Genomic DNA, 57,671 nt, shown 5'->3' with positions numbered 1-57,671 from the left:
TCAAATGTTCATCGACAATGGTGTAGACGCAAAGAAATTTGATTCTGCATACAAGGGGTTTGCCATTGATTCCATGCAGAAACGTTTTGATAAACAATTTAAAGCCGTTAAGTTAAGCGGCGTTCCAGGGGTTGTTGTCAACAACCGTTATGTTGTTAAAACAGATGGGATTAAAAATTACGACGAGTATTTTGACTTGGTTAATTATCTACTCGCGCTATAGGCATCAAATTAAAAACGGAGCTTAAATGCTCCGTTTACACCCTATATTCATAAACGTAATAGCTATTCTTACCATATCCTAGATCACCTGAGCGTTTAATAATTTCAATAACCTATCCATAGAACGGTACCCCAACGCTTCAGCTAAGTGTGCTCGACAAATTAGTTCATTCGATTCCAAATCAGCGATAGTACGAGCAACCTTTATTATTCGATGATATGCACGTATTGATAACCCTAACCTATGTAGCGCATCTTCTAAAAACTCGGCGTCTTGTTTGTTCAAAATACAAAATTTTTCTATTTCTCTACTTGTTAAAAGTGCATTTATTTTTCCTGATCTTTTTAACATATACGCTCGGGCTTCTTCTACCCTACTCTTTATAATATGGGTAGTTTCTCCTCTATCTCCACCTTCCGCTAGCATTCCTTTTGGCAATAAGGGGATCTCTAATGACATATCAAATCTATCCAATAGGGGCCCCGATAGCCGACTCAGATAACGAAGTACTACCTGAGGGTTTATCCGAGCCTTATCGCCATCATAATAACCTGTAGGACTTGGATTCAGTGCTCCAACGAGCTGGAATCGAGCGGGAAACCGGGTCTTTCCCGCTGCTCTAGAGATAACAATCTCTCCAGACTCTAATGGCTCCCTCATTGAGTCCAACACCTTTCTTTCAAATTCAGGCATTTCGTCAAGAAACAATAATCCATTATGTGCCAAGGAAATCTCACCCGGACGAGGAATCGAACCACCACCGACTAAGGCCGCCATAGAAGATGAATGATGAGGAGAACGAAAAGGTCTTTTCTTCCAATTAAACTTATTTATATCTTGCTCCGTTAAAGAAGCCACAGACGCAGTTTCGAGCGCTTCGTCATCACTCATTTCAGGTAGCAAGTCACAAAGTCGAGAAGCTAGCATGGTTTTGCCTGTACCTGGTGGGCCGAGAAAAAGAAGATTATGTCCACCTGCCGCAGCTATTTCCAATGCTCTCTTTCCCTGTTGCTGGCCAATAACATCTTGTAAATCTCGGTTATGTACCAATAATTCTTCAGATCTTTCTACTTGAAACAAAGACAAATTATCTTGTCCGCATAACGCTGAACACACTTCCAATAGACTTGCAGCCGATTTATGTCTCTCCTTGCCAACCAATGCCGCTTGGTCTCCATTTTCTTCAGGTACAACTAAGCATCGTTGAACTTTATTGGCCGCCAACGCCGCTGGTAGTACGCCTTTAACCGGCCGTAACGCCCCAGAAAGCGCTAACTCACCAATAAACTCATAGTCACCAAGTTTATCAACGGCTATCTGTTCAGCAGCCGCGAGGATCCCTAGCGCAATAGGTAAATCAAATCGTCCCCCCTCTTTAGGCAAATCAGCAGGGGCAAGGTTTACTGTGATCTTTTTGCTCGGATACTCAAAATTAGAATTAATAATTGCGCTTCGAACTCTGTCTCGAGACTCTTTTACTGTAGTTTCAGGCAAACCAACAAGTGTAAAACCTGGCATACCATTGCTTATGTGCACTTCGACAGTGACAGGGGGAGCGTCCACCCCAACACTTGCTCGGCTGTGAATAACCGCCAATACCATATCTACCCTTATAATTATTTAAAATCAAAAAATTACTTATAACTCACACTATATAGTGTGCATTTAGGCTAAATAAATATGGAAAAAGACTGAATTTTTCCTTGTCAGATAACAACAAATTATGTTACCACTAGAGATGCAAACACATTCGCTAGAAAAATAGACAACTAATGAAATTATCCGCTCACATAAATGTGCTCATTATCCTGATTATCGTGGTCATTATTGACACCGCGCGGGGGCGTATAAGCGGAAAAAAATAACAAGAGTTAAAAAAAACCCCCGCACTGAAAAGTCCGGGGGTTTTTTACTATTTAATACAACAAACTTCTGCTTACATGTAAGCAGAACCGGAAGTATAGGAGCACTGTATGTGCAGAAATAAATTAGCGTTGAGAACAACGCAGACAAGCTGGGGGCTCTAATGAACGGATCCGACTTGGTAGTAGCAGCCCTTAAACAACAGGGTATAACCACAGTATTTGGATACCCAGGTGGCGCCATCATGCCAATTTATGATGCCCTTTATGATGGTGGTGTTGAGCACGTACTTTGCAGACATGAGCAAGGTGCTGCAATGGCAGCCATTGGTATGGCACGAGCAACACAGGATGTAGCTGTCTGCCTAGCCACTTCTGGCCCCGGCGCGACAAACCTTGTAACAGGCTTAGCTGATGCACTTTTAGATTCAGTGCCACTCGTTGCCATTACTGGTCAAGTTGCAAGCCCACTCATTGGTACAGATGCATTCCAAGAAATAGACGTTATCGGCATATCTTTAGCTTGTTCCAAACACAGTTACTTAGTTACTGACATTGATGACCTAGCGCCAACGTTAGCTGAGGCCTTTGAGGTAGCAAAGTCGGGCAGGCCTGGACCAGTTGTGGTCGATATTGCTAAAGATGTCCAGTTAGCTGAGGCTCCGACTCATCTCCTTCCATTTATTGAACCACCCGCGATTCCAGTGGCCGATCCCAAAGCATTAGAAAAAGCTCAAAGCCTGCTCAATAAAGCGGATAAACCCGTTCTTTACATTGGTGGGGGCGTTCAAATAGCCAAAGCGACGGATACGGTGCGACAATTTCTTACTAACAATCCAATCCCGACAGTGAGTACCTTAAAAGGCTTGGGTAGCGTCGAACGTCACGATCCTAATTATCTAGGTATGGTTGGAATGCACGGAACGAAAGCAGCCAATCTAATCGTTCAAGAGTCCGATCTGTTAATCGTGGTTGGTGCTCGTTTCGACGATAGAGTGACTGGCCGATTAGATTCGTTTGCCCCAGATGCGAGAGTCATCCATATCGATATTGATGCTGCAGAATTTAACAAACTGCGCCGCTCAAATGCATCACTGCAAGGTGATATCAACGTTATTCTTCCACAACTTACGCTTGAACAAGATATCTCTCCATGGCTTGAACAGACATCTACTCTAAGAAAAGAGTTCAAATGGCGCTATGATCACCCTGGAGAGCTTATCTACGCGCCTTTACTATTAAAGCAACTTTCAGACTCAATGCCTGACAGCTCTATAGTATCTACCGATGTTGGCCAACATCAGATGTGGGCGGCGCAACATATGCAACCACGTAAACCAGAAAACTATATAACCTCTGCTGGTCTTGGCACTATGGGCTTTGGCCTTCCCGCCGCCATTGGAGCAAAGATTGCTCGACCTGACGATCAATCTATATTGATCACTGGTGATGGCTCTTTTATGATGAATATTCAAGAGCTAGGCACGATAAAAAGAAAGCAAGTAGCCGTCAAAATGGTTCTACTTAACAATCATCGATTGGGTATGGTTCGTCAATGGCAATCACTCTTTTTTGATGGTCGTCACAGTGAAACTATTCTGGATGATAATCCAGACTTCCAAGCACTCGCGGCTGCATTTGGTATCCCAGGTAAAACCATTACAACGAAAGCAGAAGTAGAGCCAGCTCTAAAAGAAATGCTAGAAAGTGAAACCGCTTATCTACTTCATGTTCTTATCGATGAAGATGAAAACGTATGGCCGCTTGTTCCACCGGGCGCGGCAAATCAAGATATGCTGGAGAATACCTAATGGACAGATACCTATTAAAAATAGAAGCCAACGATAAACCTGTTTTAGTGGAACGCATACTTAGAGTGGTAAGACACCGAGGTTTTACCATTAAGCAAATACTTGCGACACAAAATCATGAGAGTAAGGTTGCTCAAATAGAACTTGTCGTTGACAGTGACCGTCCTATTACCTTGATTACAAATCAAGTCGAAAAACTATGGGATGTCACTAACGTACATACCTCTAGACTGAAAAAAGACGAAATGCTCAGTGCTTATAAAATTTAAGGAAGGATTTTAAGATGGCAACAAACACTGCTGATTATATTTGGTTTAATGGTGAAATGGTTCCTTGGGGCGAAGCTAAAGTCCATGTTCTTACGCATGCTATGCACTATGGCACCTCAGTATTTGAAGGTATTCGTTGTTATAACACGCCTGATGGACCGATTGTTTTTCGCCACAAAGAGCACATGCAGCGCCTAAAAGATTCTGCAAAAATCTACCGATTTCCTATTAAATACTCTGTTGATGAGTTAATGGAAGCATGTCGCGAGACATTAAGAGACAACAAGCTAGACTCTGCTTACATTCGTCCACTAGGTTTTATTGGCAACGTTGGTCTAGGTGTTTGTCCACCCACTGATACGGAAATGGACCTTATTATTGCCGCTTTCCCATGGGGTTCCTATTTAGGAGAAGAAGCATTGGCCAACGGTGTCGACGCAATGATTTCAAGCTGGAATCGTGCAGCACCCAATACTATTCCAACGGCAGCTAAAGCAGGCGGTAACTACCTCTCTTCTTTGCTTGTTGGAGGAGAAGCTCGCCGTCATGGTTATGCTGAAGGTATTGCCTTAAGTGTTGATGGATACCTTTCTGAAGGTGCAGGAGAAAACATTTTCATTATTAAAAATGGTGTTTTACATACTCCTCCAGCCACCAGCGCTATCCTGCCCGGAATTACTCGCGACTCGATCATGATTTTAGCAAAAGAACTTGGCTATGAAGTCAGAGAAGAGAATATTGCTCGAGAAGCATTATACCTTGCAGACGAAATATTTATGACCGGTACCGCCGCGGAGATAGTACCAGTGAGAAGCGTTGACCAGATCACCGTCGGTGAAGGCAAACGCGGCCCTATTACAGAAAAAATTCAATCCACATTTTTTGGATTATTCAACGGTACAACAGAAGACAAATGGGGCTGGTTAGATTTTGTCTATCCCGAAAACTCTGTTAGTTCAGACAAGTAAAAGAAGGAATTTAAGTAAAATGTCTACTCCTAATAAATATCGCAGCGCCACGACAACACATGGACGCAACATGGCTGGCGCTCGCGCTTTATGGCGTGCTACAGGCGTAAAAGATGAAGATTTCGGTAAGCCAATTATCGCAGTCGTAAACTCATTCACACAGTTTGTACCGGGCCATGTTCACTTAAAGGACATGGGGCAACTTGTCGCAAGAGAAATTGAATCGGCGGGTGGCATTGCAAAAGAATTCAATACCATTGCCGTTGATGATGGTATTGCCATGGGTCACGGCGGAATGCTTTACTCTCTGCCCTCTCGCGAGCTTATTGCAGATTCGGTTGAATACATGGTCAATGCTCACTGTGCTGATGCGATGGTTTGTATTTCTAACTGTGACAAAATTACTCCGGGAATGATGATGGCGGCATTGCGCCTAAACATCCCTGTTATTTTTGTATCAGGCGGTCCAATGGAAGCGGGAAAAACCAAGCTTTCGGATCAAATAATCAAACTTGATCTTGTTGATGCCATGATTCAAGGTGCGGATCCGTCCGTATCCGATGAACAAAGTGAGCAAATTGAGCGTAGTGCCTGTCCCACTTGTGGTTCATGCTCTGGTATGTTCACCGCAAACTCCATGAACTGTTTAACTGAAGCTCTTGGCTTGAGCCAACCAGGCAATGGCTCTTTACTCGCGACTCATGCTGATCGTAAAGAGTTATTCCTAAGCGCAGGACGCCGAGTAGTCGAGTTGACTAAGCGTTACTATGAGCAAGGTGATGACTCTGCATTGCCTCGTAATATTGCCTCCAAAGAAGCATTTGAAAATGCAATGGCGCTTGATATCGCGATGGGTGGTTCAACAAACACAGTTTTACACTTGTTAGCCTCTGCGCAAGAAGGTGAAATAGCCTTTGATATGGATGACATTGATCGTATGTCACTTCGAGTTCCACATATTTGTAAGGTTGCGCCTTCTACTCCAAAATATCATATGGAGGATGTGCACCGTGCTGGTGGTGTTATGGCCATACTTGGTGAGCTTGATCGTGCAGGGCTAATCAACAATCAAACCAATACTGTTCTTGGTCTGACAATGAAAGAACAATTGGCGCAATACGACATCATGCAAACTGAATCAGAAGAGGTGAAGGAATTCTTCCGTGCTGGTCCAGCTGGTATTCGTACAACCGAGGCATTTTCACAAAATTGTCGTTGGGACACGTTAGATAACGACCGTGAAGACGGTTGTATCCGTACGAAAGAAAACGCCTTTAGCCAAGAAGGAGGTTTGGCTGTACTTAGAGGTAATATCGCTATCGATGGCTGTATCGTCAAAACGGCTGGCGTCGATGAGGAAAATCACAAATTCCAAGGTCCAGCGGTAGTATTTGAAAGCCAAGAAGATGCCGTAGAAGGTATCCTCGGTGGAAAAGTGAAAGCGGGCGATGTGGTTGTCATTCGTTACGAAGGTCCTAAAGGTGGTCCGGGTATGCAAGAGATGCTTTATCCAACGACTTACCTCAAATCAATGGGCTTAGGCAAAGAGTGCGCCCTTCTCACTGATGGTCGCTTCTCTGGTGGTACATCAGGACTATCTATTGGTCATGCTTCTCCAGAAGCCGCTCAAGGCGGAATTATCGGTCTTGTGAATCAAGGCGATATCATCACAATAGATATACCTGCTCGTTCTATCACCTTAGACGTCGCTAAAGATGAACTCGAAATTCGTCGAGCGGAGCAAGAAAAGTTAGGGTGGAAACCTGCAAATCGTCAACGTAAAGTTTCTTTGGCACTTAAAGCCTATGCCATGCTAGCGACCAGTGCGGATAAAGGCGCTGTGCGTGACAAATCCATATTGGAAGGTTAATTTCAATGGCAGAAAATCCGTTAGGGACACTGCCTAAGAGTGGCGCAGAATATTTGCGCCATATCCTTAGAGCCCCCGTTTATGACGTCGCAACCGTCACTCTATTGCAAGATATGCCTAGAATTTCTGAGCGTATTGGAAACCAAGTGCAAATAAAGCGAGAAGATAGACAACCCGTACACTCGTTTAAATTACGCGGTGCGTACAATATGGTTTCAAGCCTATCCGCCGCACAGAAACAAGCAGGCGTCATCGCGGCTTCAGCAGGTAACCACGCTCAAGGTATTGCACTCTCTGGCAAAAAATTAGACGTTAAAGCCGTCATTGTAATGCCAATTACAACCCCAGATATCAAAGTTGAAGCGGTTAAAAGCTTTGGTGGTGAAGTCGTACTTCATGGCAGTAATTTTGATGAAGCAAAAGCAGAAGCCGAAAGATTGGCGAAGCTTAATAACTATACTTTTGTTCCTCCTTTTGATCACCCATTGGTAATTGCAGGCCAAGGAACCATCGGCATGGAAATGCTACAACAAAATGGTCATTTAGATTATATATTTGTTCCTGTTGGCGGTGGCGGTCTCGCTGCCGGTGTCGCCGTACTCGTTAAACAGCTAATGCCAGAAATTAAGGTTATTGCCGTTGAACCAGAAGAGTCATCTTGCCTAAAAGCAGCATTAGATGCTGGTGAGCCTGTTGTTCTCGACCAAATAAATATGTTTGCCGATGGCGTTGCCGTTAAACGTATTGGTGATGAAACTTTTCGACTCTGTAATAAATATCTTGATGGGCATATTGCAGTATCTAGCGATGAAATCTGTGCTGCTGTAAAAGATATCTTTGAAGATACTCGTGCGATTGCTGAACCTTCCGGTGCTCTTGCTTTAGCCGGATTGAAAAAATTTGTAGAACAACAGGGCCTTAAAGATAAAAAACTGGCTACTGTTCTATCTGGAGCAAATACCAACTTCCACGGTTTACGCTATGTGTCAGAAAGATGCGAGCTTGGTGAAAAACGTGAAGGCCTATTAGCCGTGACAATTCCAGAAGTACCAGGATCATTCTTTAAGTTCTGTCAGATTATCGGAGGGAGAGCCGTCACCGAGTTTAACTATCGGTACAACGATGCCAGCTTAGCCAATATATTCGTAGGTGTACGCTTACAAAATGGTCAGGAAGAGCTTGAAAGTATTATTCATGATCTAAAAGAAGGTGGGTATCCTGTTATTGATCTCTCTGATAATGAAATGGCGAAGCTACATATTCGATATATGATTGGTGGTAAACCGTCAAAGGCACTTACAGAGAAACTGTTCAGTTTTGAGTTTCCTGAATATCCAGGTGCATTATTGAAATTCTTGAGTACGCTTGGTACTCATTGGAATATCAGTGTGTTCAACTACCGAAATCAAGGTGCTGATTATGGTCGTGTTCTCTGCGGGTTCGAGCTAGAAGAATCAGACTTGCCACGTTTTGCAGCACATCTTCATGAACTGGATTATCCCTATAAGGATGAATCGAATAACGCGGCGTATAAGTTCTTTTTGTCTTAGTTAGCGAATACTAGGGAGAGGGTTTATTGTGAGAAGTATGCTAAATACCTTTTTGTAAGCTTTAGTCGCAGCATCCGTGCTGCGACCTACTCTAAATAGAGACATTTTCTATCATTATTCCACTAAGAAAATTGTCTCATTCTTTATCACTGATATCTTTTATTTTTTCTTAACAGGACGCTGCCAACCTTCGACTCTTCGTTCTATCGCACGAGTGATCACTAGCTCGCCTTCAGATATATCCCTTGTGACGGTTGTACCGGCACCAATAGTCGCCCCATTTCCAACCGTTATAGGCGCAATTAACTGTGTGTCAGAGCCGACAAAAACATCATCACCGATAATTGTCTTAAACTTATTCACACCATCATAATTACAAGTAATCGTTCCAGCACCAATATTTGAACGCTGACCAATGACAGTATCGCCAATATAAGTAAGGTGATTTGCTTTGGAACCCTCACCTATCACGCCGTTTTTAACCTCGACAAAGTTTCCTACGTGAGCATTGTTTTTAAGCTCTGTTCCTGGGCGAAGACGGGTAAATGGACCGACAGTACAGCCTTCTCCTACTATCGCATCATCTATTACGCTATAAGGGCGTATAAGGGTGTTATCATCGATTTCACAATCCTTTAGGACACAACCAGCACCAATGATGACATTATCGCCTAAGCTTACGCTGCCTTCAATAATGACATTAACATCAATCTGAACATCGACACCACATTGAAGCTTACCACGCAGATCAAAGCGGGACGGGTCAAGAAGCATAACGCCCTGTTCGAGTAATTTTTCAGCTTGCATTAGTTGGTAAGCACGCTCAATACGAGCAAGTTGAACACGATTATTTACCCCTTCAACTTCAACTGCACATGAAGGATGAACGGCTTCTATTGATCGGCCCTCTTCGTGAGCGGCGGCAATAATATCCGTAAGGTAATACTCACCCTGAGCATTTTGGTTATTGAGTCCTGACAACCATCGTTTCAAATCACCACCAGTGGCGACCATTACTCCAGTATTTATTTCCTTGATCCGTTTTTGCTCTTTCGTCGCGTCTTTTTGCTCAACAATAGCAATAACGACATCATTTTTACGTTCAATGCGTCCATATCCATCTGGGTCATCTAAAACAACGGTCAATAAAGCAACGCCACCAGCAGGCTGAGCATCTAACAGACTTTCAATAGTTTCAGGTGAGATAAGAGGAACATCCCCATATAACACTAATACTTTTTCATTATCATCAAATTTATCTGATGCTTGATCAACCGCGTGTCCAGTTCCTAGTTGTTCAGCTTGGAGCACCCAATTCACCGACTCCGCAGATAAAGCTTGTCGCATAAGATCACCACCGTGACCATAAACAAGATGGATATTTTGCGCACCCAAATCATTGCAGGTATCGATAACATGCTTGACCATCGGCTTTCCGGCTAAGGTATGTAACACCTTAGGTATATTGGAATACATGCGAGTACCTTTACCCGCCGCTAGAATCACCGCGCTGAAGCTCATAGGATTAACCTTATTTATTTTTTGAAGTTTTAATTCTAACCGCTTAGCTGAAAAGAGTTAAATAAATTTGACGTAATAAAAACAAAAAGGCGACCAATAGGCCGCCTTTTTAACAATACACTAAGTAACTTATATTAGAGACAAGTAGATTAGCGTCTATTTTTTGTCAGCTCGATAACTCTAAGCTGAGCAATAGCTTTAGCCAGTTCACTAGCCGCTTGAGCGAAGTTCATGTCACCATGCTGATTTTGGATTTTCTCCTCAGCTTGGCGTTTAGCTTCTTCAGCCTTCGCTGCATCTAGTTCATCACCACGAATTGCCGTATCAGCCAATACAGTCGCTGTACCAGGCTGAACTTCAACTATACCACCAGAAACATAAATAATTTCTTCGTGGCCGTGTTGCTTAACTATACGCACCATACCAGGCTTAATAGCGGTCAGCAGCGGAGTGTGCCCATGGAAAATACCAAGTTCACCTTCGCTCCCGGTTACCTGAAACGTTTCAACTAGTCCTGAAAAAATTTCTTTCTCAGCACTAACTACGTCTAGGTGCAAGGTCATTGCTGCCATATAGCCTCCTATTTAGCCTTATAGCTTCTTAGCATTCTCAATAGCATCGTCTATTACACCGCAGTACATAAACGCTTGCTCAGGAATGTCATCGTATTCACCACCAAGAAGACCTTTGAATCCACGTAAAGTCTCTTTAAGAGATACATAGACGCCAGGGTCACCTGTAAATACTTCCGCTACGTGGTAAGGCTGAGTTAGGAAACGCTCTATCTTACGTGCACGTGATACCACAAGTTTATCTTCTTCAGATAACTCATCCATACCCAAAATAGCAATGATATCTTTCAGTTCTTTATAGCGCTGAAGAGTAGACTGAACGCCACGAGCTACGTCGTAATGTTCTTGGCCTACGACCAATGGATCAAGCTGTCTAGAAGATGAATCCAATGGATCGATTGCTGGGTATAGACCCATAGCTGCGATATTACGGTTAAGTACTACCGTTGCATCTAAGTGAGCAAACGTGGTGGCTGGAGATGGGTCAGTCAAGTCATCCGCTGGTACATATACCGCCTGTACAGACGTGATAGAACCGGCTTTAGTTGATGTGATACGTTCTTGTAAAACACCCATTTCTTCAGCTAGTGTTGGCTGATAACCTACCGCAGATGGCATACGACCTAATAGAGCCGAAACCTCTGTACCCGCAAGGGTATAGCGATAAATGTTATCGATGAACAATAGAACGTCACGACCTTCGTCACGAAAACGCTCTGCCATCGTTAGACCAGTCAGCGCTACGCGTAGACGGTTTCCTGGTGGCTCGTTCATCTGCCCGTAAACCATTGCTACTTTAGATTCTTCAGGATTTTCAACGTTAACAACGCCTGCTTCCTGCATCTCAAAATAGAAATCGTTACCTTCACGAGTACGTTCACCGACACCCGCAAATACTGAAAGACCAGAGTGCTGCAGTGCGATGTTATTGATAAGTTCCATCATATTAACGGTCTTACCAACACCTGCACCACCAAATAGACCTATTTTACCACCCTTAGCGAATGGGCAAATCAAGTCGATAACTTTCACGCCAGTCTCTAGAAGTTCAGACACATTGGACTGTTCTTCGTAACTTGGTGCTTCACGGTGAATAGCATAGTGTTCTTCCGCACCAATATCACCACACTCATCAATCGCATCACCTAAAACGTTCATGATACGGCCAAGAGTTTTCGTACCTACTGGTACGGTGATTGGAGCGCCAGTGTTCTCTACTACTAATCCACGACGTAAACCATCAGAGCTGCCCATCACGATTGCGCGAATAACGCCACCGCCAAGCTGTTGTTGAACTTCAAGAACAAGACGTTCTTTCGCTTCAATAACATTCAGAGCGTCATATACACGAGGTACTTCACCCTGTGGGAACTCTACGTCGACTACCGCACCGATGATCTGTACGATCTTACCTGTAGCCATCGTTAATCCTCTAACTAATTAGTTTTACCTATGCTTAAACCGCTGCTGCGCCTGATACGATTTCAGATAGTTCTTGTGTAATAGCCGATTGACGGGCTTTATTATACACAAGTTCTAGATCATCTATTAGATCGCTTGCATTGTCTGTAGCTGCTTTCATCGCAATCATTCGAGCCGCTTGCTCACAAGCAAGGTTCTCAACCACACCTTGATATACTTGAGATTCGACATAACGAATCAATAGTGCATCGAGTAATGGTTTAGGCTCTGGCTCATAGATATAATCCCATGAGTGAGTGCGTTTCATACTTTCGCTATCCGATTTAGGTAAAGGTAATAATTGATCGATCGTTGGTTCCTGAACCATAGTATTAACAAACTTGTTAAATACTACGTATAAGCGATCCAACTCGCCTTCATCATACTTCTTCAACATAACACCAACAGAACCGATCAATTCTTCTAGGCTTGGATCATCTCCAAGACCAGAAACTTGAGCAGCTACTTTAGCGCCACTGTTGTTAAAAAATGCCGTTGCTTTTGAACCGATAATGGCTAAGTCAATATCAGCATTTTTCTCTTTCCACTCTTGCATGTCTAACATGGCTTTTTTGAACAAGTTAATGTTCAAGCCACCACACAAACCGCGGTCAGTTGAAATAATGATGTAACCAACACGTTTGGCTTCACGTTCTTCTAGATATGGATGTTTATACTCTAGATTACCGTTCGCCAAATGACCGATCACTTTACGCATTGTTTCAGCATATGGACGGGAAGCTCCCATTGCGTCTTGAGAACGACGCATTTTTGAAGCTGCTACCATTTCCATCGCTTTCGTGATCTTTTGAGTGCTTTTAACACTCCCGATCTTAGTACGAATTTCTTTTGCGCCGGCCATCGTATTACTCTCTCTTTAGATAAAAAATATTGGTGACCCTAGAGCCACCTACTCATTATCAATTACCAGGTCTGGGTTGCTATGAAATCGTCCACAACCTTTTTAAGCTGTGTTTCGATCTCATCGTTGTATGCACCCGTTGTATCGATCTCTTTCACAAAATCGGTAAACTGGCTACGAGCAAACGAAAGTAGCGCATCTTCGAAATCAGCAAGTTTGTTCAACTCAATGTCTTCTAGGTATCCACGTTCTGCAGCGAAGATAACAATAGCCTGATCAAATACAGACATAGGAGCATATTGTTTCTGCTTCATAAGTTCTGTTACTTTTTGACCATGGTCTAGTTGTCGTTTCGTTGCATCATCAAGGTCAGACGAGAACTGAGCAAACGCTGCAAGTTCACGATATTGCGCTAGTGCGGTACGGATACCACCAGATAGCTTCTTGATAATTTTCGTTTGAGCAGCACCACCTACACGAGACACTGAGATACCTGGATCAACAGCAGGACGAACACCTGCACTGAACAGCTCAGTTTGTAAGAAGATCTGACCATCTGTAATCGAGATTACGTTAGTTGGTACGAATGCTGATACGTCACCTGCTTGAGTTTCAATGATAGGAAGAGCAGTTAAAGAACCTGTCTTACCTTTCACTTCACCCTTAGTGAAACGTTCTACATACACTGCGCTTACTCGAGCAGCACGCTCTAATAGACGGGAGTGGAGATAGAATACATCACCTGGGAAAGCCTCACGGCCTGGTGGACGCTTAAGTAGTAGAGAGATCTGACGATAAGCTACTGCTTGCTTAGATAAATCATCATAAACAATCAGAGCATCTTCACCGCGATCACGGAAGTACTCACCCATAGCACAACCTGCATAAGGCGCTAAATATTGAAGCGCTGCAGACTCAGAAGCAGATGCAACAACAACAATGGTGTTAGCCAATGCGCCGTGCTCTTCCAATTTGCGTACTACGTTGGCAATAGTCGATGCTTTCTGACCAATCGCTACATAGATAGAGTAAATACCTGAATCTCTTTGGTTAATGATCGCATCAATAGCCATCGCTGTTTTACCAGTCTGACGGTCACCGATGATAAGCTCACGCTGACCACGCCCGATAGGGATCATGGCATCAACGGACTTATAACCAGTTTGTACAGGTTGATCAACCGATTTACGGTCGATTACGCCCGGCGCAATTATCTCTACAGGAGAAGATAATTTTGCATCAATTGGACCTTTACCATCAATAGGCTCACCTAGCGTGTTTACCACACGACCAAGCATTTCAGGGCCAACAGGTACTTCAAGAATACGACCAGTACCAGTAACTTTCATGCCTTCTTGTAAGTCAGCATATGGCCCCATGACAACCGCACCAACCGAGTCACGCTCAAGGTTAAGTGCTAATGCATAACGACCAGTCGGTAGTTCAATCATTTCACCTTGCATCACGTCTGCTAGACCGTGAATGCGAATAATACCATCGCTTACCGATACGATAGTACCTTCATTACGAGCTTCACTTACAACTTCGAAAGATTCGATACGTTGTTTGATTAGGTCGCTTATTTCTGTGGAATTAAGTTGCATGCTCCAATCCCCATCAAGACTGCAATGCATCGCTCAAACGGCCTAACTGACCGCGCGTTGAGTTATCGATGACTAAGTCTCCGGCTCGAATTACAACCCCACCAAGTAGGGTCTCATCTACACTACAATTCAGGTTAACTTTGCGTTCAAAACGCAGTTCAAGTTTGTTGCTGATGTCTGTAAGTTGTTTATCAGAAAGTTCTGTCGCTGATATTAAATCAACATCCATTTCTTTCTCATACTCTTGTTTAAGAGCTAAAAACGCATCACATACTTCAGGAAGGGCCTTAAGTCGACCATTCGCAGCCATTACCTTTATAAGGTTTTGGCCAAACTCATCAAACTGTTCGCCACAAACAACAATAAATATTTCTGTGAGTTTATCCGCAGAAACAGAACCACTAAGTAGCTCCACTATATCTTTGTTCTTTGTAACTTCGGCTGCAAAAGTAAGCATTTGACCCCACTGGTCAAGTGCTTCTTTTTCTACCGCAAAGTCAAACGCTGCTTTAGCGTAAGGGCGTGCTATTGTTGTCAGTTGAGACATGTGCACCCCTCGCTTTAAAGTTTCGCAGTAATGTTATCAAGAATATCTTTGTGCGCATCTTTATCAATAGAGCGCTCTAGGATCTTCTCTGCACCAGCTAAAGCCAGAGTAGCAACTTGTTTGCGCAGATCATCTTTCGCACGATTACGTTCTGCTTCAATTTCTGCTTCCGCTTGCGTTAGGATTTTCTGGCGTTCTGCCTGAGCTTCCTCGCGTGCTTCATCAATAATTTGAGCTTTACGTTTATTCGCTGAATCAATGACCTCAGTTGCTGTGCGCTTCGCTTCTTTAAGTTGCTCAGAAGCGTTGGCTTGAGCTAGATTCAAATCTTTTGCTGCTCTTTCCGCAGCAGATAGACCATCAGCAATTTTATTCTGACGTTCTTCAATAGCTTCTATAATTGGTGGCCATACATATTTCATGCAGAAAACCACGAATAAAAAGAATGCTATTGCTTGACCTAGCAGAGTTGCGTTCATATTCACAACAGCTACCCCTCTATTTTGTTCACCAACGAAAAAATGCTAATCAACGACAAAGTATTTACTTTGATCTGTTAATTAACCTAGTTGACTAACAAATGGGTTAGCGAATGTGAATAGTAGTGCTATTACGATACCAATCATTGGAACCGCATCAAGTAGACCCGCGATGATAAACATCTTAACTTGTAGCATAGGAGCCATCTCTGGTTGGCGCGCAGCACCTTCTAGGAATTTACCACCTAGAATTGCGAAACCAATCGCTGTACCAAGAGAAGCAAGACCGACGATCAGACCTACGGCGATTGCTGAAAAGCTCAGTAAAGTTTCCATTACTATCTCCAATTTATAGTTGTTGGCTTATATGTGCCTAAAAAAGCTTTGTAAAATTAAATTAGTGATCCGGGTCTTCATGTGCCATCGATAAATAAACGATAGTTAACATCATGAATACAAACGCTTGAATCAAAATAATCAAAATATGGAAAATTGCCCATGGGAGAGCACCTAACCATTGTAACCACCACGGAAGCATAGCCGCGATAAGAATGAATACAACCTCACCAGCAAACATGTTACCGAATAAACGCATACCAAGAGAAAGAGGTTTAGCGAGTAGCGAAACAACTTCTAATAGTAAGTTAAACGGTATCATCACTGGATGATTAAATGGATGTAATGCTAATTCTTTCGCAAAACCACCTAGACCTTTCACCTTGATGCTGTAATAAATCATCAAAAAGAAAACGCCTAGAGCCATAGCCATCGTGATATTAACATCAGCAGAAGGAACCACTTTTAAATAAGGGATACCTAACCAATGTTGAGCTGGATACGGTAAGAAATCAATTGGAATTAAATCCATGATATTCATTAGTAATATCCAACAAAAGATAGTCAGTGCTAACGGAGCTATCAATGGGTTGCGTCCATGGAATGTTTCTTTGACGTTATCTGCGACAAATTCCATTACCATTTCGACCGCACATTGCAGCTTACCCGGTACACCTACTGTTGCTTTCTTTGCTACCGAACGAAATATCCCTAGGAATATCAAGCCCGTGAGCACAGAAAAGAACAGGCTATCGATATTAACGTTCCAGAAACTGGTCTCCGTTATTCCCCAACCTAAATCAAAATGCTCAGAAATCTTAGCAAGTGACAGGTTAGTCAAATGGTGATCAATATATCCAGACGTTGTTAGCGCTTCACCTGGCGCAGCCATAACTCATCCTATTTTTTTTTGTTAATGAATAGCGCTGGCAAAAAGATATTAATACCTAATGCCAACAAATAGGTTAGCTTCAGGGGAACAAGTTCCACCTGCATATACATGTAAGCTGCAGAGAAGAGAACAACCGTAACGAGGATTTTCAGTACTTCACCGGTATAAAAAGACGCCGTGACTGCTTTTGCAGCACGAGCCCCACTATACATAAAAGCAAAAAATGCGAACACAGCATTAGCAAGCACAAAAATGCCGCCACCTATAAACGCAGAAACTCCCCAATCAACATTTACGGCCAAAGCCATCCCTGCTGCCACAAATGTAACCACGCTAGATTGAATCAATAACAGACGCTTTGCAAGCATCCGTCCTGGTTGAACTAGCCTAGCTACCATGTATTCATACCTTCATACCAATCCCACATAAACTCTTATCAATGAGCTTGGAAAAATCGCCAAAATTATACGTTCGATACATATTTTTGCAATAAAAACGCTGCATTAAATAACAAATCTGTTTACAAACCTACAACTTTAGCAATAAAAATTGTAACAAATAACAAAATTAGCCGAAGACTATTGATTGTCTTCGAGTAATTTAATCAATTGATCTAATTTGTGAGGTTCATCAAATGTAATCGTCATCTTAGATTTTCCATTTGAACCACGAGTTAAAGATACCGTTGAGCCAATACACTGACTAAGTCGCTCTGAAATATCAGCAGCTTCCGTATCTTTTTTCGTTTCACCTTCAACTTTTGGAGCTAATAACTTCTTAACAAACTGCTCAGCTTGACGAACGGTCATTTTTTTATCGGCAATCACTTTAGCCGTTTCACCTTGGCTTTCTATATCTAAAACCAATAACGCTCTAGCATGGCCCATATCAAGCTGTTTTTTCTCAACCAAATTCTTGACCGATTCATCGAGTTGATTCAGCCTAAGTAGGTTCGTCACGGTTGTCCGTGATTTACCTATTACATCAGCTACCTGCTGGTGTGTTAACTCAAATTCGTCCTGTAACCGCTCTAAAGCTTGTGCTTCCTCTATAGCGTTGAGATCTTCTCGCTGAATATTTTCAATGAGTGACATCGCGATTGCGGCACTATCAGGTACATTTTTTACGATGCACGGTACCTGTTTAAGGCCGACACGCTTAGCAGCCCGCCAACGTCTTTCACCAGCAATTATTTCATAGGAATGTCCTGCAACATGCCTAACCACAATAGGTTGAATAATCCCTTGAGATTCAATAGATGCAGATAAATCTTCCAACGCCTCTAAAGACATATCTTTACGAGGCTGGTAAATACCAGGCTTGAGGTTAGTAATTGAAATATCAGCCAACTCACCATCAACTGAAATAGATTGACTACTGGATGCTGTTTTCTCTTTTTCTCTAGCAAGAGAACTGGTAGCTAATAAGGCATCTAAGCCCATCCCTAAACCACGTTTAGACATTTACGTTATTCCCTTCTCTTGTCTATTATGCTGGTACTTCTTCGCGACGAAGTATTTCACCAGCTAATGCTAAATAGGCCTTTGCGCCAGCAGAATGTTTGTCATAATACATCGCAGGACGACCATGACTTGGAGCTTCTGCTAAACGTACATTTCGAGGAATAACGGTTCTATATACCTTATCGCCAAAGTGCTTCTTAAGCTGATCCGATACTTCATTCGATAAGCGGTTACGCGGATCAAACATGGTTCGGAGCAGACCTTCAATTTTCAAATTATCATTTACTACGGCAGCTAATTTACTAATGGTATCCATTAGTGCTGTTAAACCTTCAAGTGCAAAATACTCACATTGCATAGGAACTAACACAGAATCTGCAGCTGCCATCGCGTTGATTGTAAGTAGATTTAAGGCTGGGGGACAATCTATAAAGATGAAATCATAGTTATCACGAACCGAAGCTAATGCATTTTTAAGCCTAACTTCACGCGCAAATACTTCCATCAATTTAATTTCGGCAGCCGTTACATCTCCATTAGCGGCAATAAGGTGATAGCCTCCGCTGGTGTTTTTACATACCACTTCCTCAAATGGTACATCCTCAACAAGAAGATCGTAAGCAGTAGAATCTACTTGGTACTTATCAACACCACTGGACATAGTTGCATTGCCCTGTGGGTCTAAATCAACGACTAAAACTTTTCTTTTTGTTGCCGCCATTGAAGCGGCCAAATTAATACAAGTCGTCGTTTTACCGACACCACCTTTCTGGTTGGCTATTGCGATAATTCTTCCCACTGTAACCTCTCTACTCTTTCATCTTGGCTAAGGTTACAAGATGTCTCTCACCTTCTAGCTCAGGAATATTTAAAGCTTTGACTTCGATCACATTACACCATTCTGGTAACTGTTCAATCTCATCTTGCGAAAGCTGCCCTTTTAGCGCCAAAAATTGACCTGTTTCTGGTTTAGGCAAATGATGACACCAATTAACCATATCGCTCATAGAAGCAAATGCACGACTCAAAACAATATCAAACTTGTCCTCAGGCTGAAATTGTTCTACTCGACTTTGAATTGTAGTAACATTTTTTATATCCAATTCATGGGTCACTTGTTTAATAAATCGTATACGTTTTCCTAAGCTATCCAGAAGATGAAACTCTTTTTCCGGATTCATTATAGCCAAAGGAATGCCAGGCAAACCAGGTCCAGTTCCAACATCGATCAATCGATTACCATGTAAATGCGGACTGACCATAATGCTATCAAGAATATGTTTAACCAACATATCCATCGGATCACGAACAGATGTTAAGTTATAAGCTTTATTCCATTTATCTAACATCTCAACATATCTGACAAGTTGACTTCTTTGTTGTTCACTCACAACAAGATCGGTTTTGTCTATAAGAAGATCTAATTTATTATCTAGACTAATCAATTACTCTTCCCCTTTCTTAAGCATGCCTTGCTTCTTTAAGTAAACGAGCAAGATTGAAATTGCAGCCGGAGTAATACCTGAAATTCTTGATGCTATACCTATTGATTCAGGTTTCGCTTCATTCAGTTTAGCGACAACTTCATTAGACAGACCTTGAACATTTTTGTAATCGGTATCAACGGGTAATTTTGTATTTTCATGACGCAACGATTTTGCTATTTCATCTTTTTGACGTTGAATATACCCTTCATATTTTACTTGAATTTCAACCTGTTCAGACGCTTGCTGATCTTCTAAAGCAGGAGCAAACATATCTAGCTCAGTAAGTTGCTTATAAGTAATTTCTGGACGACGTAATAAGTCTTCTCCGCTAGCTTCTTTTGTCAAAGGTGTTTTTAGCACAACATTGAGTTTATCAACCCCTTCCGATTTAGGATTAACCCAAATATCTTTCAACCGTTGGCGTTCCGTTTCCAAATTATCTACTTTTTGGTTAAATCGAGCCCAACGCTCGTCATCAACCAATCCTAATTCGCGGCCTTTCTCAGTCAATCGCAAGTCAGCATTGTCTTCACGAAGTAACAATCTATATTCAGCGCGAGAGGTAAACATTCTGTAAGGTTCTTTGGTTCCCATTGTTGATAAATCATCAATAAGTACACCCATATAAGCTTCATCACGACGTGGATTCCACCCCTCTTTCCCTTGGGTGTATAAACTGGCATTCAAACCAGCCATTAACCCTTGAGCAGCAGCTTCTTCATAGCCCGTTGTACCATTTATCTGCCCAGCAAAAAATAGCCCTTTAATATACTTGTTTTCATAGGTCTGTTTAAGATCTCTTGGATCAAAGAAATCGTATTCTATGGCATAGCCTGGGCGAACAATATGTGCATTTTCAAAGCCTTTCATCGAATGAACAATCTGAACCTGTACGTCAAACGGTAAACTAGTAGAAATACCATTGGGATACAATTCTGTTGTATTTAGGCCTTCTGGTTCGACAAAAATCTGATGACTATTTTTATCCGCAAAACGCATTACTTTATCTTCAATGGAAGGGCAATAACGAGGCCCTATCCCTTCAATGACACCAGCATACATTGGACTTCTATCCAAATTAGCTCGAATAATACTATGGGTTTTCTCGTTTGTATGAGTGATATAGCAAGGGATTTGTCTTGGGTGTTGGCTACGATTACCTAAAAATGAGAACACCGGTGTTGGGTTATCGCCGTGTTGAACTTCCAACACTGAGAAATCAACACTATTAGCATCAATACGTGGTGGTGTTCCTGTTTTTAGTCGATCAACTCGTAGTGGTAATTCACGTAATCTGTCGGCCAGAGCAATTGAAGGAGGATCGCCTGCACGACCTCCAGAGGAACTTTCCATTCCTATATGGATCTTTCCACCAAGAAAGGTACCAACCGTCAACACGACCGATTTAGAGCGTATTTTAAGGCCCATTTGAGTGACAACACCAACCACCTGATCTTTTTCAACAATAAGATCATCCGCAGGTTGTTGAAAAAGGGTTAGATTTGGTGTGTTCTCTAACGTTTTTCTTACAAAGGCTTTATAAATTGCCCTATCTGCTTGAGCACGAGTGGCTCTAACTGCAGGGCCTTTTGAAGCATTCAGTGTTCTAAATTGAATTCCTGCTTCATCTATCGCTTGGGCCATTAGCCCACCTAAGGCATCAACTTCTTTGACTAAATGTCCTTTGCCAATTCCACCAATAGCAGGATTACAAGACATTTGACCTAACGTATCAATATTATGTGTTAGCAGAAGTGTTTTTCTACCTGTTCTAGCAGATGCGAGTGCGGCTTCCGTTCCAGCATGTCCGCCACCAATAACGATGACGTCAAATTGTTCATGATAAAGCATGGATCGACCTTAAGGTATTTCAAATTAAAACGTGAATGAAAAAAGAGCGTCATTCTACCTTTTTTGTGAAGTTGATAAAATGTATTTAATGTTATTTTAAAGGGATCATAAATATAGAATATATATAGGATCTATATAGAGATCTTTCTATTGGATCTATTATTAAGGAAGCATGATCCTGTTAGTAACTCAAAAATGATCAACAAGATCATAGTAGTTATGACGATCATATCTTGTGATCTTGCTTTGATCTAACGGAGGATTAGCTGGGATCAAAATAGGTAGTTATCAACATTGGATAGATAAAAATAAAGTTATTATTTGGATAACTATAGCTTAATCACCGGAATTAGAGCTAGTTATCCACAATCCTTGTTCTGTTGTTGTCTAGTTTGTTTTATGTTTATAGGGATAAGTTATCCACATGAGGGTATAAAGTGGACTATCATCGATCCACTTTATGTATTGATTATAATTGATTAATAATTGAGGTTAACCACTCTTCTGCCGGTTCCTCTGGAATCTGATGATCAAGTATATCGATGGTAAAGCAATCTGCAATAGGGGTTGCACCTATATCGACGAGTAAAGAGAATGCATGTTTTCCTGCTGCACAAAAGGTGTCATAGCTCGAGTCGCCAATCGCAATAACCACAAATTTCACTGCGTTCATTCGAGGTGGTGCCGTGAGCAGGTTGTTGATAAAAGGTTGGATATTTTCTGGGTAGTCGCCAGCACCATGAGTAGAAGTGACAATTAACCATGTCCCTTCGTTAGTTATATCGTCAATTGTAGGGATATTGTGGATCGTCGTTTCTTTCCCTTTTTGCTGTAAAAGATCACTTATGTGGTCACCAACGTACTCAGCGCCACCTAAAGTACTGCCTGTTATTATATGGATCATTGTCAAATACCTTTCTAAAAATGCACCTGTAATGTGTTTAGTATTCAATGAAGTTAGCAACTAATCAATTTGAATTTGAAAAATGAAGGGTAGTTAAAAGAATGCACTAAGTGAGGATTTACTTTGAATGGCCATCTGATTGATTTTGGGTAGAGCAGACACCACTTAAACGTGATGCCTGTATTTTATGTTTGTATTGAACAACTATTTACCAATACAAAATGATGAAAAAATGCGTCCTAAAAGATCATCTGAACTAAATTCACCTGTAATTTCATTAAGATACTGTTGAGTAATTCTAAGTTCTTCAGCAAGAATTTCTCCTGCCATATAACCTTCCAGCTGCTCTTGACCTATATTTAAGTGCTCTGAGGCTTTATTTAGCGCCTCTAAGTGACGTCTGCGAGCCATAAATCCACCTTCATTATTCCCAGTGAAGCCCATACATTCTTTTAAGTGGGTTCGAAGAGAGCTAATCCCTTCACCTGTTTTGGCTGATAAGCGGATAAGTGTTGGATCGTTAACATGACAGATACCGAGCACTTCGTCAGTTTGATCTGCTTTGTTTCGAATGACTGTCATTCCAATGTTGTCGGGTAGACGATCAATAAAATCAGGCCATATTTCTTTAGGGTCTGTGGCATCGGTAGTCGTTCCATCTACCATAAATAAAACTCTATCTGCTTGAGATATCTCCTGCCATGCTCTGTTTATACCGATCCGTTCTACTTCATCAGATGCAACCCTTAGGCCCGCGGTATCAATAATATGCAACGGCATACCATCAATGTGAATATGTTCTCTTAATACATCTCGTGTTGTACCAGCTATATCAGTGACAATGGCAGACTCTTTACCTGAAAGTGCATTTAGGAGGCTTGATTTACCAGCGTTTGGTCTGCCAGCAATAACCACCTTCATACCCTCACGCATAATAGAACCTTGATTGGCTTCTAACTTTACTGCTTCCAAATTATCTATTATCCGATGTAAGTCAGTACTTACTTTTCCATCAGCGAGGAAGTCAATTTCTTCTTCGGGGAAGTCGATAGCGGCTTCAACGTAAATTCTTAAATGGATTAGAGAATCAACCAGTGTATTTATTCTCTTAGAAAATTGTCCTTGCAGAGATTGAAGTGCAGATTTTGCCGCTTCCTCTGAACTTGCATCAATGAGATCTGCAATGGCTTCTGCTTGAGTTAAGTCCATTTTGTCGTTCATAAAAGCACGTTCAGAGAACTCACCAGGACGAGCAGGACGCATGCCGTCTATTTTTAGAATACGCTTGATAAGCATATCCATGACGACTGGACCACCATGCCCTTGTAGTTCGAGAACATCTTCACCCGTAAATGAGTTAGGGTTTGGAAAATAGAGAGCAATACCTTGGTCTAACTCAAGGTCATTTTCTGATTTGAAGGAAATATATTCCGCATAACGAGGTTTTAGTTTCTTGCCGGTAACCTCTAGTGCCACTTGAGAAGCTTTAGGCCCTGATACCCTAATAATACCAACACCACCACGTCCGGGCGCAGTAGCTTGAGCGACAATAGTGTCTGTGGTCATAGTTTTTCCTACTTGGTACAAAGAACAAAATGAGTTGACTGGGTGACTTCTTTTATCAAATGTCTACTAGATGGATGCAGCAGACAAGCTTACAGGGAAGTATTCACAGCGTCCTGAACCAAGATGTAACTCAGTTAATCAGGATTCGAATGGGTAAATTGTAATCAGCTAAAAACAAAAAGGCGACCTTTAGGCCGCCTTTCTTAATAATTAAATTATTATTACTTAGAATGTAAGCCTTTCTTTTCCAAGTTTCTATAGATTAGAGACTGTTGGATAAGAGTTACGACGTTCGAGACTAACCAGTAAAGAACGAGACCTGAAGGGAAGAACAGGAAGAAACCTGTAAACATGATCGGCATAAACGTCATGATCTTCTGCTGCATTGGATCCGTTACAGTCGTTGGACTCATCTTCTGAATCATGAACATACTACCACCCATCAATATAGGTAGGATGTAATATGGGTCTTGAGCTGAAAGGTCAGTAATCCATAAGAAGAATGGAGAATGACGAAGCTCAACTGATTCCATTAATGACCAGTACAGAGAGATGAAGATAGGCATCTGTAGGAAGATAGGTAAACAACCACCAAGTGGGTTTACTTTCTCTTTCTTATAGAGTTCCATCATTTCTTGACTCATTCGCTGGCGGTCATCACCGATGCGCTCACGCATTGCTGCCAACTTAGGTTGGAGCATACGCATCTTAGCCATAGATGTGTATTGCGCTTTCGTTAACGGGTACATAGCACCACGAACAACGAAAGTTAGAATCATAATAGATAGACCCCAGTTTACAACAACACCTTGAATCATAGATAGCAGCCAGTGAAGAGGCTTAGCGATAAACCACAACCAACCATAATCAACAACGAGATCGAGATTTGGTGCAACGGCTGCCATTTCTTTTTGAAGTTTTGGTCCAATCCAAAGCGTTGCTTCAAATTGAGCTTTATCTCCAGTCGCAATCGTTTTATTTGGCATACGAACGCCAATATCACCAAGGTTGCCAATAACGCGAGTATAAAGGCTTGAACCTGGAGCCTCACGAGGAACCCACGCTGTCGCAAAATAGTGCTGCAGCATTGCAGCATAACCTTGGCCATCAGTCAGATTAATTGAAAGGTTACGATCTTGCATGTCGTCAAAGCTATACTTCTTGTAGCGAGTATCTTGGCTAGAATAAGCACCACCACGGTATGTTGGCATTGTTAAGCTGCCACCATCATCCATAACGTTTTGACGTAGGTGTGCATACATACCCACAGTTGCATTGGTGCCAGACTGGTTATCAATATTGAAGTTAACATCGATATCATATTGACCACGCTTCAATACAAACGTCTTAACGTAGGTAATACCGTTAACAGAATAAGTAAGAGGAACCTTTATTTCTTCTTGGCCATCAGCAAGCACATAAGAGTCCGTGGATGAAGAATAAGTAGGGCGACTTGCGCTGCTTAAATCTATTCCTTGTGGACCCACTAAGCCGCTTTGAGCGATGTATGTATGATCAACATCATCTTTAAGAATAACAAATCGTTCTACAGAATCTTCTGTTTCAGCATATTTGTTTAGTTTTGCAGAAACAACATCACCACCAAAGGTATCAATTGACAGAGTTAATACGTCAGTTGTCACTGTAATGAGTTTTGCAGATGAGCCTTGTTGAGGAGCAGGGTCAAGTTCACTAGCAATTGATGGTGCAGGTAAAGTACCGTTATTTTGTGCCTGTTCTACTCGCTGTGGTGCTTGTGGGTTCTTTTCAACTTGCCATTGTTGATATAGCAAAAAAGAAACCAGTGCCAGAGCGATAAGCAGAATATTACGTTGAGAATCCATCGTTAATTGTCTCTGTCTTTATCTTGGGTCGGTGGAACGGGGTCGAAACCCCCTTCATTCAAAGGGTGACATTTTAATAGACGTTTGCCAGATAACCAACAACCTTTTACAAAACCGTGCATCTTTATTGCTTCAAGAGCATAGGTAGAGCACGTTGGTGTAAAACGGCAGCGTGGGCCAATAAGCGGGCTAATTGTCCACTTATATATATAAATCAAGCCGATAGCTAACCACGAGAAGGGCGAGAAAGGCGATGCCATAATTTATCTAATAGTTTAAACATTTCTTCACTGCTCAAGTCCTGAGCGCTCTTTTTCGCGATGACAACAAAATCTTTATTTGGAAGTTGGTGTTGATTGGTTCTAAAACTCTCTCTGGTAAGACGTTTAAAGCGATTACGACCAACAGCGGTTTTTATCTGCTTTTTGGGAACGGCTAAACCTAAGCGAGGATGAGAAAGAGAATTGTCACGAGCTATAATAGTGAAATGGGGGGAGCCTGCACGATGTGCCTGCTGAAATACATTTTTATAATGCTCGGGAGTTAACAAACGTAACTCCCGATTGAACGCGTACGTATTCAAAATAATCGCGAATTATTTTGAAAGGCGCGCACGGCCTTTAGCACGACGTGCATTAATTGTTTTGCGACCGTTCTTAGTTGACATGCGTGCACGGAAACCGTGAGAGCGCTTGCGCTTAAGAACTGAAGGTTGAAATGTGCGTTTCATGATAATACCTTTACTGATCAGTAGTTTATAGGTTCTTGTTAAACCCGGCGTGGAACTAAATATTCGACGCCTCTCAACAAAGAGGCGGAATTGTAATCACTGGCTCTTCAAGAGTCAATAACTGTTAAGCTTTAAAAGCTATTTTATTCCGGTCGACGGATTATACGTAGTGTGAGTTAAATCTCAAGGATCTTTATTGGATCCCGACGTTTCTTAAAAACTTCTTCAACCTAACATCTTGTGGATTACCAAAGATATCATGTGGAGAACCTTGTTCAACAATCTTCCCTTCTGCCATGAATATTACTCTGTCGGCGACTTCTTTGGCGAATTGCATCTCATGGGTGACCACCAGCATAGTTTGGTGTTTGGTTGCTAACTGCTTCATTAAGCTGAGAACTTCTCCAACTAACTCAGGATCAAGTGCGGAGGTTGGTTCATCAAATAACAACAATTCAGGCTGAAGGGCCATTGCTCTGCCTATCCCTACACGTTGCTGTTGACCACCAGAAAGTGAAGCGGGATAACTTTCTGCTTTATCACCTAAACCAATATCACTAAGAATCTGCAGCGATCGATTGTATGCTTGTTCTTTATTCCAACCCCGAACAGTAATCAAACCCTCAGCTATATTTTGTTTTGCTGTTAGGTGTGCAAACAATGCATAGTTTTGAAAAACAAAGCCTGTTTTTTTACGTAGTGCAACGATTTCTGCTTTTGTATACTTCTCAACATCGACAGAGACATCATCGATAGTGATCTTGCCCTTGTCGGCATGTTCTAAGAAATTAACACATCGCAGCAGCGTTGACTTACCGGTACCGCTAGAACCAATTACAACAATGATCTCACCTTGCTTTATCTCTATATCAATTCCAGACAGTATTGATGAAGAACCAAATTTCTTATGGATATTGTCCAGCTTGATCATCTTTGGTATGCCTTATTGAGTTTAAATTCAGCCCAAATTTGGACGCGGGTAAGAATTATCACCACTCCCCAATAGATAAGAGCGACAGCTAAAAATGCCTCAAAGAAACGAAAGCTAGACGATGCTTCCATCTGCGCTTTAGCCATAATCTCAGCAACCCCCAAAGTGAATGCCAATGAAGTTGATTTGATCATATCGATGAAGTAGTTCATTAGAGATGGCAAAGCGACACGAGTAGCTTGAGGCAGAATAATCCTTCGCATTGATTGGCTAGTCGTCATACCAACTGAGAGGCTTGCTTCCATTTGACTTCTATCGATACCAATAATGGCCGCACGTATAGTTTCAGCCATATAAGCTGAGAAATGTAACGTTAGGCCTATAATAGAAGCGGTAAAAGCATCGATTCCAACCAAGATAGGAAAAACCTGGGGCAACCCGTAATAAAGCAAAAAAAGCTGTACTAACAGAGGTGTTCCGCGGAAAAAACTTATATATAGCTGACTTAACTGATCCAGTACAGGAATCTTAAATACTCGAATATTAGCTATGATGATAGAGAGTATTAAAGAAAAGAATAAACCCCATATAGCCATCTCCATTGTTGTACCTAGGTACCTAAAAAGAATAGGTAGCAGTTCAAGCATGTAGTTAAAATCGAAAGACATTAAGTATCCCTAACTGGTGTTAAATAGCGATTTCTATTTTTTGGTAATGTCAGCGTCAAACCACTTAAGAGATATTTTCTCAAGAGTGCCATCTGCGCGCATGTCAATTAATGCCTTGTTTACTTCCGCTTGAAGTTTTGTGCCTTTCTCATTTTTAACAAACGGCCAAGCATTCTCAATCGTTTCGAAAGGTTGACCTGCTAACTGTAAAGGTAAACCAGTCTTTTTAATAACTTCAAGCACAGAAAGTCTATCCATTACAAATGCATCAGCACGGCCCAAAGCAACGTCATGTTCAATAGCGGTGTCGTAAGTTTTAATATTGATTTTGTTATCTTTATCATAATCACGTAGAAGTTGTTCAAAGTTAGAACCTAAATTCACTGCAACGGTTTTTCCTTCCAGATCTTCGATACCTTGAATATCATCTCTACCTTTACGAACCGCTATTTGTGCTCCATCAATAACGTAAGGGTCAGCAAACAGATATTTGGCTTTACGTACGTCGGTAATGGTTATTTGGTTAGAGATAGTATCGATACGTCCGGTTTCTAGTAGACCAAAGAGACCAGAAAAGCTTGCAGTAACATATTCAACGTTATAATCGTTTCTACGACCAATCTCATCCCACAAATCCACTTCAAAACCTTGAAGCTTATCTAGTTTTACAAAGGTAAATGGGAAATAACGTCCAGACATACCAACCTTTACATCAGTTGAAGCATAAGCTACCTGAATAAATGATGTGGTTAGGGCAAAAATTGTGAATAAGTTTCTTAGCCAGTGTTTCATTCTATAAAATCCTCGATGTTTGATAGGATGAATGTTACTGGTAAAGTGAGTTATAAATAAAATAACCAGATGTTATTAGAAATAACCAAGTGATTTGTCCCCAAGAATTGATCTTCTTGTGAATGTTGGGGATAACCTGAAAAGATCTTATATTATGGATGGTTATGTGGATTAATTTGGGGATAAATATGTGGATCCACGGTATATAAAATTAATGAATGTGAATAACTTCGATCTTATTCACTGGATCTGCGATCATTTACTGGTGATCTTCCCTTACAAGGAGTAAAATTGCCGTCCTTTTCCAACTCATAAAAATAATAGTGGGGTCACAGTGTCATCTTCGCTATGGTTACAGTGTCTGCAACAACTACAAGACGAGTTATCGGCAACAGAATTCAGTATGTGGTTAAGACCACTGGAAGCAGAACTTAATGAAAATACGCTGACTCTATTTGCACCTAACCGGTTCGTTTTAGATTGGGTACGTGATAGATATCTAAATAATATCAATCGTCTTCTTAAAGAGTTTTGTGGTTCTGACATCCCAAATCTTAGGTTTGAGGTGGGAAGTAAGAGAATCTCTGTTTCTTCACCCCCTATATCTAGAAAATCAAAAGCAGATGTCGCAGCCGAGTCTTCAGCTCCTGCGCAACTTCAAGCGCGCAGGCCTGTGCATAAAACATGGGATGATGAATCTGAGTTGGTGGAAATTAATCATCGTTCTAATGTTAACCCAAAACATAATTTTAATAATTTTGTTGAGGGTAAATCGAATCAATTAGGTTTGGCTGCCGCTCGTCAGGTTGCTGGTAATCCAGGTGCCGCATACAATCCATTGTTTTTATATGGTGGAACCGGTTTAGGTAAAACGCACTTATTGCATGCTGTTGGAAATGCAATTGTGGATAACAAGCCAAATGCGAAAGTCGTTTATATGCATTCAGAGCGATTTGTCCAAGATATGGTAAAAGCGCTGCAAAATAATGCTATCGAAGAATTTAAGCGCTATTACCGTAGTGTTGACGCACTACTAATTGATGATATTCAATTTTTTGCTAACAAAGAGCGTTCTCAGGAAGAATTCTTCCACACCTTTAATGCATTATTGGAAGGTAATCAGCAAATAATCCTTACTTCTGACCGTTATCCGAAAGAGATTAATGGGGTAGAAGATCGCTTGAAATCTCGATTCGGCTGGGGATTAACGGTAGCTATCGAACCTCCCGAGCTAGAAACTCGTGTTGCTATCTTAATGAAGAAAGCAGAGGATCATCAAATTCATTTAGCCGATGAAGTTGCATTTTTTATCGCAAAACGTCTACGTTCAAATGTTCGTGAGTTAGAAGGTGCACTCAATCGTGTTATCGCTAACGCAAACTTTACTGGCCGCCCAATTACTATCGATTTCGTTCGCGAAGCATTGCGTGATCTACTTGCACTGCAAGAGAAGTTAGTTACTATCGATAATATCCAAAAAACAGTGGCTGAATATTACAAAATTAAAATGGCTGATTTGCTATCTAAGCGTCGTTCACGTTCAGTTGCAAGGCCTCGCCAATTAGCTATGGCACTGGCTAAAGAGTTGACTAATCACAGCTTACCTGAGATTGGTGACGCCTTTGGTGGACGTGATCATACGACCGTATTACACGCTTGTCGTAAAATACAGCAATTACGCGAAGAGAGTCACGACATAAAAGAAGACTACTCAAACTTAATTCGTACGCTTTCTTCGTAAGAGGCACGGTTGGTATAGAAAAGAGACAGTTATGAAATTTACTATTGAACGTAATCACCTTATAAAGCCATTACAGCAAGTTTCCGGTGCACTAGGTGGGCGACCTACGTTACCTATTTTAGGTAATATACTTCTTAAGGTAGAAGATAATACGTTGTTAATGACAGCGACTGATTTGGAAGTTGAATTAGTTGCACGTATTGCTCTGGAAGGGGATTTTGAAGCGGGCAGTATTACCGTTCCCTCGCGTAAGTTTTTAGATATTTGGCGCGGATTACCAGATGATGCTGTGATTACCGTTGTTTTAGATGGTGACCGAATTCAGGTCCGGTCTGGACGAAGTCGTTTTTCTCTTGCGACATTACCTGCGTCAGACTTTCCAAATATTGAAGATTGGCAAAGTGAAGTGGAAATCACGCTTCTACAAAGTGAACTTCGCTCATTGATTGAAAAAACACAATTTTCAATGGCGAACCAAGATGTCCGTTATTATCTCAACGGTATGTTGTTTGAAATTGATGGTTCTACACTGCGTTCAGTCGCAACAGATGGACATAGAATGGCGGTTTCTCAAACTGCACTTAATGCTGAATTTACGTCACAACAAGTTATTGTACCGCGTAAAGGTATTCAAGAACTTGTTCGTCTATTGGATACACCAGAAAGCCCAGTAACGCTGCAGATAGGTCAATCAAATATTCGGGCAGATGTAAATAATTTCACCTTTACATCAAAGTTAGTTGATGGTCGTTTTCCCGATTACCGACGTGTTATGCCACAGAGCACGACCAAAACATTAGAGGCTGGATGTGAAGTACTACGCCAAGCATTTTCCCGTGCTGCTATTTTATCGAATGAGAAGTTTCGTGGTGTGAGAGTTAACCTGTATGGTAATGAAATGCGTATTACCGCTAACAACCCAGAACAAGAAGAAGCAGAAGAGCTACTGGATGTGAACTTCCAGGGTGAGGATTTAGAAATAGGCTTCAATGTTAGTTATGTGTTGGATGTTTTAGGTACGCTGCGTTGCGACAAAGTGAGAATATCTATGTCTGACGCGAATGCGAGTGCTTTGGTAGAAAATGCGGATGATGACAGTGCTATGTATGTGGTTATGCCAATTCGTTTATAATTGAATATTGTAAATAGATGCCTTTAACTCGTTTGGTTATTAAACAATTTAGAAATATCGAAGCTTGTGATATTGACCTATCGGCAGGCTTTAATTTTATTATTGGGTTAAACGGAAGCGGTAAGACGAGTCTTCTTGAAGCGATTTATATGCTTGGTCATGGACGATCATTTAAAAGCGCATTGACAGGTAGAGTGATTCAAAATGAATGTAGTGAGCTGTTTATTCATGGTCGACTTAATCATGGTCAAGAATTGGATTCTGACAATTTTGAGCTACCAGTCGGTATAAATAAGCAGCGCGATGGAACAACAGAGGTTAAAATAGGCGGTCAATCTGGACAAAAACTTGCCCAGCTTGCACAAGTATTGCCTTTACAACTAATTCATCCGGAAGGGTTCGAGTTACTGACTGATGGCCCGAAGCATCGTAGGGCATTCATTGATTGGGGTGTTTTTCATACCGAATCAGGTTTCTATGATGCATGGGGAAGATTAAAACGTTTAACTAAGCAAAGAAATGCGCTTCTGAAGTCGGCAAAGAGCTACAAAGAACTGAGTTATTGGGATCAAGAACTGGTTCAACTTGCTGAAAATATTGATAAGTGGCGAAATGCCTATATTGATGAGTTAAAATGTGTGGCAGAAGTAATCTGTAGTGGTTTTTTGCCAGAATTTGATATCAAATTGAAGTATTATCGTGGGTGGGAAAAAGATACGTCCTACGCCGATATCCTTGAAAAAAACTTCGAAAGAGATCAGTTGCTTGGGTATACGTTTAGTGGCCCAAACAAAGCTGATTTACGCATAAAAGTAAATAACACACCAGTTGAAGATGTGTTATCCCGAGGTCAATTGAAATTGATGGTGTGTGCACTGAGAGTCGCTCAGGGACAACATTTGACTCAAATGACTGGTAAGCAATGCATCTATTTAATAGATGATTTTGCTTCTGAATTAGATAGCCAACGTCGCGAACGTTTAGCAACGTGTTTAAAGCAGACGAAGGCACAAGTTTTTGTAAGTTCTATTACCGCCAGCCAAATCGAAGATATGTATGACGAAAATGGCAGGATGTTTCATGTGGAACATGGCAAAATAGAGTGTATTGATAAGCGGGCTGATAGCCCTAATAGAGAGTAACTCATGGCAGAAAATTACGATTCATCGAGTATTAAAGTACTGAAAGGATTGGATGCGGTACGTAAGCGTCCGGGAATGTACATTGGCGACACGGATGACGGAACCGGTCTCCATCACATGGTTTTTGAAGTTGTGGACAACTCCATCGATGAAGCGTTGGCTGGACATTGTAGTGATATCATAATTATTATTCATGAAGATAACTCTGTCTCGGTAAGTGATGATGGCCGTGGAATACCAACAGAGATACATGAAGAAGAAGGTGTCTCTGCTGCAGAAGTTATTATGACAGTCCTGCATGCTGGTGGTAAGTTTGATGACAACTCATATAAAGTATCTGGTGGTTTGCATGGTGTTGGTGTATCCGTTGTAAACGCACTCTCTAAGCAAGTAGATATAACTATTAATCGTCAGGGTGAAATTCATAAGCAAACCTATCGCCATGGTGTACCTCAAGCACCACTTGCAGTTACAGGACAGACTGAAAAAACAGGTACTGTAATCCGTTTCTGGCCAAGTGAAGAAACGTTTACTAACGTTAAGTTTCACTATGAGATTTTAGCGAAGCGCCTAAGAGAGCTTTCTTTCTTGAATTCCGGTGTATCAATTAAGCTTATTGATGAGCGTGAAGAAGATAAAATGGACCACTTCTGTTATGAAGGTGGTACTAAAGCGTTTGTTGATTACCTGAATACCAATAAAACACCAATTATTCAAAAGGTGTTCCATTTCGAGACTGAACGCGATGATGGTATTACGGTTGAAGTGGCGATGCAGTGGAATGATGGTTATCAGGAAAATGTATTCTGTTTTACCAACAATATTCCACAAAAAGATGGTGGCGCTCACTTAGCTGGATTCCGTGCGGCGTTAACGCGTACATTGAATAGTTTTATGGATAAAGAAGGTTTTTCTAAAAAAGCAAAAACGTCTACATCTGGTGACGACGCTCGTGAAGGTTTGACTGCTATTATCTCGGTGAAAGTGCCAGATCCTAAGTTTTCTAGCCAAACAAAAGAAAAACTAGTGTCATCCGAAGTTAAATCGGCTGTTGAATCAGTGATGGGTGAAAAGCTATCTGAATACCTAATTGAAAACCCAGGTGAAGCGAAAATCGTCTGTGGTAAAATTATTGATGCCGCTCGTGCTCGTGATGCTGCACGTAAAGCGCGTGAGATGACTCGCCGTAAAGGCGCTTTAGATTTGGCTGGTCTTCCCGGTAAGCTTGCTGATTGTCAGGAAAAAGATCCTGCTCTCTCTGAACTATATATTGTGGAAGGGGACTCTGCTGGCGGTTCAGCCAAGCAGGGACGTAATCGTAAAAACCAAGCTATTCTTCCTCTAAAAGGTAAGATTCTTAACGTTGAAAAAGCACGTTTCGATAAGATGCTCTCTTCACAAGAAGTTGCTACTCTTATAACGGCTCTTGGTTGTGGTATTGGTCGTGATGAATATAACCCGGATAAACTGCGTTATCACAACATCATTATCATGACGGATGCGGATGTCGATGGTTCTCACATTCGTACCTTACTGCTAACCTTTTTCTATCGCCAAATGCCTGAGCTTATTGAGCGTGGCTATATCTATATTGCTCAGCCGCCGCTATATAAAGTGAAGAAAGGCAAGCAAGAACAGTACATCAAAGATGAAGATGCAATGGACCAATACCAGGTGTCACTTGCACTGGATAATGCAGAATTGCATGTTAATGCTAATGCACCCGCTATTATTGGCGAAGCGCTTGAAAAGCTTGTTCAACAGTATAATGCTGGCATGAAGTTGGTGGATCGAATGACTCGCCGTTATCCTTATGCTTTGGTACATGAATTAGCCTATGTTCCTCGTCTTACTGTTGATATGTGTCAAGATGCTGCTGAAGTTGAGGCGTGGGGTAAACATTTCGTTGAACAGCTGAAAGCAAAAGAAGTTGGTGCAAGTCAATATCGCTTAGAAGTTGAAAGGCATGAAGAGTTAAATGTTTCTTTAGCGAAAATTGTTATTCGTACGCATGGTGTAACGCATGAATACGTTATTGGTTTAGACCTACTTGCTACGAAAGAATATGATAAGTTAGCGTCTCTATCAGAGGCTCTAGACGGATTAATTGAAGAAGGTGCTTACATCAAGCGTGGAGAGCGTACTCTACAGATAGAAAGCTTTGCCGAAGCGCTTGAATGGCTGAAAAAAGAGTCTCGTCGTGGTTTAAGCTTACAGCGATACAAAGGTCTAGGTGAAATGAACCCAGATCAACTTTGGGAAACGACAATGGATCCAGATACTCGTCGTATGTTGCAGGTGAAGATTGAAGATGCTGTTGGCGCGGATCAATTATTCACAACGCTAATGGGTGATCAAGTTGAACCTCGTCGTAATTTCATTGAAGATAACGCATTGAAAGTAGCCAACCTCGACGTGTAGTATTTAAACGTCATTTTTGATTACTTAATGTAAAGAAAACACTGTCGAGAGGCAGTGTTTTTTTGTATGGCTACCTATTAAAACTGATTTAGACCCACCTGGAAAATTAACGGTTCAGAAATATAGTTACCATGGAATGTGAAATGATTACCTTTTGCCCTTGAAACCCAATTTTTAGCACTCATATATAGTTATGAAGAGACGCCGATAGGGTCTCTACATTGCTCGTCCAGAATGGAGAGCACACAATTTAACTTTGCAAATTAGACGGACATGTCCAGAAGGAATGTTTTGTTCTAACCCCTTAGATACTCCTTAAATGAGTGTATTTAAGGCTATTGCTTATTATGAGGATAGAATTATGAGAACTGTAGATTTCGCACCACTTTACCGCAACGCTATTGGCTTTGACCGTTTGTTTGACTTGATGGAAGCCGGTGCTACTAAAAACGCTTCTAACGGTTACCCTCCGTATAATATTGAACAACAAGACGAAAATAAGTACCGTATTACTATGGCAGTAGCGGGATTTGCTGACGAACAACTCGATATTACTCAAAAAGAAAATATGCTTATTGTTCGCGGAGAGCGTAAAGATGAAGAAGAGAAAAAATATGTATACCAAGGTATTGCAGAGCGCGACTTTGAGCGCAAGTTCCAGTTGGCTGATTATGTAAAAGTAGTCGGAGCGACGATGGAAAACGGTCTACTTCACGTTGACTTAGAACGTGAAATTCCTGAAGCAATGAAACCACGTAAGATTGCTATAAATGGTAATAATCTTATAGAGGGAAAGTAACCCATTCCTCTTTACGTTGAAGTAGATTAAGAGCGCCTATCGGCGCTCTTTTTAGATCGATGTTATAGGGTATAAAATTAGAGGCTTTCACCCAAAAATATTTCTGTTTCTAGTTCAATGACGGGCTCGGTAATGGGGTCCCCTGGGTTTAGGATTCTTTTTAGCAATTGTTCTGCCGCTATTTTACCAATGTCTTCCCTAGGGGTTATAACCGTCGCTAGAGTCGGTGACACTACTGAGGCAATATTGTGACCGTGAAACCCGACAATGGACATATCTTCTGGTACACGAATGCCCTGTTTTAGGCACTCGAATAGTGCACCTATTGCTAAGTCATCATTGGTGCAGTATATGCCATCAATTAATGGGTTCTTCTCTCTTGCTCGTCGAAATAGCTCTGAGCCAACGGAATAAGAGGAGGCTTGTTTGGTGCTGATAATTGTTGGTGTTAAACCTACTTCTCTAATTGTCTGTTCAAAGCCACTGATTTTTTGCTTAGTTCTCTCATCCATACGAGCAGCAAGGTAAGCGATATTTTTTCTGCCTTTTGCCAGTATTAATTTGGTGATAGTGACACTAGCAGCAAAGTTATCAAACCCTACCGCTTGTTGGAGTGGTGGGGATGCCGAATCCATGATTTCAACAACGGGGGTACCCGTTGCCTCAAGCATTTTTATTGAACGTTCAGTGTGATAACTTTCAGAAAGAATTATTCCGTCTACATTGTATGAAAGTAACGTCTCTATGCGTTTTTCTTCAGCGCTTTTACTGTAACCATAGTGAGCTAACATTGCTTGGTAGCCGAGAGGTTCAATAACGGCTTCTATACCGCGCAAAACTTTATCAAATACTTGGTTCGTTAGAGATGGAAGTAGGACGCCTATGGAATAGCTTTTTGATTTTGAAAGTATATCGGGGGCTCTATTTGGTACGTACCCTAACTCTTCAACTGCTTTTGCTATTCTTACTCCGATCGCTTTTGATACTTTATCGGGATCGCGTAGATATCGGCTTACCGTCATTTTGGTAACACCTACTTGATCTGCTATGTTTTGTAATGTAGGACGTTGTTTTTTTACAGTCATAAATTAATTAACGGATCCCTCGTGTTTTGTATCAGATCTGGTCTGTCTATTTTTAATCAATAATATGTCATTCCACTAGGTAAGTTAATCATAAAGGAGAAAAAGCCTCTTTTATTATTAGTTAGATGCGACCTTGAGCGCGTCTTTAGTTAGCTGCGTGATTCTATCCCATTGACCATTATCAATAGCATTCATTGGAAGCATCCAAGTACCTCCGACGGTTTTTACACAAGTAAGTGCTTGGTATTCACTGAGGTTATGGGCGTTAATTCCTCCTGTTGGACAGAAACTTACTTGAGATAGAGGTGCAGATATTGCCTTCAATGCTTTTGCTCCACCATTTGCTTCGGCAGGAAAGAATTTGAAGTGGTCATAACCTAAATCCATAGCATTCATAATTTCTGTCGGTGTCGAAACTCCGGGAATCAAAGGGATGTTTTGCTTAACGGCATGTTCAAGTAGCTTAGTTGCCGATCCTGGTGAGATTATAAACTGAGATCCTGCATTAACGGCGGCGTCATATTGGTCAGCAGTTAAAACGGTACCTGCGCCTACCAAGGCCTCTGGCAGTGCGGTTGTAATTGCTCTAATTGCCTCTAACGCGACATGGGTTCTTAATGTTACTTCAAATATTTTTATACCACCGTCAAATAGAGCTTTTGCCAGTGGAACGGCATCCTCAATTCTTTCAATTACCATCACTGGCACGATAGGTGAGATCGAAAATACTTCTTGTGGTGTCATTGACCAGTTCATTTTTGTTCCCTAATAAAAGATACTTGCGCCTTCTTCTGCGCTAGATATGTTTTTCCTGAATAAGTTGAATAACTCTCGACCACTACCAAACAAGTCCTGCTCGTTGTCAAAAGGTAACGAAAGTCTGTCGTCAATGTCGTTAAGTACGTTTACATGTCCAGTCTGTCCATTAACTTCTATTAGATCTCCGTCGCGAAGCTTAGAAAGCAATCCACCTTTAATCGCTTCTGGTGTTATATGAATAACTGCGGGTACCTTGCCTGATGCACCTGAAAGGCGCCCGTCTGTAAGTAGTGCCACTTTTAAACCCGCGTTCATCAGGTTTCCCATTATGGGCATTAATTTGTGTAGCTCTGGCATGCCATTAGCGGCTGGACCATTATTCCGAACCACAATGACAGTGTCTTCTTTAAACAACCCCTGTTGGTAGGCGCTCACAACATCATGTTGTGAGTTGAACACGGTCGCTGGCGCTGTGATTAATTGATCGGCAATGTCTACGGCGCTTACTTTCATTATTCCTCGCCCTAGATTACCAGATAGAACCTTTAGGCCACCTTGTGCACTAAAGCTATTTGAACAGGAAGCAATGATGTTTTTATCCATACTCTCTTTAACTTGGGAAAAGAAAATTTGATTATCACTATCCAGTTCTGGGTAGGTTAAGTAATCCAACATCGTTCCGTAGACAGGATTAGCATCCATAAATATGAGGTGTCGTTGATTTAAAATATTCATTAAACAAGGAACACCACCAGCTTGATGGAAAGCATTAATATCGGCATGGCCATTGGGGTACATTTTGACGAGAAGAGGGACGACCTGAGAAAGGTCATTTATATCGTCCCAAGTCACTATCCAACCAGCAGCCCGAGCAGTAGCGACGAGATGAATGGTGTGATTCGTACTGCCTCCAGATGCAAGTAGTGCAACTAAGCCATTGACCACTGATTTTTCATCGACAACTTTTGCCAGTGCTTTGCTCCCATAATTAGCCGTGCTGGTGGTCGCGATATGGGTTGATATTTTTTCTGTTAACTTATCTCTAAGTGGAGAATGAGGAGGGACAAAGGCCGAACCCGGTAGCATAAGTCCCATCGCTTCCATTACTAGTTGGTTAGTATTTGCGGTACCGTAGAAAGTACAGGTACCAGATGAGTGGTAAGCTTTGCATTCCATATTTTGTAGATCAGCCTTATCCAACTCCCCCGCGACGAATTTTTGTCGGGTTGTTACCTTTTCAGAATTACTTATTCCGGTAGACATGGGGCCAGTTGGAACAAAGGCCGTCGGTAAATGCCCAAAGGCGAGCGCACCGATAAGTTGCCCAGGGGCTATCTTGTCACATACACCTAGTAATAACATACCGTCGTATGTATTGTGGCTTAAAGAAAGAGCGGTAGATTGTGCAATGAGATCTCTGGAAAACAACGACAGCTCCATACCATCATTTCCTTGAGTAATACCGTCGCACATAGCGGGTACTCCACCTGAAACTTGAGCCGTATTTCCTAGCGGGGACAAAGACTTCTTAATTATCATTGGATAATTTAAATAAGGAGTATGGGCACTGACCATGTCATTGTAGGACGTTATTATTGCCAAATTTACTTTAGTAAAATCAAGGATGGCTAGTTTTTCTTCACTGGCAGAAGAAGCAACGGTGTGGGCTAGATTTCCACAAGCTAACGTTGAACGTACTTTGCCTTTCACGGCCTGGTTTTCTATTATTTTAAGATACTGACGTCGTGTTTCTATGCTTCGGTTTTTGATGTTTTTCGTTACTTCATAAATAACAGCGTTAATAGTCATTCTTTATTACCAAAAGGGCCATTGCCCCAAGTTCCACGAGTATAATTAAAGGTCAATATTTTGTAATATTTGATCAATAATTTTCTCTGGTGTGTTTGAAATATCGACGTATAGGGCTTCAGATTTACTAGGTTCAATGAGTGTATTGAATTGGCTCTCTAGCATTGAAGCACCTTTAAAATAATGACCTTTCCGTTTTTGGTGCCTTTGCCATATGGTGTCAAATTCCCCTTTTAAGTAAATAAATTGCAAATCTGGACAGTTTTTCCTTAACGTCTCTCTGTACTCTGGCTTCAGAGCTGAGCAAGCAACAACCATATTTGGTTCTTTAACTATGATGCTATTTAAAGTCTCAAGCCAAGAACGACGGTCATCGTCAGTCAAAGGGATGCCATTTTGCATTTTTTCTACATTTACGGGTGGGTGAAAATCATCACCATCATAAAACGAGATATCAAGTTTATTGGCGAGCGCTTCCCCTATGGAGGATTTACCACAGCCAGAAACACCCATAACTACATATTTTTTTGTCATAATGCTTACTCAAATATTGGACTTGTTGACAAATTATTGCCACCAAAGAGCGAGTTGTGGGAAAGCTATAACTAGGCATAAAACGCTTATCTGCAATGCTATAAACGGAAGTAATGCTGTAAAAATTTCCCCTAAGCTAATATCTTTTGGTGCGACAGATTTTAAGTAGAATGCGGCTGGACCAAATGGAGGAGAAAGAAACGCGACTTGCATGTTTAAGCAAAAGACCACACCGAACCAGACAGGATCCATACCTAGCCCGATGATGATGGGTACAAATATAGGCATAGTTAGAAGAGCAACCCCAACCCAATCCAAGAACATACCAAGCACGAATAGGATGACCATCATAATGATGAGTGTGGTCATGGCATGACCACCACTAAGTGTGAGGATAGTTTGTTCTACAAAATCGATACCTCCCATCAGGTTGTATACGCCAACGAGAGCAGATGCACCGATACCAATCCACATAATCATACCGCAGGTGCGCATGGTAGCTATGGCTGAATCTTTCACCATCGATACGTTAAGCTCACCGCGAATAGCGGCACTTATAGCAATACCAACTACACCTAGTGCGGAAGCTTCAGTAACAGAGGCAACACCGGTGTAGATACTACCTAGTACCGTTGCAACTGAAAGCAATGGAAAGAAAAGCGCTTTAAAGTAACTTGGTTTGTTTTTTGCGTCCTCGGCTAGTTCCGCGTCTGTTGGTAGTGGAGCTAGCGCAGGGTTTAATTTGCAACGTATAAGGACATACGCAATATAGAACATCGCTAAGATGAAGGCGGGTAAAAATGAAGCCTTAAACAAGTCACCAATTGAAACGGAAGCGGATAACCCATAAATAATGAGGACGATACTCGGTGGAAGCATAGTGCCTAACGCGCCACCAGCACAGGTTGTCCCTATTGCTAGTTTTCTGTCGTAGCCGAGTCTGAGCATTTGCGGCAAGGCGAGAATACCGAGTAATACGGTTTCTCCACCGATAACACCTGACATAGAAGCTAGAATAACGGCAACAATTAACGTTTGTACCGCAACACCACCACGAACTTTACGGCCAACACTCTTCATCGCGTCAAATAAGTCTTGGGCAATCCCGGAACGATCCAAAAGAGCGGCCATTAGGACAAACATGGGGACGGCTAAAAAGACATAACCGCTCACAAAACTAAACACTCTGCTGGTAATCAAGGGTAAGGCATCAACGCCAAACCAACCTAAGGTAAATACTAATGCAACTAAACAGGTAACAAAGGCAAGTTGCATCCCTGTTAATAGTAACCCTATCATTAGTGCAAGCATTAAAAGGCTGCCATAAGCAATGCCTATAGAAGATAGATCAAACATCTTTTGCTTTCCTTAATTCCTGAATTTCATTGATAAGGTGCAGAATAAATTGCACAAACATTAAGCAGACGGTGAGTAAGATGATCCCTTTGAGCAATGCAGGAAAAGGGGGATTCCATGCTGTCCCCGATGTTTCTAAGTGAAACTCGCCCCATGGTGTAAACCAAGCGCTTTCGACCATTTGAAAAGCAGCATAACTAAGTAAACCAGAAAAAATCAGGCCAGCGATATGATGGAAAATATTTAAGTAATGACGGGTTCTTTGAGATACCAAGTCGTATATCAAAACAACTCTGACGTGTTTATCTGTCGCGAGTGCATAGATACCGCCAATAGCGAACAGAGCACCACCTAAAAAGGACGCTGTTTCATGTACCCATATCGTGGGTGAGTTAAAAAGGTAGCGGCTAAGGACTTCATAAAAAGAGATAACAACGGTAAATACAAAAAATAAGCTTAGCAATTCACTTGTCTGTGCAATAAATTTATCGAGTCTGTTTTTGGGCATTTCTTCAGGTGAAGAGAGCTGAGATTTTGAGTCTTTCATAACGATTAATCCAAGAAAAGTAGGGAGGATTATCCTCCCTATATATGAGCTACTTATAGAAGCCCTGCTTCTTCTAGGTAAGAAGTAATAGAGTTGTATACTTTCTTCGCGTTTGGAGAGCCTTCTGCGTATGTTTTCCATTCACCCATTGCAATCTGACGGAATTTTTTGCGTTCAGCGGCTGGCCAATCATGAATAGTAATATCAGGATTAGCTCGTGCTTCTTTTACGGCTTTTTGATCGGCAATTCGAAGTTGAGTCGTTATATCTTGAGCAAAGTCTCGAACAGATACCGTCATGATGGCTTGTAGATCCATGGGTAGCTTGTCCCATTTCTTCTGGCTCATCGATATATCAATGGTTGGAAGAGAGTGAAAGCCGGGTTGAACTGGATGTGGTGCAATATCGTTCATTCCTGCTTTCTGGTTGGTTGAAAATACCGTGTAGTCAGCGGCATCAATAACACCTTTACTTAATCCAGTGAATACCTCTGAACCTGGAAGGTTTACTGGTGAAGCGCCTGCAGCTGCGAATACTTTCTGTACTAACCCTTCAGGTGCGCGAAGCTTTAGACCTTTGAGGTCTGCGACACTATCGATTGGTTTTTTAGAAACAAATGACTCTACACCTGTTGTTGACCCCCCGATGTATTTAACACCATATGGTGCATAAAGCTCCGTCATCAACTGATAACCACCACCATAGTTGATGTACTCGAGAAGTTGACGAGTATCAGACCAAGCTCCAACCATATTGCCGATAAGCCCAAATGCCGGGTCCTTACCAGAGAAATAACCAGTTGCCGTAATATGACCGTCTAAAACGCCCATTTTTATAGAATCTAGCGTTTCCGTGTGCTTAACGACTGCACCTACAGGTAACAGGTCAATTTCTATTCGACCTCCAGACATTTTCGAAACGCGCTCAGTCCATTCTTTCTGTACTTGGAAATTTTTGTCGCCAGATGGATCACTGGATTGGAATTTAAAAGTAAAATCTGCTGCAAGTGCTGATGTTGATATTAGTGCAACAGCAATAGCAGTAGTCAGGTTTTTTATTGTGTGTTTCATAGGGTAAGTCCTTTCATGAAATTAAGTGTTTCGGCACTATTTGTCTGAATGTTACCGGGAACATTGGAATGTTATCGGTAACATGAGGGGTAAGTCTATTACCTTGATCACAGTTTTAGATTTATTGTTTATTATGTGAACAATGTTCAACTAGGTGGGTTAAATGAAAGTGAAGATACAAAAAAAGTGGTATCTGAGTACCACTTTTGAATTCATAAGGTATGAGTATTGATCCACTACTCTTGATATGCCTTTGATACTTCTTCAGCAATGATTTTAATACCATCCCGCATACTTTGTTCATCTTGCACATAGTTCATGCGTATGCATTGGCGAGTATGCGCCCAGTCGGTGCAATCTTGTCCAAAGAAGAAGTATTCGCCTGGAATAATTAACACACCACGAGCTTTAAGTCGTGCATAAAGCTCTTTTGACGTGATCGGCAGTTCATCAAACCAAAGCCACAAAAATATAGCACCTTCGGGTTTATGTATTTTGAATCTAGGGTCTTTGATGGATGCTTTGAGCAGCTCTACAGCATGTTTTGCTTTTTGTTGATAGAACGGTTTAATGATCATCTGGCTAAGTTGTAATAAATCACCAGATTCTATCATATGGGTGCCAATGGCTGGCCCTATTCCACTAGGCGCTAAGCTTATAATACCGTTTATATTGGCAATCGCTTGAGTCACTTCTTCATTCGCGATCACTATGCCACATCGAACACCCGGTAAGCCGAGTTTAGATAAACTCATACATAGAATTGTATTCTGATTCCAGAACGGTTTCACTTCTTCGAAGATGATGTTAGGAAACGGGGTTCCATAGGCATTATCTATGATGAGTGGAATATTGTTTTTGCGCGCAAGTTCGTCCAGTTTTTCAATCTCTGTATCGGTGAGCACATTACCCGTTGGATTGGTTGGGCGAGAGGCGCATATCGCGGCAATAGAGTCATCTACTTTTAATTTTTCGAAATCAATATGGTACTTGAACAACCCGTTATCGAGTTCTGTTATTTCTGGACGATAGGAAACAAAAATATCATCGCTAAGCCCTGAGTCACCATACCCAATATATTCTGGCGCGAGTGGAAGCAGTATTTTCTTTTCTGTTCCGTCAGCATGTGTGCCTGCTAAAAGATTGAATAGGTAAAAAAATGCGCTTTGACTGCCGTTAGTTAAGCTGATGTTTTTTTCAGTAATTGGCCAGCCGTAGGTATCACTCAATAGTTTTGCTAATGCTTTTACAAAGGCGTCTTTACCTTGAGGTCCATCGTAGTTTGCCATGGCTTCAACGAGTTTGCCATTGGCGAGCATATCGCTACTGGCTTGGTGGAAGTAATCGAGCATTGCAGGGATCGCGGCAGGGTTGCCACCACCGAGCATAATAGCACCAGGGGTGCGGAGGCCTTCGTTTAGATCCCCCATTAGTTGGGTTATTCCGGAATGTCGATTAAATTTTTCACCAAACTTAGAAAATTGCATACTAGGATTTCCTGACGGTTTTAGTTTTTATTTGTTGTAGTTAAAAAAAAGCCCCGTTCTTTGAACGGGGCTTTAGGTTCAAGGGTCTACCCCGTTATTTTTGCAAAAGCGAAATGTCGGCGATTTGCAGGAAGAGGTTGCGCAGCTTGTTGAGCAACGTCAAACGGTTCTTCTTAAGGGCTTCATCTTCTGCCATTACCATGACGGAGTCGAAGAAGGTATCAACAGGTTCACGTAGATCAGCCAGTTTGCTTAATGCGCCTTGATAATCACCAGTTGCATAAGCGGGTTCAAGCGCTTCAGCCATCACTTCTACATTTTCAGCGAGTGCTATCTCAGCATCTTCTTTAAGTAGAGCAAGGTCGATCTCTTCGGATAGCTCTCCATCAAATTTAGCTAAAATATTGCCTACACGTTTGTTGGCTGCTGCCAAAGATTCTGCGGCATCTAATTCACGGAAGTGAGAAACCGCTTTAACGCGTTGATCAAAATCGGTTGGTTTTGTTGGTCGACGAGCGAGTACCGCTTGAATGATATCAACGCTAAAGCCTTCGTCTTGGTACCAAGCACGGAAGCGACCAAGCATAAACTCAATGACATCATGTTCCACATTCTTGTTCGTCAGTTTATCGCCAAATGAAGTCTTTGATTCTGCGATTAACTCAACTAAATCTAAGTTGTAGCCATTTTCAACAATGATACGCAGCACCCCGAGAGATGCACGACGTAGAGCGAACGGGTCACTGCCTTTTGGTGCTTTACCAATACCGAAAATACCGACGATAGTATCGAGCTTATCTGCCATAGAAACGGCAGAGGAGATACCAGAACTTGGTAAATCATCGCCAGCAAAGCGCGGCATATACTGTTCGTTTAGTGCTATTGCGACTTCTTCGTCTTCACCATCATGGCGAGCATAGTGCATACCCATAACACCCTGAGTATCAGTAAACTCAAATACCATAGAGGTCATCAGGTCACATTTGGCAAGAAGAGCTGCGCGAGTTGATTTTTCAACATCCGCACCAATTTGCTTAGCGATATGACCAGCCAATAACACAATGCGATCGGTCTTATCTTTAATCGTACCAAGTTGTTTCTGGAATATAGCGGTTTCCAGTTCAGGTAGGCGATCGATTAGAGGACGTTTGCGGTCGGTATTAAAGAAAAACTCAGCATCAGCAAGGCGTGGGCGAACCACTTTTTCATTACCCTCGATGACTTGACGAGGGTCTTTAGACTCGATGTTTGATACAAAGATAAACTTAGGAAGGAGATTTTTGTTCTCGTCGTAGACCGGAAAATACTTCTGGTCGCCTTTCATCGTGTAAACAAGGGCTTCTGAAGGAACGTTAAGGAATTCCTGTTCAAAAGATGCGGTTAGAACAACGGGCCATTCAACAAGCGAGGTAACTTCTTCTACTAGGTCATCGTCTAAGTCGGCAATACCGCCAACAGCTTGGGCTGCTTTTTTAGCGTCGGCAAGAATGATCGTTTTACGGGCTTCGTAATCGACCATTACTTTACCACGCTCTTCGAGAATGACCGGGTATTGATCGGCATTGTCTATCGTAAATTCAGCTTCACCCATGAAGCGGTGTCCGCGAATAGTACGACCAGATGCGACACCAAGAATGTCACCTTGGATAAGCTCGTCACCAAGTAAGATGGTTAGAGTCTTAACTGGACGAATAAACTGTGTTTCTTTGTTACCCCAACGCATTGGTTTAGCAATTGGTAGATTGGCTAACGCTTTAGCGGCTAACCCGACAACTAATTCTTGTACTGGCTTACCTTTGACTTCTTGTTTAAATAGAAGCCATTCGCCTTTATCTGTTTTTAGTCGATCGGCTTGTTCTGCAGTAATACCGTTACCACGGGCCCAACCTTGAGCTGCTTTGGTTGGGTTTCCATCAGCATCAAAAGCGACAGAAATAGCGGGGCCACGTTTTTCTACCACTTTATCCGCTTGCCCTTCCGCGAGATCACTGACTTTAAGTGCCAGTCTACGAGGAGAGGCGTACCACTTCACACCTTGGTGAGTCAGTGACGCACTTTTAAGTTCAGATTCAAAGTTGCTAGCAAACGCTTCGGCGAGTGTGCGTAGTTGCGTCGGAGGTAGCTCTTCAGTACCTAATTCAATTAGAAAATTCTTAGCCATGACTATTTCTCCTCATCCTTGTTCTTACACATTGGGAAACCCAACGCTTCACGGGATGCGTAATACGCTTCTGCTACTGCCTTAGTTAAGTCGCGAATACGAAGGATATAGCGTTGACGTTCAGTCACAGAAATAGCTTTACGAGCATCAAGCAAGTTAAAAGCGTGTCCAGCTTTTAAAATACGCTCATAAGCAGGAAGAGATAGAGGCTTTTCTAATGCTAAAAGTTCTTTACACTCTTTTTCGCATTGATCAAAGAAAGTGAATAAGAAATTAACATCAGCGTGTTCAAAGTTATACGTCGACTGTTCAACTTCGTTTTGGTGAAAGATATCACCGTAAGTGGTTTTTCCTAGTGGGCCGTCAGACCATACTAAGTCATAGACAGAATCGACATCTTGGATATACATAGCAAGACGTTCGATGCCGTAAGTTATTTCGCCAGTGACAGGTTTGCACTCAAGGCCACCTACTTGCTGGAAGTAAGTAAATTGAGTGACTTCCATACCATTTAACCAAACTTCCCAGCCTAAGCCCCATGCACCTAGTGTTGGGTTTTCCCAGTTATCTTCAACAAAACGAATATCGTGAACTAGTGGGTCTACCCCTAGTACTTCAAGAGAGCCAAGATAAAGCTCTTGAATATTATCGGGAGAAGGTTTGATGATAACTTGGAATTGATAATAGTGCTGTAGGCGGTTCGGGTTTTCACCATAGCGGCCATCTGTAGGGCGGCGTGATGGTTGAACGTAAGCGGTAGCAATTGGCTCTGGGCCAAGCGCTCTTAAGCACGTCATAGGGTGAGAAGTACCTGCACCCACTTCCATGTCTAGGGGTTGAACAATAGTACAACCTTGTGTTGCCCAATAATCCTGCAGCGCGAGGATCATACCTTGAAAGGTTTTGATATCGTATTTTTGCATAGTCAGGTTCGCGCGATTCTTCTGTCTGTTTATACCGGTCATATCTGAAGCTGCTGCTACGTTAACCGCTCTCATTCACTTAGTGTATCTAAGCTTATCAGGGGTCATTCGTTTGTTGCTTTACGGCGACTTCTACTATTTAGGGTACAGTGGAAAATAACGTCAAAGTATAGCGATATATTGTCTATGGGAGTAGACCAAATATTGTTTATTTATCGAACGAAGGGAAGATTTTTTGTATTTATTGATATTTATTATTGTTTTCACGTTAAAAAGGCTATTTTTCAACGTGAATAATAAATATAGAGTGTGGGTATTTGACGGCTAATGCTACTTGAGTCCTTTCTTTATTAAATACTCATAGGGGGCGGTTTCTGTTTGTGCTGCCAAAAGTTGATGATCCATAAAACGACAAAAGCTAGGAATATCTCTTGTTGTTGAAGGGTCATCTGCTCTAATAAACAAAACTTCGCCGTCTTGCATGTTTCTCATTGTCTTCCTGACCATCATGACTGGTTCTGGACATCTTAATCCTTCAGCTTCTAGAGTTTTGTGTGCTACAGCTGTATCGAGTGTCATTACTTCATTCTCTGTTTAATTCTTAATGCTGATAATACTGCCGGAAAAAAAATATTCAATAAAAGCTTGGCAAATGTAAAAAAAGTCGCTACATTTAATTAACAAGTGCGCAACATCATTCCAGTATGTTCTAGCACTATTCCAATTTTTCTTGGGCTTCCCCGCTGAAAGGCGGGATTTTTTTGCCTAAAGAAAAATGATTGAACCAGTGTAGTATATAAAGCAGAACCTATTGATAAGAGTAGTGTACTTTGGAACTGGAAGATATTTATCGACGCGATTTGAATTTGCTGGTGGCGCTTCGTGTCCTTATTGAAGAAAGAAGCGTAAGCAAAGCGGCATTGAGACTAAATTTGAGTCAGTCTGCGATGAGCCGCGTATTAGGTCGTTTGAGAAATCTCTTAAATGATCCATTATTCACTCGTCAGGGGCAGCAGTTACTACCCACTGAAAAAGCGTTAGAAATTGATAGCGCGTTGGGAGAGCCGCTCGAATCCCTGCGTTCTCTTCTGTCAGAGAAAGAATTTGACCCTAAAAGTTGTACGCAGTCTTTCACTATCGCGACAACTGATTATGCGATGCAGACAATATTGCCATTCGCATTACCACGTTTGTACCGTGAAGCCCCCAATGTATCACTCGACCTCTTACCTCTTCAGCACGATCAGTTAATGTACCAACTGACCACTCAAGGGGCAGATCTTGCGATTTGTCGACCCACAAGCTCAATCGATTCATTGCATAGTGAGATACTCGGAAGGGTAGGCGTGTTTTGTATGGTATCGAATTCACATCCTCTAGCTGACTCTGAACTGACTCTTGATGATTACCTTCGTTATCCTCACGCTACGATAGCAATAAGTGATGGTGTGAAAGCACTAATAGATCAGGCTCTAAAAGATCAACCAGCGAGAAAAACCGTAATCCGTGCATACCATTTAGAGGCGGCTCTGGCAGTAATCGACACCATCCCGCTCATTATAACGGTCCCAGCTGACCTAGCTTATCTGGTTGCGGAAAGGTACAACTTGGTTATTAAGCCACTACCATTTGAATTTATACCATTTGAATATTCGATGATCTGGCACCCTAGATGTGAGCATTCACCAGCTCAGGAGTGGTTAAGGAACCTTCTAAAAGAAGAGTGCGGAAAATTAATTGCTAAACGGGTAGGAGATTTGGGATTAGAGGGGTAGTTATTTACTGTGAACATAACAAGGTGCTACGTCCACAGTAAACACAAATTTGACCAGTACTATAGGCTTATAGCTTGATCACGACACGACCAGTTACTTGACCATTGGTAATGTCTTCTGCATATTTTGGTGCTTCTTCAAGTGAGATTTCAGTACAAGCTTGTTCAAAGTAGCTTTCGGGTAGAAGCTTGGTCAGTTTATCCCAAGCCGCAATACGCTTCTCTAGAGGGCAAGATACAGAGTCAATACCTTGTAGACGAACGTTACGCAGGATAAATGGCATTACTGTCGTTGGCAGATCAAAGCCACCCGCCAATCCACAAGCAGCAACCGCACTATTGTAATCCATTTGCGCCAATACCTTGGCAAGCACCTTGCTTCCTACGGTATCAACGGCGCCAGCCCAAATTTGCTTTTCTAATGGGCGGGCTGGTTCTTCAAATTCAACGCGATCGATTATTCGGTTAGCGCCTAATTTCTCTAGTAATGGTCCGTTTTCTTCAACACGTCCAGTAACCGCCGCGACTTTATAGCCAAGTTGAGCGAGTAATGTGACGGAGACAGAACCGACACCACCGCTTGCACCTGTAACCAGTATTTCTCCATCTTCTGGTTTTACATCTGCATCAATCAGTGCCTGAACACATAACATGGCGGTGAAACCTGCTGTACCGACCATCATCGCTTTTTTACTATTGAGGCCTTTAGGTAAAGGAACAAGCCAATCCGCTTTTAAGCTGGCTTTTTCTGCCATACCACCCCAATGATTTTCTCCAACCCCCCAACCCGTAAGAACAACCTCATCGCCTTCTTGATAGCGAGAATCATCAGAGCTGATAACCTTGCCCGCAAGGTCTATACCGGGAACCATAGGGAAGTTACGAATGATTCTGCCTTTGCCTGTAATCGCTAGCCCATCTTTATAGTTTAAAGATGAGTAATCAACCGCAATTAAAACCTCCCCTTCAGGAAGTTGTGTTTCATCGATCTGCTCAACAGCAGCAAGTGTGCGTTTGTCTTCTTGTTTTAGAACTAAAGCGTTAAACATGGTTGTCTCCATAAGGATAAGGGGTGGCAGGATGTAATCTAATTCGACTATGAAATTATGACATGAATTGTAGAACTATCCACTCTATGACAAAAATGAAACATTATCATTCTCGATATGCAATCTATGCATAGTTAAGCGGAAGGATGACTTTATATCGTTATACGTAAAAAAAAGAGCGATGATTAATCGCTCTTTTTTATATGTTCAATACCTATATTACGTTGTGTAAGTATTTGATCAGCAATGGGCATGAATGCACATTGCTGTCTGCTCCGTTACATCTATACGGGTAGCGGGTTACTTTTCCAGACTGATATACGTTGTTTGCAAACTAGACCCTTTCAAAGACGGTTGCAATACCTTGGCCTAGACCTATACACATGGTCGCCAAACCAAACTGAGCATCTTGTGTTTCCATCAGATTGATCAGCGTAGTTGATATACGCGAACCAGAGCAACCTAGTGGATGGCCTAATGCGATTGCGCCACCATTTAGATTGATTTTGTCATCGACGACATCAGCCAACCCAAGGTCTTTAACACAAGGAAGTGATTGAGCGGCGAAGGCTTCATTTAGTTCTATTACACCAAGGTCTTGCACGGAAAGTCCCGCGCGCTTCAGTGCTTTTTGTGTCGCAGGAACGGGACCATATCCCATAATGGATGGATCACACCCCGATACTGCCATCGAACGAATACGTGCGCGGATAGGAATGCCGAGTTCTTTGGCTTTGTCTTCACTCATAACTAGCATCGCGGAGGCGCCGTCAGATAAAGCAGAAGAAGTCCCCGCGGTTACGGTTCCGTTGACAGGGTCAAAGACGGGGCGAAGTTTAGATAACCCTTCAACGGTTGTCTCTGGGCGAATGACCTCATCAAAGTCTAGTTGAATCAGAGATCCATCTGCAGCATGGCCTTCCGTCGGTAAAATCTCATTTCTAAATCGGCCTTCAACCGTCGCGGCCTGTGCTCTAGCATGTGAACGTGCCGCAAATTCATCTTGTTGTTGACGGCTGACACCATGTAATTTACTTAGCATTTCCGCCGTTAAACCCATCATGCCTGCCGCTTTTGCTACATTTTTAGATAACCCTGGGTGAAAATCGACACCATGATTCATTGGTACATGGCCCATATGTTCAACACCACCGATTAAGCAGATTTCAGCATCACCTACCATAATGGCGCGGGAAGCGTCATGGAGTGCTTGCATAGATGAACCACATAATCGGTTTACCGTAACTGCACCAATCTGTTTAGGTAAACCCGCTAATAGTGCGGCATTACGAGCAATATTAAATCCTTGCTCTAATGTTTGCTGTACGCAACCCCAATAAATATCTTCTATTTGATTTGGATCGACCTTAGGGTTTCGAGCCAAAATACCTTTCATTAAATGCGCCGAGAGATCTTCTGCTCTAACGTTGCGAAATGCACCACCTTTGGAACGACCCATCGGTGTACGAAGACAATCAACAATAACAACATTATTCATTGTGAGATTCCTTTTCCAAAAGTGATTAAAGTGAGCCAGTTTGTTGAGCTTGGTAGAATACGCCATCGTTTTCTGCCATATCTAATAGCATTTGAGGGACTTCATAGAGTGGGCCCAATGCTTTGTATTGCGCCGCCATTTCAACATAGTGTTTTGCTCCAATACTGTCTATATAGCGGAATACACCACCTCTAAATGGAGGGAAACCTAAACCATATATCAAGGCCATATCGGCTTCTTGTGGTGACGCAATAATGCCTTCTTCTAAGCAAAGCACGACTTCGTTAATCATAGGAATCATCATTCTTTGGATAATTGTGTCATCATCAAAGGCTTGTTTATTCGCACAAACAGATTCAAGAAGTGGCAAAACATCTTCAGATAATGATTTTTTAGGTCTACCTTTTTTATCGACAGAGTATGCGTAGAAACCATGACCATTCTTTTGGCCAAATTTGTTGGCTTCAAAGAGTGCCCCTATAGAGTCTTTACCTTGTTTTGACATTCTTTCTGGAAAGCCCTGAGCCATAACTTCTTGTGCATGATGAGCAGTATCAATTCCCACGACATCAAGCAAATAAGCGGGTCCCATTGGCCAGCCAAATTTCTTTTCCATCACTTTGTCTACTTTAGTGAAGTCTGCCCCATCTTTTAGGAGTGCACTAAACCCACCGAAATATGGGAAAAGTACGCGGTTGACAAAGAAACCCGGACAATCATTAACAACAATAGGGGATTTGCCCATTTTTGCTGCATAAGCCACAACACGATTAATCGTCTCTTCGGATGTTTTTTCACCGCGAATAATCTCTACCAATGGCATACGGTGAACGGGGTTAAAGAAATGCATCCCACAGAAGTTTTCTGGGCGTTTAAGTGATTTGGCAAGTAGGTTGATTGGTATCGTAGAAGTATTGGAGGCGATGACGCTATCTTCTGATGCGTATGCTTCGACTTCGCTCAATACGAAGGCTTTAATTTTAGGGTTTTCAACAACGGCTTCAACAATAATGTCGGATTGTTCAATGCCTGCGTAATGAAGACTCGGTGTAATAGAAGAAAGAATACCGGTCATCTTGAAACCGTCGATACGACCTCTTGATAGCTGTTTGTTTAGTAACTTTGAGGCTTCTTTCATACCTAAATCAAGTGAGGCCTGAGCGATATCTTTCATCATCACGGGTACGCCCTTGAGCGCGGATTGGTAAGCGATACCACCGCCCATAATACCAGCGCCAAGTACCGCTGCTCTTTCTGTCTTTTTATTTGCAGATTTTGCGGCCTTTTTGGCAATCCCTTTTATGTGTTGATCATTTAAAAATAATCCAACAAGGGATTTAGCTTCTTCCGATTTTGCCAGTTTGATAAAGTGTTTACGCTCGATATCTAATGCGGCATTTCGGCTACAGGTAGCGGCTTCTTCTATTGCTACCACCGAGGTTATTGGTGCAGGGTAATGTGGTCCCGCTTTTTGTATGACTAAGCCTTTTGCCATTGTAAAACTCATCATGGCTTCTAGCTTACTTAGTGTTAACGCGGAGGTTTTTTGTTTACGGCGAGCCTGCCAATCGAGTTGTTCATTTTTTGCCTGAGTAATTGTGTTAATTGCCGACTCGAGTAGCGCGTCTGTATCAACAACCGCATCAAGCAAACCTATTTTAAGCGCGTCATCAGCGCGTTTTGGCTTGCCTGTGGTAATGAGTTCCATCGCTGTATCAGCACCAACCAAACGAGGCATGCGAACAGACCCACCAAACCCAGGCATAATGCCTAGCTGTGTTTCTGGTAAACCTATGCTTGTGGTTTTGTCACCAATACGAAAATCTGTAGCCAATACGCACTCGCATCCACCACCTAGAGCGTAACCCTTTATCATTGAAAGGGTGGGGACGGGTAGATCTTCTAGTTTGTTGAAAATACTATTTGCATACTGCACCCATTGATCGAGCTCTTCTTCTGGTTTAGCGAACAAACCTAAAAACTCCGTTATATCGGCGCCCACAATAAAAGTATCTTTATCTGAACTTAGAATGAGACCAGTTAAGCTTGAGTGATTTTTAAGGGCATCAAGAGCTTGATCGAGTGATTCTAGCGTTCCTAAATCAAGTTTGTTCACTGAGGCGGGTGCACAAAAGCTCAACTCGGCAATGCCGTCGTTCAATTCTCTTACCTGTAGGGTAGTGGCTTGGTAAATCATTATCTTTCTCCGTAAAAAAGCAATGCGTATTTGCTATCGAGAGTCCATTTCTTATTTATTCTTGCTCTGTTTGACAAAATTCTGGTTTGACCAGATGATTGATTTTGAACCACTGAAATCAAAATATCAACAAAATTCAAACAAGCGTTTAACATTTGTGATGTTGGTTTTTTGGTATAGGTGGGTTTTTATCGTGATAGACTAGTTAAATTAGTACGTTAGATAAGTTAAAGATGAACGACCAACCGTATCGAATTCCAGCCGAGTCCGTTGAGTTTGAAGAAGAGATTAAAAAAAGCTTTTTTATTACTCAACTTGCTCATGCACCTACAATAGAAGCGGCCAAGAGCTTTATTGAAGAGGTAAAAGGAAAACACTCTGGTGCTCGACATCATTGTTGGGCGTTTGTGGCTGGCAGAGCTGATGATTCAATGATGTGGGGCTTTAGTGACGATGGTGAGCCGTCAGGCACAGCAGGTAAGCCAATCTTAGCTCAGCTTAGTGGCTCAGGTGTGGGCGAGATGGTTGCAGTCGTTACTCGATACTCTGGAGGAATAAAGTTAGGAACCGGGGGATTGGTTAAGGCATATGGTGGTGGCGTACAGCAAGCACTTAAACGACTTCAAACTCTAGAGAAAAAAATCAACACTCAGTTGCAACTAAGGTTAGACTACTCGTTTATGCCCCTATTAAAAAATATAATGGCGCAATATGAAGCGTCGGCTTTGAATACAGAGTTTTTTGAACAGATTGAGATGACATTAGAAATAGAAAAGCGACAGGTTTCGGACTTTACGCTAAGTGTCATCAATAAAAGTGGTGCGAGGATTATTGTTTCTCAAGATACCGCCACCCCAATGAAAAGATAACTAGGAAGTTAGAAGCTCAGCTTCATAATGCAAATATGCAATTTCGTTCAATTATCCGCATAGTCGGCTTGTTACTGGCCTTATTCAGTATATCTATGTTAGCGCCAGCATTTGTTGCTTTGGTCTATCGGGATGGTGCGGGTGTTCCATTTGTCAGTACCTTTTTTGTTTTGTTGTTTTGTGGAACGGCATGTTGGTTCCCCAATCGTAGACACAAAAAAGACCTAAAAGCTCGCGACGGCTTTCTTATCGTTGTCCTTTTTTGGACCGTTATAGGAAGTGCTGGCGCGTTACCTTTTCTCATATCTGAAGATCCAGCAATCACCGTTACCGATGCCTTTTTTGAATCTTTCTCTGCTTTAACTACTACGGGCGCGACGGTTATCGTTGGTTTAGATGATCTACCCAAAGCAATCCTATTCTATCGCCAGTTTTTACAGTGGTTTGGTGGGATGGGAATAATCGTGCTAGCGGTAGCGATACTTCCTGTTCTAGGTATTGGTGGAATGCAGCTTTATAGAGCAGAAATACCTGGGCCAGTTAAAGACAGTAAGATGACTCCGAGAATCGCAGAAACAGCTAAAGCGCTTTGGTATATTTACCTGAGCTTAACCTTAGCCTGTGCAGGTGCATTCTGGCTTGCAGGTATGAGTGCATTTGATGCTATTTGCCACAGCTTCTCAACGATTGCTATTGGTGGGTTCTCAACCCATGACGCTAGTATGGGGTATTTCGACAGTCATGCTATCAATATGATTACGGTGGTATTCCTGCTTATTTCAGGTTGTAACTTCTCTTTGCATTTTGCTGCTTTCTCTTCAGGTGGGGTGCATCCTAAGTATTATATTAAAGATCCAGAATTTAGAGCGTTCTTCACGATCCAAGCAATACTGTTTCTGATTTGTTTTCTTCTATTGCTGATGCACCAATCTTATATCTCTATATATGATGCCTTTGACCAAGCATTGTTTCAGACGGTATCTATCTCGACTACCGCCGGGTTTACCACGACGGGCTTTTCTGAGTGGCCTCTATTCTTACCCGTGCTGCTGTTATTCTCTTCTTTTATAGGAGGGTGTGCAGGATCTACAGGTGGAGGAATGAAGGTAATTCGCATCTTATTACTTACCTTGCAAGGCTCCCGTGAAATTAAGCGACTGATCCACCCTAGAGCTGTGTTTACGATAAAGCTTGGGGACAGTGCATTGCCACAGCGAGTGGTTGATGCGGTATGGGGCTTTTTCTCTGCATATGCATTGGTATTTGTTATCTGCATGTTGGCCTTGATCGCAACGGGTATTGATGAACTCAGCGCTTTTTCTGCCGTTGCATCAACATTGAATAACCTTGGTCCTGGACTAGGAGACGTTGCGTTACACTATGGTGATGTCAATGACAAAGCCAAATGGGTATTAGTCGTGTCCATGTTATTTGGTCGACTGGAAATATTTACTCTATTAATTTTATTCACGCCTACCTTTTGGCGTAGTTAAGGGAAAGTCAGTGGAAAAAATCCTTTTTTTATATGCGACAACCGATGGTCAGACTGTCAAGATCTGCCAACATATTCAAAATGAGCTACCAGAGTTTGAATGTGAGTTTCAAAATCTCGACGATAAAGCAGACGTCGACTTTGCCGCTTACAATAAGGTCGTTATTGGCGCATCTATTCGCTATGGGCATCTGAGTAAAAACCTTTACCGTTTTATAGGGCGTAACTTAAAAGCGTTGAACCATTATAAAGTCGCCTTCTTTTGCGTAAACCTAACCGCTCGTAAGGAAGACCAAGGTAAAGATACACCAGAAGGGAGCGCTTACATGCGTACCTTCCTAAAAAAATCACCTTGGACACCAAAACTACAAGGTGTATTTGCGGGCGCCCTTCGTTATCCCAAGTATAAGTTCATCGATAGAGTCATGATTCAACTCATTATGAAAATGACGGGGGGAGAAACGGATTCTAGTAAAGAGATTGAATACACTAACTGGGATAAAGTTACGAAATACGCCCAATCTATTAAAGAAATGTAAACAAAACTCGTCTTTTTACCCCTTATTGAGTCAATTTTGTTCGAATAGAAATTAAATTCGAAAAAAGTGCAAAAAGGGGTTGCCAATGTGATTCATGTCTCTATAATGCGCCTCACTGACACGGTAGAGCCCACAAGGCTTTGCGGATAAATCAGTAAGACGAGCAGCTTGAAAAAGCCTTCGAAATTAAAATGAAAAAGTATTTGACTCTTCACTTTAAATCG

At 41.9% G+C, this 57,671-nt stretch carries 53 protein-coding genes (1 of these 53 running past the window's edge); 15 read left to right on the top strand and 38 right to left on the bottom strand.

What is annotated here, in order from left to right; translation table 11 throughout:
• On the top strand, positions 1–223 hold the 3' portion of the coding sequence (locus tag AACW90_RS20885; RefSeq protein WP_390238445.1) for a thiol:disulfide interchange protein DsbA/DsbL. It extends 377 nt beyond the left edge of the window; 223 of the gene's 600 nt are visible here — the last part of the coding sequence; its start codon lies beyond the left edge, outside the window; its stop codon occupies positions 221–223.
• Between the two features lie 78 nt (positions 224–301).
• Here AACW90_RS20885 and AACW90_RS20880 read toward each other — a convergent pair whose 3' ends face one another.
• Positions 302–1,825: a YifB family Mg chelatase-like AAA ATPase gene (locus tag AACW90_RS20880; RefSeq protein WP_390238444.1), complete on the bottom strand. Its 1,524-nt coding sequence runs from the start codon at positions 1,823–1,825 to the stop codon at positions 302–304.
• Between the two features lie 424 nt (positions 1,826–2,249).
• On the opposite strand from AACW90_RS20880, the gene ilvG reads away from it, so the two are divergent.
• The 5 genes from ilvG to ilvA are packed head-to-tail and all read left to right on the top strand — an operon-like array spanning position 2,250 to position 8,553.
• Entirely contained in the window at positions 2,250–3,896 is a 1,647-nt protein-coding gene (ilvG, locus tag AACW90_RS20875; RefSeq protein ID WP_390238442.1) for an acetolactate synthase 2 catalytic subunit, read from the top strand.
• Complete coding sequence (gene ilvM, locus AACW90_RS20870; protein ID WP_195704724.1) at positions 3,896–4,165, top strand: acetolactate synthase 2 small subunit; 270 nt, start codon at positions 3,896–3,898, stop codon at positions 4,163–4,165. The genes ilvG and ilvM overlap by 1 nt, the downstream gene beginning before the upstream one ends.
• 14 nt (positions 4,166–4,179) lie before the next feature.
• Positions 4,180–5,133: a branched-chain amino acid transaminase gene (locus AACW90_RS20865; protein WP_390238440.1), complete on the top strand. Its 954-nt coding sequence runs from the start codon at positions 4,180–4,182 to the stop codon at positions 5,131–5,133.
• A 19-nt stretch (positions 5,134–5,152) separates the two neighbouring features.
• Positions 5,153–7,003 carry a dihydroxy-acid dehydratase gene (ilvD, locus tag AACW90_RS20860; protein WP_390238438.1) on the top strand — a complete coding sequence of 617 codons (1,851 nt, stop codon included), beginning with the start codon at positions 5,153–5,155 and terminating at the stop codon, positions 7,001–7,003.
• 5 nt (positions 7,004–7,008) lie between these two features.
• Complete coding sequence (gene ilvA, locus AACW90_RS20855) at positions 7,009–8,553, top strand: threonine ammonia-lyase, biosynthetic (RefSeq protein WP_390238435.1); 1,545 nt, start codon at positions 7,009–7,011, stop codon at positions 8,551–8,553.
• Positions 8,554–8,712: 159 nt separating this feature from the next.
• Here the strand turns inward: ilvA and glmU are convergent, their stop codons facing one another.
• The 23 genes from glmU to AACW90_RS20740 all read right to left on the bottom strand — a co-directional run bounded on the left by glmU (position 8,713) and on the right by AACW90_RS20740 (position 29,063).
• Positions 8,713–10,074, bottom strand: a complete 1,362-nt coding sequence (glmU, locus tag AACW90_RS20850; protein WP_390238432.1) for a bifunctional UDP-N-acetylglucosamine diphosphorylase/glucosamine-1-phosphate N-acetyltransferase GlmU — start codon at positions 10,072–10,074, stop codon at positions 8,713–8,715.
• 149 nt (positions 10,075–10,223) lie between these two features.
• Positions 10,224–10,646: a F0F1 ATP synthase subunit epsilon gene (locus tag AACW90_RS20845; protein ID WP_195704730.1), complete on the bottom strand. Its 423-nt coding sequence runs from the start codon at positions 10,644–10,646 to the stop codon at positions 10,224–10,226.
• Positions 10,647–10,664: 18 nt separating this feature from the next.
• A complete protein-coding gene (gene atpD, locus AACW90_RS20840; protein ID WP_195704731.1) occupies positions 10,665–12,068 on the bottom strand; it encodes a F0F1 ATP synthase subunit beta in 1,404 nt (467 codons plus the stop codon).
• A gap of 34 nt (positions 12,069–12,102) precedes the next feature.
• On the bottom strand, positions 12,103–12,969 hold the full coding sequence (atpG, locus tag AACW90_RS20835; protein WP_195704732.1) for a F0F1 ATP synthase subunit gamma: 867 nt from the start codon (positions 12,967–12,969) through the stop codon (positions 12,103–12,105).
• A gap of 62 nt (positions 12,970–13,031) precedes the next feature.
• Positions 13,032–14,573, bottom strand: a complete 1,542-nt coding sequence (gene atpA, locus AACW90_RS20830) for a F0F1 ATP synthase subunit alpha (RefSeq protein ID WP_390238429.1) — start codon at positions 14,571–14,573, stop codon at positions 13,032–13,034.
• A gap of 13 nt (positions 14,574–14,586) precedes the next feature.
• Entirely contained in the window at positions 14,587–15,120 is a 534-nt protein-coding gene (gene atpH / locus AACW90_RS20825) for a F0F1 ATP synthase subunit delta (protein WP_390238426.1), read from the bottom strand.
• Positions 15,121–15,134: 14 nt separating this feature from the next.
• Complete coding sequence (gene atpF, locus AACW90_RS20820) at positions 15,135–15,605, bottom strand: F0F1 ATP synthase subunit B (RefSeq protein WP_275135194.1); 471 nt, start codon at positions 15,603–15,605, stop codon at positions 15,135–15,137.
• Positions 15,606–15,680: 75 nt separating this feature from the next.
• Positions 15,681–15,935, bottom strand: a complete 255-nt coding sequence (gene atpE, locus AACW90_RS20815) for a F0F1 ATP synthase subunit C (protein WP_195704736.1) — start codon at positions 15,933–15,935, stop codon at positions 15,681–15,683.
• Between the two features lie 61 nt (positions 15,936–15,996).
• Positions 15,997–16,827, bottom strand: a complete 831-nt coding sequence (gene atpB / locus AACW90_RS20810; RefSeq protein ID WP_195704737.1) for a F0F1 ATP synthase subunit A — start codon at positions 16,825–16,827, stop codon at positions 15,997–15,999.
• Between the two features lie 8 nt (positions 16,828–16,835).
• Positions 16,836–17,225 carry a F0F1 ATP synthase subunit I gene (locus AACW90_RS20805; protein WP_390238423.1) on the bottom strand — a complete coding sequence of 130 codons (390 nt, stop codon included), beginning with the start codon at positions 17,223–17,225 and terminating at the stop codon, positions 16,836–16,838.
• A 180-nt stretch (positions 17,226–17,405) separates the two neighbouring features.
• Positions 17,406–18,290, bottom strand: a complete 885-nt coding sequence (locus AACW90_RS20800; protein ID WP_390238421.1) for a ParB/RepB/Spo0J family partition protein — start codon at positions 18,288–18,290, stop codon at positions 17,406–17,408.
• A gap of 25 nt (positions 18,291–18,315) precedes the next feature.
• Positions 18,316–19,089: a ParA family protein gene (locus tag AACW90_RS20795; protein ID WP_195704740.1), complete on the bottom strand. Its 774-nt coding sequence runs from the start codon at positions 19,087–19,089 to the stop codon at positions 18,316–18,318.
• Between the two features lie 10 nt (positions 19,090–19,099).
• Positions 19,100–19,735: a 16S rRNA (guanine(527)-N(7))-methyltransferase RsmG gene (gene rsmG / locus AACW90_RS20790; RefSeq protein WP_390238418.1), complete on the bottom strand. Its 636-nt coding sequence runs from the start codon at positions 19,733–19,735 to the stop codon at positions 19,100–19,102.
• On the bottom strand, positions 19,736–21,628 hold the full coding sequence (gene mnmG, locus AACW90_RS20785) for a tRNA uridine-5-carboxymethylaminomethyl(34) synthesis enzyme MnmG (protein WP_390238416.1): 1,893 nt from the start codon (positions 21,626–21,628) through the stop codon (positions 19,736–19,738).
• A 469-nt stretch (positions 21,629–22,097) separates the two neighbouring features.
• Positions 22,098–22,532: an FMN-binding protein MioC gene (gene mioC / locus AACW90_RS20780; protein WP_390238412.1), complete on the bottom strand. Its 435-nt coding sequence runs from the start codon at positions 22,530–22,532 to the stop codon at positions 22,098–22,100.
• A 204-nt stretch (positions 22,533–22,736) separates the two neighbouring features.
• Positions 22,737–24,098 (bottom strand): tRNA uridine-5-carboxymethylaminomethyl(34) synthesis GTPase MnmE, encoded by a 1,362-nt coding sequence (mnmE, locus tag AACW90_RS20775; protein ID WP_390238409.1) that lies wholly within the window; start codon positions 24,096–24,098, stop codon positions 22,737–22,739.
• 221 nt (positions 24,099–24,319) lie between these two features.
• Entirely contained in the window at positions 24,320–25,942 is a 1,623-nt protein-coding gene (gene yidC, locus AACW90_RS20770; protein WP_390238406.1) for a membrane protein insertase YidC, read from the bottom strand.
• Positions 25,943–25,944: 2 nt separating this feature from the next.
• The gene (gene yidD / locus AACW90_RS20765; protein WP_195704746.1) at positions 25,945–26,202 is read right to left on the bottom strand and encodes a membrane protein insertion efficiency factor YidD; all 258 of its coding nucleotides are present in this window, start codon (positions 26,200–26,202) and stop codon (positions 25,945–25,947) included.
• On the bottom strand, positions 26,169–26,492 hold the full coding sequence (gene rnpA, locus AACW90_RS20760; RefSeq protein ID WP_229638074.1) for a ribonuclease P protein component: 324 nt from the start codon (positions 26,490–26,492) through the stop codon (positions 26,169–26,171). The genes yidD and rnpA overlap by 34 nt, the downstream gene beginning before the upstream one ends.
• Positions 26,493–26,537: 45 nt before the next feature.
• A complete protein-coding gene (gene rpmH, locus AACW90_RS20755; protein ID WP_195704748.1) occupies positions 26,538–26,672 on the bottom strand; it encodes a 50S ribosomal protein L34 in 135 nt (44 codons plus the stop codon).
• Positions 26,673–26,865: 193 nt separating this feature from the next.
• Positions 26,866–27,603, bottom strand: coding sequence for an amino acid ABC transporter ATP-binding protein (locus AACW90_RS20750; RefSeq protein WP_390238401.1), 738 nt, complete (start codon positions 27,601–27,603; stop codon positions 26,866–26,868).
• Entirely contained in the window at positions 27,600–28,271 is a 672-nt protein-coding gene (locus tag AACW90_RS20745; protein ID WP_195704750.1) for an amino acid ABC transporter permease, read from the bottom strand. The genes AACW90_RS20750 and AACW90_RS20745 overlap by 4 nt, the downstream gene beginning before the upstream one ends.
• Before the next feature lie 33 nt (positions 28,272–28,304).
• Entirely contained in the window at positions 28,305–29,063 is a 759-nt protein-coding gene (locus AACW90_RS20740) for an amino acid ABC transporter substrate-binding protein (RefSeq protein ID WP_390238398.1), read from the bottom strand.
• Between the two features lie 334 nt (positions 29,064–29,397).
• Here AACW90_RS20740 and dnaA point away from each other — a divergent pair, with 334 nt between their 5' ends.
• From dnaA to AACW90_RS20715, 5 genes are all read left to right on the top strand, one after another.
• Complete coding sequence (gene dnaA, locus AACW90_RS20735) at positions 29,398–30,804, top strand: chromosomal replication initiator protein DnaA (protein WP_390238396.1); 1,407 nt, start codon at positions 29,398–29,400, stop codon at positions 30,802–30,804.
• Between the two features lie 31 nt (positions 30,805–30,835).
• Entirely contained in the window at positions 30,836–31,936 is a 1,101-nt protein-coding gene (gene dnaN / locus AACW90_RS20730) for a DNA polymerase III subunit beta (protein ID WP_195704753.1), read from the top strand.
• Between the two features lie 17 nt (positions 31,937–31,953).
• On the top strand, positions 31,954–33,078 hold the full coding sequence (gene recF, locus AACW90_RS20725; protein ID WP_275135207.1) for a DNA replication/repair protein RecF: 1,125 nt from the start codon (positions 31,954–31,956) through the stop codon (positions 33,076–33,078).
• A 3-nt stretch (positions 33,079–33,081) separates the two neighbouring features.
• Positions 33,082–35,499, top strand: coding sequence for a DNA topoisomerase (ATP-hydrolyzing) subunit B (gene gyrB / locus AACW90_RS20720; protein WP_347999358.1), 2,418 nt, complete (start codon positions 33,082–33,084; stop codon positions 35,497–35,499).
• Between the two features lie 361 nt (positions 35,500–35,860).
• Complete coding sequence (locus AACW90_RS20715) at positions 35,861–36,298, top strand: Hsp20 family protein (protein WP_390238390.1); 438 nt, start codon at positions 35,861–35,863, stop codon at positions 36,296–36,298.
• 77 nt (positions 36,299–36,375) lie between these two features.
• Here the strand turns inward: AACW90_RS20715 and gntR are convergent, their stop codons facing one another.
• The 11 genes from gntR to tusA form a co-directional block, all read right to left on the bottom strand.
• Positions 36,376–37,383, bottom strand: coding sequence for a gluconate operon transcriptional repressor GntR (gntR, locus tag AACW90_RS20710; protein ID WP_390238387.1), 1,008 nt, complete (start codon positions 37,381–37,383; stop codon positions 36,376–36,378).
• Between the two features lie 117 nt (positions 37,384–37,500).
• Positions 37,501–38,139: a bifunctional 4-hydroxy-2-oxoglutarate aldolase/2-dehydro-3-deoxy-phosphogluconate aldolase gene (locus AACW90_RS20705; RefSeq protein ID WP_390238385.1), complete on the bottom strand. Its 639-nt coding sequence runs from the start codon at positions 38,137–38,139 to the stop codon at positions 37,501–37,503.
• 9 nt (positions 38,140–38,148) lie between these two features.
• On the bottom strand, positions 38,149–39,951 hold the full coding sequence (gene edd, locus AACW90_RS20700; protein WP_390238382.1) for a phosphogluconate dehydratase: 1,803 nt from the start codon (positions 39,949–39,951) through the stop codon (positions 38,149–38,151).
• Between the two features lie 45 nt (positions 39,952–39,996).
• Positions 39,997–40,488 carry a gluconokinase gene (locus AACW90_RS20695; RefSeq protein WP_390238493.1) on the bottom strand — a complete coding sequence of 164 codons (492 nt, stop codon included), beginning with the start codon at positions 40,486–40,488 and terminating at the stop codon, positions 39,997–39,999.
• Positions 40,489–40,518: 30 nt separating this feature from the next.
• A complete protein-coding gene (locus AACW90_RS20690) occupies positions 40,519–41,841 on the bottom strand; it encodes a TRAP transporter large permease (protein WP_390238380.1) in 1,323 nt (440 codons plus the stop codon).
• Positions 41,834–42,388: a TRAP transporter small permease subunit gene (locus AACW90_RS20685; protein WP_195704761.1), complete on the bottom strand. Its 555-nt coding sequence runs from the start codon at positions 42,386–42,388 to the stop codon at positions 41,834–41,836. The genes AACW90_RS20690 and AACW90_RS20685 overlap by 8 nt, the downstream gene beginning before the upstream one ends.
• Before the next feature lie 53 nt (positions 42,389–42,441).
• Positions 42,442–43,458, bottom strand: coding sequence for a TRAP transporter substrate-binding protein (locus tag AACW90_RS20680; RefSeq protein ID WP_390238376.1), 1,017 nt, complete (start codon positions 43,456–43,458; stop codon positions 42,442–42,444).
• 236 nt (positions 43,459–43,694) lie between these two features.
• Entirely contained in the window at positions 43,695–44,945 is a 1,251-nt protein-coding gene (locus tag AACW90_RS20675) for a valine--pyruvate transaminase (protein ID WP_390238373.1), read from the bottom strand.
• A 94-nt stretch (positions 44,946–45,039) separates the two neighbouring features.
• On the bottom strand, positions 45,040–47,106 hold the full coding sequence (glyS, locus tag AACW90_RS20670; protein ID WP_390238370.1) for a glycine--tRNA ligase subunit beta: 2,067 nt from the start codon (positions 47,104–47,106) through the stop codon (positions 45,040–45,042).
• Positions 47,107–47,108: 2 nt separating this feature from the next.
• Positions 47,109–48,029 carry a glycine--tRNA ligase subunit alpha gene (gene glyQ / locus AACW90_RS20665; protein ID WP_390238490.1) on the bottom strand — a complete coding sequence of 307 codons (921 nt, stop codon included), beginning with the start codon at positions 48,027–48,029 and terminating at the stop codon, positions 47,109–47,111.
• Positions 48,030–48,359: 330 nt separating this feature from the next.
• Complete coding sequence (tusA, locus tag AACW90_RS20660; RefSeq protein WP_390238367.1) at positions 48,360–48,608, bottom strand: sulfurtransferase TusA; 249 nt, start codon at positions 48,606–48,608, stop codon at positions 48,360–48,362.
• A 251-nt stretch (positions 48,609–48,859) separates the two neighbouring features.
• On the opposite strand from tusA, the gene AACW90_RS20655 reads away from it, so the two are divergent.
• Positions 48,860–49,804 carry a LysR family transcriptional regulator gene (locus tag AACW90_RS20655; protein WP_390238364.1) on the top strand — a complete coding sequence of 315 codons (945 nt, stop codon included), beginning with the start codon at positions 48,860–48,862 and terminating at the stop codon, positions 49,802–49,804.
• Positions 49,805–49,871: 67 nt separating this feature from the next.
• On the opposite strand, the gene acuI is transcribed toward AACW90_RS20655, so the two are convergent.
• From acuI to fadB, 3 genes are all read right to left on the bottom strand, one after another.
• Positions 49,872–50,852: an acrylyl-CoA reductase (NADPH) gene (gene acuI / locus AACW90_RS20650; RefSeq protein WP_390238361.1), complete on the bottom strand. Its 981-nt coding sequence runs from the start codon at positions 50,850–50,852 to the stop codon at positions 49,872–49,874.
• A gap of 334 nt (positions 50,853–51,186) precedes the next feature.
• On the bottom strand, positions 51,187–52,350 hold the full coding sequence (gene fadA, locus AACW90_RS20645) for an acetyl-CoA C-acyltransferase FadA (RefSeq protein WP_390238359.1): 1,164 nt from the start codon (positions 52,348–52,350) through the stop codon (positions 51,187–51,189).
• A 25-nt stretch (positions 52,351–52,375) separates the two neighbouring features.
• Positions 52,376–54,547 (bottom strand): fatty acid oxidation complex subunit alpha FadB, encoded by a 2,172-nt coding sequence (gene fadB / locus AACW90_RS20640; protein WP_390238357.1) that lies wholly within the window; start codon positions 54,545–54,547, stop codon positions 52,376–52,378.
• Positions 54,548–54,780: 233 nt separating this feature from the next.
• On the opposite strand from fadB, the gene AACW90_RS20635 reads away from it, so the two are divergent.
• The 3 genes from AACW90_RS20635 to hemG are packed head-to-tail and all read left to right on the top strand — an operon-like array spanning position 54,781 to position 57,447.
• Positions 54,781–55,416 (top strand): YigZ family protein, encoded by a 636-nt coding sequence (locus AACW90_RS20635; RefSeq protein ID WP_390238354.1) that lies wholly within the window; start codon positions 54,781–54,783, stop codon positions 55,414–55,416.
• 35 nt (positions 55,417–55,451) lie between these two features.
• Positions 55,452–56,909 carry a TrkH family potassium uptake protein gene (locus tag AACW90_RS20630; RefSeq protein WP_195704771.1) on the top strand — a complete coding sequence of 486 codons (1,458 nt, stop codon included), beginning with the start codon at positions 55,452–55,454 and terminating at the stop codon, positions 56,907–56,909.
• A 10-nt stretch (positions 56,910–56,919) separates the two neighbouring features.
• Positions 56,920–57,447: a menaquinone-dependent protoporphyrinogen IX dehydrogenase gene (gene hemG, locus AACW90_RS20625; RefSeq protein WP_390238352.1), complete on the top strand. Its 528-nt coding sequence runs from the start codon at positions 56,920–56,922 to the stop codon at positions 57,445–57,447.
• Positions 57,448–57,671 lie beyond the last annotated feature (224 nt).

Source organism: Vibrio frigidus, assembly GCF_042465995.1.
Classification (GTDB): Bacteria; Pseudomonadota; Gammaproteobacteria; order Enterobacterales; family Vibrionaceae; genus Vibrio.
The sequence above is the reverse complement of the archived record's forward strand: the minus strand, read 5'-3'. Positions and strand labels throughout refer to the sequence as shown.

Bases quoted from the DNA above. Each gene is read 5' to 3' on its own strand.
- AACW90_RS20880 (WP_390238444.1), bottom strand. From the start codon at position 1,825: ATGGTATTGGCGGTTATTCACAGCCGAGCAAGTGTTGGGGTGGACGCT.
- ilvG (WP_390238442.1), top strand. From the start codon at position 2,250: ATGAACGGATCCGACTTGGTAGTAGCAGCCCTTAAACAACAGGGTATA.
- ilvM (WP_195704724.1), top strand. From the start codon at position 3,896: ATGGACAGATACCTATTAAAAATAGAAGCCAACGATAAACCTGTTTTA.
- AACW90_RS20865 (WP_390238440.1), top strand. From the start codon at position 4,180: ATGGCAACAAACACTGCTGATTATATTTGGTTTAATGGTGAAATGGTT.
- ilvD (WP_390238438.1), top strand. From the start codon at position 5,153: ATGTCTACTCCTAATAAATATCGCAGCGCCACGACAACACATGGACGC.
- ilvA (WP_390238435.1), top strand. From the start codon at position 7,009: ATGGCAGAAAATCCGTTAGGGACACTGCCTAAGAGTGGCGCAGAATAT.
- glmU (WP_390238432.1), bottom strand. From the start codon at position 10,074: ATGAGCTTCAGCGCGGTGATTCTAGCGGCGGGTAAAGGTACTCGCATG.
- AACW90_RS20845 (WP_195704730.1), bottom strand. From the start codon at position 10,646: ATGGCAGCAATGACCTTGCACCTAGACGTAGTTAGTGCTGAGAAAGAA.
- atpD (WP_195704731.1), bottom strand. From the start codon at position 12,068: ATGGCTACAGGTAAGATCGTACAGATCATCGGTGCGGTAGTCGACGTA.
- atpG (WP_195704732.1), bottom strand. From the start codon at position 12,969: ATGGCCGGCGCAAAAGAAATTCGTACTAAGATCGGGAGTGTTAAAAGC.
- atpA (WP_390238429.1), bottom strand. From the start codon at position 14,573: ATGCAACTTAATTCCACAGAAATAAGCGACCTAATCAAACAACGTATC.
- atpH (WP_390238426.1), bottom strand. From the start codon at position 15,120: ATGTCTCAACTGACAACAATAGCACGCCCTTACGCTAAAGCAGCGTTT.
- atpE (WP_195704736.1), bottom strand. From the start codon at position 15,935: ATGGAAACTTTACTGAGCTTTTCAGCAATCGCCGTAGGTCTGATCGTC.
- atpB (WP_195704737.1), bottom strand. From the start codon at position 16,827: ATGGCTGCGCCAGGTGAAGCGCTAACAACGTCTGGATATATTGATCAC.
- AACW90_RS20805 (WP_390238423.1), bottom strand. From the start codon at position 17,225: ATGGTAGCTAGGCTAGTTCAACCAGGACGGATGCTTGCAAAGCGTCTG.
- AACW90_RS20800 (WP_390238421.1), bottom strand. From the start codon at position 18,290: ATGTCTAAACGTGGTTTAGGGATGGGCTTAGATGCCTTATTAGCTACC.
- mnmG (WP_390238416.1), bottom strand. From the start codon at position 21,628: ATGCTTTATCATGAACAATTTGACGTCATCGTTATTGGTGGCGGACAT.
- mioC (WP_390238412.1), bottom strand. From the start codon at position 22,532: ATGATCCATATAATAACAGGCAGTACTTTAGGTGGCGCTGAGTACGTT.
- mnmE (WP_390238409.1), bottom strand. From the start codon at position 24,098: ATGACCACAGACACTATTGTCGCTCAAGCTACTGCGCCCGGACGTGGT.
- yidC (WP_390238406.1), bottom strand. From the start codon at position 25,942: ATGGATTCTCAACGTAATATTCTGCTTATCGCTCTGGCACTGGTTTCT.
- yidD (WP_195704746.1), bottom strand. From the start codon at position 26,202: ATGGCATCGCCTTTCTCGCCCTTCTCGTGGTTAGCTATCGGCTTGATT.
- rpmH (WP_195704748.1), bottom strand. From the start codon at position 26,672: ATGAAACGCACATTTCAACCTTCAGTTCTTAAGCGCAAGCGCTCTCAC.
- AACW90_RS20750 (WP_390238401.1), bottom strand. From the start codon at position 27,603: ATGATCAAGCTGGACAATATCCATAAGAAATTTGGTTCTTCATCAATA.
- AACW90_RS20745 (WP_195704750.1), bottom strand. From the start codon at position 28,271: ATGTCTTTCGATTTTAACTACATGCTTGAACTGCTACCTATTCTTTTT.
- AACW90_RS20740 (WP_390238398.1), bottom strand. From the start codon at position 29,063: ATGAAACACTGGCTAAGAAACTTATTCACAATTTTTGCCCTAACCACA.
- dnaN (WP_195704753.1), top strand. From the start codon at position 30,836: ATGAAATTTACTATTGAACGTAATCACCTTATAAAGCCATTACAGCAA.
- recF (WP_275135207.1), top strand. From the start codon at position 31,954: ATGCCTTTAACTCGTTTGGTTATTAAACAATTTAGAAATATCGAAGCT.
- gyrB (WP_347999358.1), top strand. From the start codon at position 33,082: ATGGCAGAAAATTACGATTCATCGAGTATTAAAGTACTGAAAGGATTG.
- AACW90_RS20715 (WP_390238390.1), top strand. From the start codon at position 35,861: ATGAGAACTGTAGATTTCGCACCACTTTACCGCAACGCTATTGGCTTT.
- gntR (WP_390238387.1), bottom strand. From the start codon at position 37,383: ATGACTGTAAAAAAACAACGTCCTACATTACAAAACATAGCAGATCAA.
- AACW90_RS20705 (WP_390238385.1), bottom strand. From the start codon at position 38,139: ATGAACTGGTCAATGACACCACAAGAAGTATTTTCGATCTCACCTATC.
- edd (WP_390238382.1), bottom strand. From the start codon at position 39,951: ATGACTATTAACGCTGTTATTTATGAAGTAACGAAAAACATCAAAAAC.
- AACW90_RS20690 (WP_390238380.1), bottom strand. From the start codon at position 41,841: ATGTTTGATCTATCTTCTATAGGCATTGCTTATGGCAGCCTTTTAATG.
- AACW90_RS20685 (WP_195704761.1), bottom strand. From the start codon at position 42,388: ATGAAAGACTCAAAATCTCAGCTCTCTTCACCTGAAGAAATGCCCAAA.
- AACW90_RS20680 (WP_390238376.1), bottom strand. From the start codon at position 43,458: ATGAAACACACAATAAAAAACCTGACTACTGCTATTGCTGTTGCACTA.
- AACW90_RS20675 (WP_390238373.1), bottom strand. From the start codon at position 44,945: ATGCAATTTTCTAAGTTTGGTGAAAAATTTAATCGACATTCCGGAATA.
- glyS (WP_390238370.1), bottom strand. From the start codon at position 47,106: ATGGCTAAGAATTTTCTAATTGAATTAGGTACTGAAGAGCTACCTCCG.
- glyQ (WP_390238490.1), bottom strand. From the start codon at position 48,029: ATGCAAAAATACGATATCAAAACCTTTCAAGGTATGATCCTCGCGCTG.
- tusA (WP_390238367.1), bottom strand. From the start codon at position 48,608: ATGACACTCGATACAGCTGTAGCACACAAAACTCTAGAAGCTGAAGGA.
- acuI (WP_390238361.1), bottom strand. From the start codon at position 50,852: ATGTTTAACGCTTTAGTTCTAAAACAAGAAGACAAACGCACACTTGCT.
- fadA (WP_390238359.1), bottom strand. From the start codon at position 52,350: ATGAATAATGTTGTTATTGTTGATTGTCTTCGTACACCGATGGGTCGT.
- fadB (WP_390238357.1), bottom strand. From the start codon at position 54,547: ATGATTTACCAAGCCACTACCCTACAGGTAAGAGAATTGAACGACGGC.
- AACW90_RS20635 (WP_390238354.1), top strand. From the start codon at position 54,781: ATGAACGACCAACCGTATCGAATTCCAGCCGAGTCCGTTGAGTTTGAA.
- AACW90_RS20630 (WP_195704771.1), top strand. From the start codon at position 55,452: ATGCAATTTCGTTCAATTATCCGCATAGTCGGCTTGTTACTGGCCTTA.